The 57,671-nt window shown below is 47.8% G+C and carries 57 protein-coding genes and 1 other annotated feature (2 of these 58 cut by a window edge); of the genes, 15 read left to right on the top strand and 42 right to left on the bottom strand.

Features of this window, described 5'->3' with window-relative positions; genetic code table 11:
* The 3 genes from AB4124_RS04325 to AB4124_RS04335 form a co-directional block, all read right to left on the bottom strand.
* Window positions 1-276, bottom strand: partial view of a GNAT family N-acetyltransferase gene (locus AB4124_RS04325; RefSeq protein ID WP_076324678.1) — the start only. 285 nt of this gene lie to the left of the window's left edge; only the first 276 of its 561 coding nucleotides appear in the window; its start codon is at window positions 274-276; the stop codon falls past the left edge of the window.
* Window positions 277-318: 42 nt separating this feature from the next.
* Entirely contained in the window at window positions 319-1,647 is a 1,329-nt protein-coding gene (locus tag AB4124_RS04330; RefSeq protein ID WP_441971320.1) for an alpha/beta hydrolase, read from the bottom strand.
* A gap of 169 nt (window positions 1,648-1,816) precedes the next feature.
* Window positions 1,817-2,386 carry a GbsR/MarR family transcriptional regulator gene (locus AB4124_RS04335; RefSeq protein ID WP_215162109.1) on the bottom strand — a complete coding sequence of 190 codons (570 nt, stop codon included), beginning with the start codon at window positions 2,384-2,386 and terminating at the stop codon, window positions 1,817-1,819.
* A gap of 373 nt (window positions 2,387-2,759) precedes the next feature.
* On the opposite strand from AB4124_RS04335, the gene AB4124_RS04340 reads away from it, so the two are divergent.
* Genes AB4124_RS04340 through AB4124_RS04350 form a run of 3 tightly spaced genes read left to right on the top strand, consistent with a single transcriptional unit; the run spans window position 2,760 to window position 5,711 of the window.
* On the top strand, window positions 2,760-3,962 hold the full coding sequence (locus tag AB4124_RS04340; RefSeq protein ID WP_441971322.1) for a quaternary amine ABC transporter ATP-binding protein: 1,203 nt from the start codon (window positions 2,760-2,762) through the stop codon (window positions 3,960-3,962).
* Window positions 3,955-4,788, top strand: a complete 834-nt coding sequence (locus AB4124_RS04345; protein ID WP_076324682.1) for an ABC transporter permease — start codon at window positions 3,955-3,957, stop codon at window positions 4,786-4,788. Before AB4124_RS04340 ends, AB4124_RS04345 begins: the two co-directional genes overlap by 8 nt.
* 2 nt (window positions 4,789-4,790) lie before the next feature.
* The gene (locus AB4124_RS04350; protein ID WP_430136405.1) at window positions 4,791-5,711 is read left to right on the top strand and encodes a glycine betaine ABC transporter substrate-binding protein; all 921 of its coding nucleotides are present in this window, start codon (window positions 4,791-4,793) and stop codon (window positions 5,709-5,711) included.
* An 865-nt stretch (window positions 5,712-6,576) separates the two neighbouring features.
* Here the strand turns inward: AB4124_RS04350 and AB4124_RS04355 are convergent.
* The 3 genes from AB4124_RS04355 to AB4124_RS04365 all read right to left on the bottom strand — a co-directional run bounded on the left by AB4124_RS04355 (window position 6,577) and on the right by AB4124_RS04365 (window position 9,381).
* On the bottom strand, window positions 6,577-7,308 hold the full coding sequence (locus AB4124_RS04355; protein ID WP_441971325.1) for a DUF6081 family protein: 732 nt from the start codon (window positions 7,306-7,308) through the stop codon (window positions 6,577-6,579).
* 17 nt (window positions 7,309-7,325) lie between these two features.
* Window positions 7,326-8,252: a prenyltransferase gene (locus AB4124_RS04360; RefSeq protein WP_441971327.1), complete on the bottom strand. Its 927-nt coding sequence runs from the start codon at window positions 8,250-8,252 to the stop codon at window positions 7,326-7,328.
* Between the two features lie 151 nt (window positions 8,253-8,403).
* Entirely contained in the window at window positions 8,404-9,381 is a 978-nt protein-coding gene (locus tag AB4124_RS04365; protein WP_441971328.1) for a LacI family DNA-binding transcriptional regulator, read from the bottom strand.
* 370 nt (window positions 9,382-9,751) lie between these two features.
* On the opposite strand from AB4124_RS04365, the gene AB4124_RS04370 reads away from it, so the two are divergent.
* Window positions 9,752-9,928 (top strand): hypothetical protein, encoded by a 177-nt coding sequence (locus AB4124_RS04370; protein WP_179090683.1) that lies wholly within the window; start codon window positions 9,752-9,754, stop codon window positions 9,926-9,928.
* A gap of 181 nt (window positions 9,929-10,109) precedes the next feature.
* On the opposite strand, the gene AB4124_RS04375 is transcribed toward AB4124_RS04370, so the two are convergent.
* From AB4124_RS04375 to AB4124_RS04395, 5 genes are all read right to left on the bottom strand, one after another.
* A complete protein-coding gene (locus AB4124_RS04375) occupies window positions 10,110-10,940 on the bottom strand; it encodes a phosphoenolpyruvate hydrolase family protein (RefSeq protein ID WP_441971329.1) in 831 nt (276 codons plus the stop codon).
* 52 nt (window positions 10,941-10,992) lie between these two features.
* Window positions 10,993-12,204: a Tm-1-like ATP-binding domain-containing protein gene (locus AB4124_RS04380; RefSeq protein ID WP_076324689.1), complete on the bottom strand. Its 1,212-nt coding sequence runs from the start codon at window positions 12,202-12,204 to the stop codon at window positions 10,993-10,995.
* A gap of 127 nt (window positions 12,205-12,331) precedes the next feature.
* Window positions 12,332-13,537, bottom strand: coding sequence for a phosphoenolpyruvate hydrolase family protein (locus AB4124_RS04385; protein ID WP_256720726.1), 1,206 nt, complete (start codon window positions 13,535-13,537; stop codon window positions 12,332-12,334).
* 79 nt (window positions 13,538-13,616) lie between these two features.
* Window positions 13,617-14,252 (bottom strand): pyridoxamine 5'-phosphate oxidase family protein, encoded by a 636-nt coding sequence (locus tag AB4124_RS04390; RefSeq protein WP_441971642.1) that lies wholly within the window; start codon window positions 14,250-14,252, stop codon window positions 13,617-13,619.
* A gap of 71 nt (window positions 14,253-14,323) precedes the next feature.
* Window positions 14,324-15,136 carry an undecaprenyl-diphosphate phosphatase gene (locus AB4124_RS04395; RefSeq protein WP_441971331.1) on the bottom strand — a complete coding sequence of 271 codons (813 nt, stop codon included), beginning with the start codon at window positions 15,134-15,136 and terminating at the stop codon, window positions 14,324-14,326.
* Between the two features lie 484 nt (window positions 15,137-15,620).
* Here AB4124_RS04395 and AB4124_RS04400 point away from each other — a divergent pair, with 484 nt between their 5' ends.
* Window positions 15,621-16,781 carry a PsbP-related protein gene (locus AB4124_RS04400; RefSeq protein ID WP_441971333.1) on the top strand — a complete coding sequence of 387 codons (1,161 nt, stop codon included), beginning with the start codon at window positions 15,621-15,623 and terminating at the stop codon, window positions 16,779-16,781.
* A 159-nt stretch (window positions 16,782-16,940) separates the two neighbouring features.
* On the opposite strand, the gene AB4124_RS04405 is transcribed toward AB4124_RS04400, so the two are convergent.
* The 3 genes from AB4124_RS04405 to AB4124_RS04415 form a co-directional block, all read right to left on the bottom strand.
* Window positions 16,941-17,306 carry a hypothetical protein gene (locus AB4124_RS04405; protein WP_441971335.1) on the bottom strand — a complete coding sequence of 122 codons (366 nt, stop codon included), beginning with the start codon at window positions 17,304-17,306 and terminating at the stop codon, window positions 16,941-16,943.
* A 52-nt stretch (window positions 17,307-17,358) separates the two neighbouring features.
* Window positions 17,359-17,523: a hypothetical protein gene (locus AB4124_RS04410; protein ID WP_179090688.1), complete on the bottom strand. Its 165-nt coding sequence runs from the start codon at window positions 17,521-17,523 to the stop codon at window positions 17,359-17,361.
* Window positions 17,524-18,106: 583 nt separating this feature from the next.
* Window positions 18,107-19,909, bottom strand: coding sequence for a hypothetical protein (locus AB4124_RS04415; protein ID WP_441971337.1), 1,803 nt, complete (start codon window positions 19,907-19,909; stop codon window positions 18,107-18,109).
* A gap of 371 nt (window positions 19,910-20,280) precedes the next feature.
* Between AB4124_RS04415 and AB4124_RS04420 the strand changes: the two genes are divergently transcribed.
* Window positions 20,281-21,006, top strand: a complete 726-nt coding sequence (locus AB4124_RS04420) for a stalk domain-containing protein (protein WP_379416516.1) — start codon at window positions 20,281-20,283, stop codon at window positions 21,004-21,006.
* Between the two features lie 209 nt (window positions 21,007-21,215).
* On the opposite strand, the gene AB4124_RS04425 is transcribed toward AB4124_RS04420, so the two are convergent.
* The 18 genes from AB4124_RS04425 to AB4124_RS04510 all read right to left on the bottom strand — a co-directional run bounded on the left by AB4124_RS04425 (window position 21,216) and on the right by AB4124_RS04510 (window position 37,359).
* Window positions 21,216-22,358 carry an ROK family transcriptional regulator gene (locus AB4124_RS04425; RefSeq protein ID WP_076324698.1) on the bottom strand — a complete coding sequence of 381 codons (1,143 nt, stop codon included), beginning with the start codon at window positions 22,356-22,358 and terminating at the stop codon, window positions 21,216-21,218.
* A 71-nt stretch (window positions 22,359-22,429) separates the two neighbouring features.
* Window positions 22,430-24,013 carry an extracellular solute-binding protein gene (locus AB4124_RS04430; protein ID WP_076324699.1) on the bottom strand — a complete coding sequence of 528 codons (1,584 nt, stop codon included), beginning with the start codon at window positions 24,011-24,013 and terminating at the stop codon, window positions 22,430-22,432.
* A gap of 56 nt (window positions 24,014-24,069) precedes the next feature.
* Window positions 24,070-24,957 (bottom strand): carbohydrate ABC transporter permease, encoded by an 888-nt coding sequence (locus tag AB4124_RS04435; RefSeq protein ID WP_076324700.1) that lies wholly within the window; start codon window positions 24,955-24,957, stop codon window positions 24,070-24,072.
* Between the two features lie 14 nt (window positions 24,958-24,971).
* The gene (locus tag AB4124_RS04440) at window positions 24,972-25,934 is read right to left on the bottom strand and encodes an ABC transporter permease (protein WP_098748753.1); all 963 of its coding nucleotides are present in this window, start codon (window positions 25,932-25,934) and stop codon (window positions 24,972-24,974) included.
* Between the two features lie 427 nt (window positions 25,935-26,361).
* Window positions 26,362-27,498 (bottom strand): sensor histidine kinase, encoded by a 1,137-nt coding sequence (locus AB4124_RS04445; protein ID WP_441971341.1) that lies wholly within the window; start codon window positions 27,496-27,498, stop codon window positions 26,362-26,364.
* Window positions 27,491-28,171, bottom strand: a complete 681-nt coding sequence (locus AB4124_RS04450; protein WP_076324703.1) for a response regulator transcription factor — start codon at window positions 28,169-28,171, stop codon at window positions 27,491-27,493. Before AB4124_RS04450 ends, AB4124_RS04445 begins: the two co-directional genes overlap by 8 nt.
* Window positions 28,172-28,276: 105 nt before the next feature.
* On the bottom strand, window positions 28,277-28,843 hold the full coding sequence (locus tag AB4124_RS04455) for a class I SAM-dependent methyltransferase (RefSeq protein ID WP_441971343.1): 567 nt from the start codon (window positions 28,841-28,843) through the stop codon (window positions 28,277-28,279).
* A 44-nt stretch (window positions 28,844-28,887) separates the two neighbouring features.
* Window positions 28,888-29,226, bottom strand: a complete 339-nt coding sequence (locus AB4124_RS04460) for a DedA family protein (RefSeq protein ID WP_441971345.1) — start codon at window positions 29,224-29,226, stop codon at window positions 28,888-28,890.
* A 525-nt stretch (window positions 29,227-29,751) separates the two neighbouring features.
* The gene (gene yjcZ / locus AB4124_RS04465; RefSeq protein WP_083659774.1) at window positions 29,752-29,862 is read right to left on the bottom strand and encodes a sporulation protein YjcZ; all 111 of its coding nucleotides are present in this window, start codon (window positions 29,860-29,862) and stop codon (window positions 29,752-29,754) included.
* Between the two features lie 490 nt (window positions 29,863-30,352).
* Window positions 30,353-30,793, bottom strand: coding sequence for a NucA/NucB deoxyribonuclease domain-containing protein (locus tag AB4124_RS04470; RefSeq protein ID WP_076324707.1), 441 nt, complete (start codon window positions 30,791-30,793; stop codon window positions 30,353-30,355).
* A 226-nt stretch (window positions 30,794-31,019) separates the two neighbouring features.
* Window positions 31,020-32,648: a chaperonin GroEL gene (gene groL, locus AB4124_RS04475; RefSeq protein ID WP_076324708.1), complete on the bottom strand. Its 1,629-nt coding sequence runs from the start codon at window positions 32,646-32,648 to the stop codon at window positions 31,020-31,022.
* 62 nt (window positions 32,649-32,710) lie between these two features.
* Window positions 32,711-32,992, bottom strand: coding sequence for a co-chaperone GroES (gene groES, locus AB4124_RS04480; protein WP_006212454.1), 282 nt, complete (start codon window positions 32,990-32,992; stop codon window positions 32,711-32,713).
* Between the two features lie 278 nt (window positions 32,993-33,270).
* Window positions 33,271-34,089: a nucleotidyltransferase domain-containing protein gene (locus AB4124_RS04485; RefSeq protein WP_441971348.1), complete on the bottom strand. Its 819-nt coding sequence runs from the start codon at window positions 34,087-34,089 to the stop codon at window positions 33,271-33,273.
* 299 nt (window positions 34,090-34,388) lie between these two features.
* Window positions 34,389-35,162: a twin-arginine translocase subunit TatC gene (tatC, locus tag AB4124_RS04490; protein ID WP_441971350.1), complete on the bottom strand. Its 774-nt coding sequence runs from the start codon at window positions 35,160-35,162 to the stop codon at window positions 34,389-34,391.
* A gap of 72 nt (window positions 35,163-35,234) precedes the next feature.
* Window positions 35,235-35,471, bottom strand: coding sequence for a twin-arginine translocase TatA/TatE family subunit (locus tag AB4124_RS04495; RefSeq protein ID WP_076324711.1), 237 nt, complete (start codon window positions 35,469-35,471; stop codon window positions 35,235-35,237).
* A gap of 216 nt (window positions 35,472-35,687) precedes the next feature.
* Window positions 35,688-36,179: a MogA/MoaB family molybdenum cofactor biosynthesis protein gene (locus AB4124_RS04500; protein WP_076324712.1), complete on the bottom strand. Its 492-nt coding sequence runs from the start codon at window positions 36,177-36,179 to the stop codon at window positions 35,688-35,690.
* 49 nt (window positions 36,180-36,228) lie between these two features.
* Window positions 36,229-36,705 (bottom strand): cyclic pyranopterin monophosphate synthase MoaC, encoded by a 477-nt coding sequence (gene moaC, locus AB4124_RS04505; RefSeq protein WP_076324713.1) that lies wholly within the window; start codon window positions 36,703-36,705, stop codon window positions 36,229-36,231.
* Window positions 36,706-36,708: 3 nt separating this feature from the next.
* On the bottom strand, window positions 36,709-37,359 hold the full coding sequence (locus AB4124_RS04510; RefSeq protein WP_256720729.1) for a 5-formyltetrahydrofolate cyclo-ligase: 651 nt from the start codon (window positions 37,357-37,359) through the stop codon (window positions 36,709-36,711).
* A 286-nt stretch (window positions 37,360-37,645) separates the two neighbouring features.
* Between AB4124_RS04510 and AB4124_RS04515 the strand changes: the two genes are divergently transcribed.
* A complete protein-coding gene (locus AB4124_RS04515; protein ID WP_441971354.1) occupies window positions 37,646-39,598 on the top strand; it encodes an ABC-F family ATP-binding cassette domain-containing protein in 1,953 nt (650 codons plus the stop codon).
* 480 nt (window positions 39,599-40,078) lie between these two features.
* Here AB4124_RS04515 and AB4124_RS04520 read toward each other — a convergent pair whose 3' ends face one another.
* The 5 genes from AB4124_RS04520 to tsaE form a co-directional block, all read right to left on the bottom strand.
* On the bottom strand, window positions 40,079-41,602 hold the full coding sequence (locus AB4124_RS04520; protein ID WP_441971356.1) for a 2-isopropylmalate synthase: 1,524 nt from the start codon (window positions 41,600-41,602) through the stop codon (window positions 40,079-40,081).
* Window positions 41,603-41,757: 155 nt separating this feature from the next.
* Window positions 41,758-42,095, bottom strand: a binding site (T-box leader).
* Between the two features lie 522 nt (window positions 42,096-42,617).
* Window positions 42,618-43,667 (bottom strand): tRNA (adenosine(37)-N6)-threonylcarbamoyltransferase complex transferase subunit TsaD, encoded by a 1,050-nt coding sequence (tsaD, locus tag AB4124_RS04525; RefSeq protein ID WP_441971357.1) that lies wholly within the window; start codon window positions 43,665-43,667, stop codon window positions 42,618-42,620.
* A complete protein-coding gene (gene rimI / locus AB4124_RS04530; protein ID WP_339267807.1) occupies window positions 43,664-44,188 on the bottom strand; it encodes a ribosomal protein S18-alanine N-acetyltransferase in 525 nt (174 codons plus the stop codon). The genes tsaD and rimI overlap by 4 nt, the downstream gene beginning before the upstream one ends.
* A gap of 19 nt (window positions 44,189-44,207) precedes the next feature.
* Window positions 44,208-44,999, bottom strand: coding sequence for a tRNA (adenosine(37)-N6)-threonylcarbamoyltransferase complex dimerization subunit type 1 TsaB (gene tsaB, locus AB4124_RS04535; protein ID WP_441971360.1), 792 nt, complete (start codon window positions 44,997-44,999; stop codon window positions 44,208-44,210).
* Entirely contained in the window at window positions 44,986-45,456 is a 471-nt protein-coding gene (gene tsaE / locus AB4124_RS04540; RefSeq protein WP_430183273.1) for a tRNA (adenosine(37)-N6)-threonylcarbamoyltransferase complex ATPase subunit type 1 TsaE, read from the bottom strand. The genes tsaB and tsaE overlap by 14 nt, the downstream gene beginning before the upstream one ends.
* Before the next feature lie 260 nt (window positions 45,457-45,716).
* Between tsaE and AB4124_RS04545 the strand changes: the two genes are divergently transcribed.
* Window positions 45,717-46,898, top strand: a complete 1,182-nt coding sequence (locus AB4124_RS04545) for an epoxide hydrolase family protein (protein ID WP_441971361.1) — start codon at window positions 45,717-45,719, stop codon at window positions 46,896-46,898.
* Window positions 46,899-47,014: 116 nt separating this feature from the next.
* On the opposite strand, the gene AB4124_RS04550 is transcribed toward AB4124_RS04545, so the two are convergent.
* Together AB4124_RS04550 and AB4124_RS04555 are read right to left on the bottom strand one after the other, a co-directional pair.
* On the bottom strand, window positions 47,015-47,197 hold the full coding sequence (locus AB4124_RS04550) for an H-type small acid-soluble spore protein (RefSeq protein WP_076324721.1): 183 nt from the start codon (window positions 47,195-47,197) through the stop codon (window positions 47,015-47,017).
* 4 nt (window positions 47,198-47,201) lie between these two features.
* Window positions 47,202-47,489, bottom strand: coding sequence for a hypothetical protein (locus tag AB4124_RS04555; protein WP_215157765.1), 288 nt, complete (start codon window positions 47,487-47,489; stop codon window positions 47,202-47,204).
* Between the two features lie 208 nt (window positions 47,490-47,697).
* Between AB4124_RS04555 and ku the strand changes: the two genes are divergently transcribed.
* The 3 genes from ku to ligD are packed head-to-tail and all read left to right on the top strand — an operon-like array spanning window position 47,698 to window position 50,461.
* Window positions 47,698-48,627, top strand: coding sequence for a non-homologous end joining protein Ku (ku, locus tag AB4124_RS04560; RefSeq protein ID WP_098748766.1), 930 nt, complete (start codon window positions 47,698-47,700; stop codon window positions 48,625-48,627).
* A 14-nt stretch (window positions 48,628-48,641) separates the two neighbouring features.
* Window positions 48,642-49,538 carry an ATP-dependent DNA ligase gene (locus AB4124_RS04565; RefSeq protein ID WP_441971364.1) on the top strand — a complete coding sequence of 299 codons (897 nt, stop codon included), beginning with the start codon at window positions 48,642-48,644 and terminating at the stop codon, window positions 49,536-49,538.
* Between the two features lie 5 nt (window positions 49,539-49,543).
* The gene (gene ligD, locus AB4124_RS04570; RefSeq protein ID WP_441971366.1) at window positions 49,544-50,461 is read left to right on the top strand and encodes a non-homologous end-joining DNA ligase; all 918 of its coding nucleotides are present in this window, start codon (window positions 49,544-49,546) and stop codon (window positions 50,459-50,461) included.
* On the opposite strand, the gene AB4124_RS04575 is transcribed toward ligD, so the two are convergent.
* Window positions 50,444-51,535, bottom strand: a complete 1,092-nt coding sequence (locus AB4124_RS04575; RefSeq protein ID WP_441971368.1) for an SPL family radical SAM protein — start codon at window positions 51,533-51,535, stop codon at window positions 50,444-50,446. The genes ligD and AB4124_RS04575 overlap by 18 nt on opposite strands.
* A 229-nt stretch (window positions 51,536-51,764) precedes the next feature.
* On the opposite strand from AB4124_RS04575, the gene AB4124_RS04580 reads away from it, so the two are divergent.
* Both AB4124_RS04580 and AB4124_RS04585 read left to right on the top strand, forming a co-directional pair.
* Window positions 51,765-52,340 carry a TetR/AcrR family transcriptional regulator gene (locus AB4124_RS04580; RefSeq protein ID WP_441971370.1) on the top strand — a complete coding sequence of 192 codons (576 nt, stop codon included), beginning with the start codon at window positions 51,765-51,767 and terminating at the stop codon, window positions 52,338-52,340.
* 49 nt (window positions 52,341-52,389) lie between these two features.
* Entirely contained in the window at window positions 52,390-53,460 is a 1,071-nt protein-coding gene (locus AB4124_RS04585) for a serine hydrolase domain-containing protein (RefSeq protein WP_441971372.1), read from the top strand.
* Between the two features lie 62 nt (window positions 53,461-53,522).
* Here AB4124_RS04585 and AB4124_RS04590 read toward each other — a convergent pair whose 3' ends face one another.
* Both AB4124_RS04590 and cls read right to left on the bottom strand, forming a co-directional pair.
* On the bottom strand, window positions 53,523-54,440 hold the full coding sequence (locus AB4124_RS04590; RefSeq protein WP_076324728.1) for a YitT family protein: 918 nt from the start codon (window positions 54,438-54,440) through the stop codon (window positions 53,523-53,525).
* 168 nt (window positions 54,441-54,608) lie between these two features.
* Window positions 54,609-56,039, bottom strand: coding sequence for a cardiolipin synthase (gene cls / locus AB4124_RS04595; RefSeq protein ID WP_441971374.1), 1,431 nt, complete (start codon window positions 56,037-56,039; stop codon window positions 54,609-54,611).
* Window positions 56,040-56,277: 238 nt separating this feature from the next.
* Here cls and AB4124_RS04600 point away from each other — a divergent pair, with 238 nt between their 5' ends.
* Window positions 56,278-57,249: a M23 family metallopeptidase gene (locus AB4124_RS04600; protein ID WP_379407238.1), complete on the top strand. Its 972-nt coding sequence runs from the start codon at window positions 56,278-56,280 to the stop codon at window positions 57,247-57,249.
* Between the two features lie 33 nt (window positions 57,250-57,282).
* Window positions 57,283-57,671, top strand: partial view of a bactofilin family protein gene (locus AB4124_RS04605; protein ID WP_441971376.1) — the 5' portion only. 31 nt of this gene lie beyond the right edge of the window; 389 of the gene's 420 nt are visible here — the first part of the coding sequence; it begins with the start codon at window positions 57,283-57,285; its stop codon lies off the right edge, out of view.

Genomic DNA, 57,671 nt, shown 5'->3' on the forward strand with positions numbered 1-57,671 from the left:
CTTACGCAAACGATCCAGAATCGGACGATCCAATTCGGCCGCTTGATCACCGCCGTAAGCAACGATAATGCCAGCCACCTCGCCGTCGATCTCTTTCACGGCAGCCTGTCGGTAACTGAGCCTGCCCTCGTCCGCCCGGAAATATTGCTCCAGCACTTCAAGCACTTTCTCTTCACTGTCTTCCCCTGTTAATTGATGCGCTACGTCGTGCAGTGCATCGTACAACAGTCTTATCGCTGCAGCTGCATCTTGTGGTTTTGCTGATCTAATGGTCATGCCTATTCATCCTCCAATTACAATTCAATGCAATTTAGTAATTCAAGTATCCCAGTCCTCAACCTCATACAACAGCTCCATCTCGGACGATGCTGTAAAAGAACGCCGTTTAACTTTAGGATCCCCGATCTTTTCGTGCAGTCCAAACCCTCTTGATACCTTGAACGTAAAAGACAAACCATGAGGTACCATCGCACTTCCCCTATATAGGCCATCTCCGCAGTATGGAATCTCAAATCCGGCATAGATTGTAGGGGAAACCGGTGTGGAAGGCGGTACCTTCACTTGAATCGCGATTTTCACAAGCTCAGGCAGCTCTTCCACGATCGTAATCTCTTTATCTGCACTCAAGCCTCCCATTTGCAGCGTAACCCGGGTGCTGCCAGGAATTCTAGGCTTCAGCGTTCCGTTCGGCAGCAGCGTTAGCCATTCCGGCTCCTCAACATGATAGGTTCCGTTCATCAACGTTTGTACAAATCCGCTGTCGTATGTAATGACCGGATTCAATTGTTTGACGGGCCCTTTCACCCCTACGACTCCATCACCATGCAGCTTAATCGAGGTTGGTTCTCCAATGTCGCCGAAAAAATACAGCAGCGGCGCTTGCGCTCTGCCTGCCCAGTCGCTTTGACTGTGAGCCGCTCCCGGATCAAGAAACAGCATGAGATCTTCTCCCGGCACAAAGCCGTCTTGGATCAAGCGAGCTGCTTCCTCCCGTGCGTATTTTTCCATGAAGACCCCTTCCGCGCCGCCCATATCAAGCCATACCTTAAGATTCGGATGCGTACCGTATCTTTCATAAAATGGATATTCCTTTAGCTCTCCTTGAGCATCAAAATAGGCTTTGACGAAATAAGGTGACATGACCGCTATGTTTCCGAACACATCCGGCCTTCTAAAGCCGATATTGTAGGTGACAATCCCGCCCGCAGACGAACCCATCATGGCCGTGTGCTCCGGACCCTTCAACGTGCGAAAGTTCTCATTGATATATGGTAAAACCTCTTCGATAATAAATAACTCATACCGTTCGCCGGCAAACGGGGGATCGAACACCTGATGCATCCTTGGATTGTCATGGAAATATTCATTCAGTCTTTGATGAGGAACCGTTGCGATGCCAACGATGATAATCTCCTGCATCCGTCCTTCGGACACCAGCCGATCTGCGGTGACATGCATATCCCACGAGCCGCCTCGCTCATCCGCTGAAAATACATGCTGCCCGTCATGCATATAGAGTACGGCATAATGCTTCTCCGTATTCTCATGATAACTGGGTGGAAGGTATACATACAAACTTCGGGTATTGCTTAAGTTAACCGATGGAAAATCTGCAATTTCTACCATTCTTGAGGACATATTGAACATTCTAACCCCTCCTGACTATTTTTGCACCCTATGCACTTGCATTCGATGATTCACCCTTAGGCGATGCCAGATAACAAAAAAAGGCACAACCCGATAAAATCAGGTTGTACCTCTTAGGTAAGCATTGCCTTACTCCACATTATACTGGGGAAATTCCCCATTTTCAATATCAGGATTTGTCCTCTGGCGGCTCTTTTGGCACATAATTAAAGATATCGCCATCCACAAAAGTATCAATCAAGCGTTCCAGCCATTTATAATAAGCAACGGCCTCACGCATCTTTGCCTGATCCTCTTGCAGCACCGCTGTCAGTTCTTCGTCATCTTCATGTGCTTTACGGAGCTTCTCCGTTTCGTCCAGCGCTTTGCGCAGGACCAGTATGTTGCTCTCCACCGATTTTCTCCATTTAATATCAAAGAAATCCACGAAGCTCTGGTACCAGTCATACTCCACTTCATACAAATCCTTGCGGGAACCCTTCTCCCACACCTTGTTTACCATTTTATAATCGAGCAGCGTCCGCACGCCTGTACTCATGCTGGTCTTGCTCATCTTCATTTCCTGTCCCATTTCATCGAGGTTCATCGGTTTATCCGCAAAATAAAGCAATCCGTATAAATGTCCCGTTGAGAGTGGAATGCCGTACAAATCCATATTCCGTCCAATATTTTCAATGACACGCTTACGAATCTTATGCACGGCTGCCTGCCGTTCATCATCTAAATGGTACAAGCCCATGCTTGCAGCCTCCTCTATCTGTAACCATCCAAGAAGTCATGTCAATATAACAAAACTAGGTGGACTCGAAGTGTAGTGTGAACGATCTCCATGAAATTTAAACAAGCCCTGATCCACACACATTCTCTGATCTATTGTAGGGAAAGCTATTTTAAAAGTAAAGAAGATCGCTCTAGAGGATATCGGAGCATATGGGAGCATTTCAAAGGATAACTTTGTACAGTTTTTACTGTACGTACTTTACGTACGGATATAACGTTTGATACTTTACGTATCGGTTGTTACAATGGGTGACATGGGTTTACGAGACGACAGGAATAAGAAGACTCGGTCAAATGGACGCGTCTCTATACAATAAAAAGGAGGAGTACTTTTGGCTATTCTGCAAGTTAACAAAGTCAGCAAATTGTTCGGCGCGAATCCGGAACAAGGGATTCAATTGCTGGAGCAAGGCTGGAGTAAAGCGCGAATTGCGAAAGAAAAAAATATAACGGTTGGCGTTAACCGTGTCAGCTTCGATATCCACGAGGGCGAGATTTTTGTCATCATGGGATTGTCAGGCAGCGGTAAATCTACATTGGTCCGTTTGCTAAATCGGTTGATTGAACCAACATCGGGCGAAATATTGATTCACGGCAAGGATCTCCGAAAAATGAACAAGGAACAGTTGCGTGATGTACGTCGCAAAAAAATCAGCATGGTGTTCCAGAAATTCGCCTTGTTCCCTCATCGCTCGGTTATAGAGAATGTGGAATATGGATTGGAAATTCAAAAGATAGACAAAAGCAAGCGGCACGAAGCGGCCATGAAGTCGCTCGAGCTTGTAGGTTTGAAAGGCTGGGAGGAAAAAATGCCCGATCAGCTTAGCGGCGGCATGCAGCAGCGTGTCGGGCTTGCCCGTGCACTCGCCAATGATCCGGAGATTCTGCTGATGGATGAGGCTTTCAGCGCATTGGATCCCCTCATCCGCAGAGACATGCAGGACGAATTGATCGAACTTCAGGACAAAATGAAAAAAACCATCGTGTTCATTACTCATGACCTGGACGAAGCTCTTCGGATCGGCGACCGCATTGCCTTGATGAAGGACGGTTCGATTGTACAGATCGGAACGCCGGAAGAAATCTTGACCCAGCCTGCCAATGATTATGTTGAGCGGTTCGTGGAAGATGTGGATCTGTCCAAGGTGCTTACCGCATCACGGGTTATGCGCCGTCCGGAGACCATTACGATGGATCGTGGACCTCGCGTGGCGCTTGAGCTGATGCGTGAACGGGGGATTTCGAACCTGTTCGTCATTGACCGTTCCAAGAAGCTGCTTGGCGTCATTACGGCCGAAGATGCATCCGATGCCATGAAGAATAACCGCAAGCTTGAGGATATTCTCATCACAGACGGTCCGAGTGTTGGACCCGATACATTGCTGAATGAATTGTTTGAAATTACGAGTATGGCTAAAGTGCCATTGGCTGTTGTGGATGAGACCGGCAGGTTGATGGGCGTTATCGTCCGCGGTGCTGTTCTTGGTGCCCTGGCCGGAGAAAGCAAGAGTGAGGAGGTGACGCAAGATGCCTAAGATCCCTCTCGCAAGCTGGGTTGATTCCTTGGTCGAATGGATGGGAGACGTCTTCTCCGGTTTCTTTGACGCCATCTCTTTCATTATCAAAAACGTTGTGCAGCTGTTTACGGATTTGTTCATGCTTCCTCATCCGTACCTGTTCATTGTCATCCTGGCTGTCATTGCCTACCTATTAGGCCGTCTGCCGTTGACTTTGTTTACAGCCATCGGTTTTCTGCTCATCGATAACCTGGGCTATTGGTCACAGACCATGAGCACGCTCAGTCTGGTTATCACGGCAGCCTTGATCTCCGTTATACTGGGTGTTCCTCTGGGTATATGGGCGGCCTACAGCAAGTCGGCATCCCGCGTGATCATACCGGTTCTCGACTTTATGCAAACCATGCCGGCGTTTGTATACTTGCTCCCTGCCGTCACATTCTTCAGCTTGGGCGTAGTTCCAGGGGTTATCGCTTCGGTTATCTTCGCCATTCCGCCAACGATTCGCCTGACCCGCCTTGGCATTATGCAAGTATCAGGTGAACTGACGGAGGCTGCAGATGCATTCGGTTCGACTTCCGGGCAGAAATTGTTCAAGGTTCAGCTTCCGCTGGCCATGCCGACCTTGATGGCCGGCATTAACCAGACCATCATGCTGTCCTTGTCAATGGTCGTTATTGCTTCGATGATCGGTGCCCAAGGTATCGGTGCCGAGGTCTACCGGGCCGTAACTCAGCTGCAAATTGGTAAAGGGTTTGAAGCTGGCTTGGCTGTCGTCATTTTGGCGATTGTCCTCGACCGCTTTACACAAAATATATTTAAAACGAAAAAAAGGGGTGCTTAATTTTGAAGAAACAAAAGTTTTGGTTGCTGCTAAGCTTGGCTGCTATTCTGGTTCTGTCTGCTTGCGGACAGGGCGGAAACGGCGGCACGGATGGAACGACGGACAAAGGGACTGACGGCGGTGCTACTGCTTCCCTCGGCGAACAAGTGAAACATGAAATCATCGGTATTGATCCAGGTGCAGGTATTATGAAAGCTGCGGCTGCAGCGATTGATGAATATGGATTGACCGACTGGAAACTGATTGAAGGCTCCGGTGCTGCCATGACCGCAACCCTCAACAAAGCCATCAAGAACGAAGATCCCATCATTATTACCGGTTGGACACCGCACTGGATGTTTGCCAAATATGACCTGAAGTATCTGGAAGATCCGAAGAAAGTATTCGGTGAAGCGGAAGAGATCCACACCGTTGTCCGTCTTGGACTGAAAGAAGATCATCCGGAAGCTTACAAGTTCCTGAGCAATTTCAAGTGGACGTCCGACGATATGGGTCAGATTATGACGGCAATCCAAGAAGGCCAAGACCCTGTGGCTGCCGCTAAAGAATGGGCAGACAGCAACGCAGAGAAAGTGGATGCCTGGCTTGAAGGCGTTCAGCCGGTTGACGGCAAAAGCTTCAAGTTCAGTTATGTAGCCTGGGATTCGGAGATTGCCAGCACCAACCTGCTGAAAGTGATCATGGAAGAGAAGCTCGGATACAAAGTTGACGCGCTTCAAGTAGAAGCAGGCCCAATGTGGACCGGCGTTGCCAATGGCGACGTGGATGCAACCGTAGCAGCATGGCTTCCATTGACGCATGCCGACTATTGGGATAAGTTCAAGGACCAAGTCGAAGACCTTGGCGCTAACATGGAAGGCGTAAAAACCGGCCTGGTGGTTCCATCTTACGTGGAGGCAAATTCGATCGAAGATTTGAAATAAAATGGTTAAAGCCATCCTATGGTATATGGGGTGGCTTTTCTTTTTTGGTGATCAAGATTGTCGGCCTCTGTTCTGAGGAGGATGTATCCGCTCCGGTCGCTGTTGAAACCAGGAAAACAGGATGATATTCTTGCGGTATTTTCCCGGTTTCAAAGGCGAACGCCAGGTCTCCTCCACCGATACATCCTCTATTCTGTGCTGGCCTCCAATCTTTCCACCCACCAAAAGATAGCCATCCCTTTCATCAGGGATGGCCTTTTGGGGGCTGGGCGGGGGAGGGGCTAAGCTGACCCGTTCAACACGGTCAGCTAGCTTATAACACCACACCCGGATTGCCGGTCCTGCTGTGAATCCCCTTGGGGACTCACAGGCTTGCCGGCGCAGCTTGTAGGGGTTGCTGGTGCCCAGTGCAATCCCTCTTAATCAAGCAAGCCTGTCGGCTTGCTTTCCTCACCGATACATCCTCTACTCTTGGCTGGCTCCAATCTTTCCACACCCGGATTGCCGGACATGCTGTGACTCCCCTTGGGACTCACAGGCTTGCCGGCGCAGCTTGTAGGGGCTACTGGTGCCCGGTGCAGTCCCTCTTAATCAAGCAAGCCTGTCGGCTTGCTTTCCTCACTGATACATCCTCTACTCTTGGCTGGCTCCGATCTTTCCACACCCGGATTGCCGGGCATGCTGTGAATTCTTGGAACTCACAGGCTTGTCGGCCTAGCTTCCTTGGCCTTTCGGGGGCTTGCAGCCTTCCCTGATACGGCCTCGTAACATTGCACGAGCACTACTGCAGCTCGTCCTTCTCTCACAAAAAAAAGATCATGCCCACATCAATGAGCATGACCGTCTTAATTCTACTATATAAGTGCTACTCTTTTATCGTAACCGTTACGGGAGAGTATTCGGCAATGACGGTTTGTCCGTGCACGGATACGCTGCCCTGCGGCGTAAGGTCTTTTTCGGTCATGATGCCAAGCGCGATAGTGAATTTGTTGAACTTGATCGGGATGTTCTTCTCCCGGCGGATCTCTTCGCCGTTCACATAGAAGATCGCTTCGTCCTTGGCACGGTTATACGTGATTTTATATGTGTTGAATTCCCGCGGCGTGAAGTGTGTATCTTCCTCTTTAAAAATGCAGAAGTAACGGGTCTTGTCCGATTCCGGCACCTGCACACCCGGGAACGGCAGAACGGCATACACGCTGGCATACTTGTCATTCGAAGCAAAAAAGTCCAGTGCTGCGCCCGTGCTGAAATCAAGCAGATTCAAAGATACGTAGCCGTCATACAAGTCGCCGGGAACCGTACCTTGGGTGCGCGCCCGAATTTGCAGCTCGAACGTGACCTCGCCGGATTCCGGCACTTCCACCTCTTCGTTGGAATAATACATATGCTTGGCATTATCGAGAATTTGGATCTGATCATTCTGGCGGCTCAGCGGCGCGCGCACGTACAGGATGCCGTTGCGGACGATCACGACCGCATTCGGCTCGCGATATTCCCAGAATGAACCGTCCGGCAGCGGGAAACCGCCGATCTTCCAAGTCCCGGTCTCGGACAGGATAGAGTGAAAATCACCAAAAATGCGTTGTTGTTCCATCTAATTCCCCTTCTTCCTTACAAAGTCTGAATGATTCCCTGGATGAGCAATGACAGGATCAGCACGCCGCCGCAGCGCATGGTCGTCATCGTTGAGGCGCCCATCAGCGGTAAATACGCTTCGGAACGGTTGCTGTCCTTCAGTCTTCCATAGACAAGATACAACGGAATCATCGTAAGCAGTGCAATTAATGCGTAAGGCGGAAGCGCCCCGGCCAATACGCAGGCGATCAAAGACAAGCAGGCCAGCAGCAGCAGAACTCTCGAGAAGCTCAGCGCTCTTTTTTCACCCCATACCACAACCAGGCTCTTCTTTCCGGCCTGACGGTCCGCCTGCCAATGCAAAAAGTGATGATTAAACAAAATCAGCGTTGTCAGCAGCCCGATGGGCAGTGACAGCAGCAGCGCCCGGACATCCATATGTGAGGTTTGAACGTAGTATGCGCCCATCACCGGCAAAATACCAAAGGATAGCAGAATCGCAATCTCGCTGAAACCCTTGCCGCGATATCCGAATTGAATTGGCGGTGCGACATAGAAATAAGCGATCAGCCCGCCAAGTCCGCCGAAGATGAAGGCCCACCAGCCGCTGATCAAACTGAGGATAATGCCGCTCAGCGCCGCAATCCCGAATAACGTCCAGGTAACGATTTCGAATTTACGGAGCGACCAGACGCCCTTCGTAAGAAATCCGGAGTTCGTGGAGATCGCATCCACATGCTCCTGCGCTTCCGTATCCGTTCCGTTCTTATAGTCCCACAAATCGTTCACCATATTGGAGAACAGATGGGCAGCGCCGCTCCCGATCAAGGTCAATAAAAAGAGGCCTAAATGAACTTCACCTGTCCATACATAAGCCCCGAGTGCTCCCAAAGCAACCGGAATCAGCATAACAGGAATTACTTTGATTCGGGAAGCTTTTTTAAACTGTTCAAGGGCATCCACTTGGTTATGCTCCTTTCCTTCTATAATACAGAATAGAACGCCTGCAGACAGCTGCAGACGTTAACGTTGTGAAACATGGAACTTGCATAAATAAGAATATCATAATTGTCGAACTTTGTAATCCGTTTGTTAGAACTTGGCTATGCAGCCATTATACCGATGAACGTTCGATCAGCTCGAAGGCAAGCTCCTTGCGAATCGGCTCTTCCTGCTCCCCTTGAATATGCGCATACAGCATCCTGAAGGCCTCGGAGCCCATATCAAACAGTCGGTTATCAATCGTGGTGAGACCCAGCATTTTACCGATCGGCTGGTTGTCGAATCCGATGACAGCGAGCTCTTGCGGAATGGACAGTCCTCTCTTCTCGGCTTCATAGATCAATCCGGCGGCCACATGGTCACCCGTTACCAGCAAACTACTTGGACGTTCCTCCATAGCGGACATCCGATCCATAATCGCCGCACCGTCTTCCAGATCGATACAGCCATCCAATATCCATTCCTGTCGGTAAGGCTCTCCGATCTCCTTAAGCACTTCTTCATACGCCACTTGGCGCGCTCTCGTGCTCGGACTGTCCAGTCTTCCCACCGTGAAGCCGATGCGTCGATGTCCCCGCTTTATCAAATATTGCATGGCACTGCGAAATGCCTCCGCATGGTTTATATATATAGAAGAAAATAATCGTTCGCCCGCATCCTGACAGCATACGATCGGTCCGTAAGCGCAGTAGGCTTCGATCTGTTTTGGAGTCACGGCCGACGATAAAATAATGATGCCGTCAATCTCGCGGTTACGCAGCATCTCCAGCACTTCCACTTCCTTATCCGGCGCATACCCGGTTTGGCACAGGATCAGGCGATAGCTAGCGGCAAGCGCTTCTTGTCCAGCTCCCTCCATCAGCAAGGAGAAGTAGGCATGATTAATAAACGGCAGCATGATAGCAATATTCATCGTTTTCCCTGTAATCAGATGGACCGCATTCATATTCCTGGCGTATTTCAGCTGTTTCATGGTCTCCAACACGCGTGTCCGCTTATCTTCTCTGACATAGGGATGATTGTTCAGCACCCGGGATACCGTTGACACCGAAACGCCTGCCAGCTTGGCAATCTCTTTAATATTAGCCACTCCTTCAAGCCCCCTTCATCCACTGGTTCCTTCCTGATACTATCATGATTGCTTTCCCTATTCAAAGGGAGGCAACCCGGTAGCAAAAGGCAGTTGTATTAACGATCAGAAACCGTCCCTTGGAAATTCCAGAGCTAATCTCAGCGCGCTGAAGGATTACAAGATGAATGCAAAAAATGAACAACGATAAAAAGAAGACTTGATCTGGTATGCTTTTCATACTTTACACTGAGGTTGGGTGGAAACCTTCATTCATTGTCAGCGTGACCGCAAGGGCGTGATGGCAAGGGCAAGGCTTCTGCCTTTTTATCATGATTCGTGAAACTTAGATCTTGTCCATAACGTCATCTTTGTCAAAAGGAGCTGATGGATGATGGAGACGTTCGGCAGAGGCTGCCTGTACTTGATCATTGGCATGGTGGTATTATTGCTGCTTGCCCTGTTATTGGGGACGACAATTACGATCCCTTGGTTTATCTTCATTCCTATAATTATTATTGCCTTTGCTATAGCTGCATCCAAGAGCAAGCACAAGGATGATGATTAAGCGAAACCGCAGGTCACGTCGCCGGATGCTAAATGGGTTGTTTACGCCTCGTTTTCGGAACCACATGCAAGTTTAGCCCGATCAGTCCAATTACCTTCCCACCGTACACCAAAAAAGACTCCCTTCCCGGGAGTCCTTTTCATTCCATATGATTCCGATCATTCTGTATCAGGCTACCTATTTATTTCGAGATATTCTTGAATGCCTCTGTCTGCTGCTTAATGCCGACCTCGGTGGCAAAACGCTCGATGCTGGAAGCTCCGAAGAATCCCTCGACTCCCTTGGTTCTGGACAATACATACGCCGCATCCTCAGGTTCTGCAATCGGACCACCATGGCACAGAATCATAATGTCCGGGTTAATGGCTTTACCGGCATCACAGATCGCTTGAATCTTTTCAACGCAATCGTCGAGTGTCAATGCTGTTTTCGCACCTATGGTTCCTTTGGTGGTAAGGCCCATATGGGCAACCAGGACATCGGCTCCGGCTTCAGCCATCTTCTTCGCTTGATCGACATCAAACACATACGGAGTAGTCAGCATATCCAGCTCATGCGCCTTCCGGATCATCTCAACCTCCAGATCATATCCCATGCCCGTCTCTTCCAGATTCGCCCGGAATACGCCGTCAATCAAGCCAACCGTGGGAAAGTTCTGCACACCGGCAAATCCTTGCTCCTTAAGCTGCTTGAGGAAAATATCCATGATCCGGAACGGATCTGTGCCACAAACACCCGCCAATACTGGCGTATGCTTCACGACCGGCAGCACCTCGTTTCCCATGTCCACCACAATCTGGTTCGCATCTCCGTAAGCCATCAGTCCGGCGAGCGAGCCGCGCCCAGCCATCCGGTAACGCCCCGAATTGTATATAATAATCAAGTCCACACCACCGGCTTCGGCACTCTTGGCCGAGATGCCTGTCCCTGCTCCCGCTCCCAATAATACTTTACCCGCTGCTACTTCCGCTTTTAATTTTGCTAACACTTCTGCTCTTGTTGTCATTGCCATGATCATGTCCTCCTTCAGTGTGAATAGTGTGGGTGTGTAACCTGCGCCAAACTTATTGCCGTTTCATCAATTCCATCAGCTTATCGGCCGCAGCCACCGCAAAAGCTTGATCATTGATGTCGGTATTCATCTCGATCAATTCAACGGTTTTACGGTCTATGCGTTGCCTTAACGTGTCAAACAGCATCTTATCCTCTTCCGGTCCATGGAATGATTCGCCTTCCACGTCGAGCATCGATACGCCCTGCAAAGGAAGCATCAGTACGGTAGGTCCTTGCGACATATTCAATTTGTCTGCAATCAACTCCCCAAGCTGCCGGTTCTCCTCAACCGTGGTCCGCATCAGCGTAACCGAGGGGTTATGCTTGTACAGATTCCGTTCCCGGAATGCCTCCGGCACGGTATCATGTGGACCGAAATTGACCATATCCAGCGCTCCGGTTGATACGACCTGCGGTACTTTGCAGCGACCGGCGGCTTCCAGGCGATGCGGACCAGCCGCCAAAACGCCTCCCACCAGCTCATCGCACCATTCCGTTGTCGTCAAATCCAGCACACCGTCTATATATCCGGCCTCAATTAGGCTTTCCATCGTTTGTCCGCCCGTACCTGTTGCGTGAAATACTAGCACTTCATAACCATGCAACTCCAGATGCGCCCTGGCATAATCGATGCACGGGGTCGTAACCCCAAACATCGTCGCTGCAATCAGCGGCTTTTTATCCATCGGGGGCGCCGATTCGAACTGAACCATACCGGCAATCGCATGTGCCGCGTTCGTGAATATTTTGGTGGAAAACGAATTCAGTCCGGATACATCCACGATGGACGGGAACATGATAATGTCACTTGTCCCCACATAAGGTGCCGTATTGCCGGATGCGACCGTGGACACCATCAGTTTCGGAACGCCGATCGGCAATGCCCTCATGCCCGCCGTGACGATCGAAGTACCTCCAGTGCCGCCAAATGACAGCATGGCGTCAAATTTGCCCTCTGCATACAGCTTCGGTACGATTTTTTCCATTCCTTGAGCCAATGCTTCAGTCCCTGCGGAACGGTCCTTTCGAGCCGCAATCTCACGTATATCCACACCAGCTGCCGCTGCAACTTCGATGTTGGATACTTCCGGCGTGAACATCGGCTCGAACACACCGCTGTGGATCATAAACGTCTTTAGCCCCAAGCTCTCGATAACGGATTTAACGTATGAAAACTCGGCACCCTTCGAATCGAATGTCCCCGCAATAGCTACCGTCTTCACCGTGCAGACCTCCTCCATATCTCATCTCAGGATCGCTTGCACCCGTCCTGACAGGTCCGGTATAGGATCCCTACAAGACCATAATACAGCGCTTTCAAATAAAAAGGATCGTATCGATGTACGATCTTTATGTATATTTGTCTTTCAGATGCTGACGGTAGGATTGGGGAGAAGTTCCCGCGTATTTTTTGAAGGTTTTGCTGAAATGAACATAGTCAGGGTAGCCCACGAGCTCGGCTATTCTGCCCAGGGACAGTTTGCTGTGCTTCATGATCTCCTGTGATTTGTGAATCCTGTATTTAGCTATATATTCCGGAAAGCTGCATCCCACTTCCCTGTTAAAAAGCGCGCTCAGATGCGTTCGAGAAACATGAATACGCTCTGCCAGCTCGTTCATTGAAATGGGGTCCGCGTAATTCTCGGCAACATATTCCTTCACATAGGAAACATAATCCATCGGCTCTTCGAGCCCCGAGAGCTTCTCCATCAGCTGCCGATCCTGCTTCAGATGGCCCGTGGCCTTAAAACGATGCGTGGCATCCACGATGGCCTCTTCCGTCGGTGTTCGTTCAAAGCTCGAACCGCCCACGTAACCCATGGCTGACGTATTGTCATACATATACTGAACATCGATCGGCGTATGGACGGGGCCGCCATACACCAGCTTGATCGGCCGCCTGCCCGAAGCGTCACTTACTTCAAATATGTTTCTGGCGATTTCCGCCCCCTTCTCCAGCGACCATGCTTTCGTGGTGCCCATCAACCCGCCTGCCGTGACGCCTAAATGGGCGCAGATAATATCGGCCCCAGCCTCCAGCATCCACTTCGTCTGCTCCGGAGTAAAAACAAAGGCCATCGTAAACATATCCTGCTCATGGGCAGCCCGAATGGCCTCCACCTCCTGCAAATAGGTGATGCCTTCTTCCTCCAGGGCTTCACCGAACTGTCCATCAATCATTCCCACAGTCGGATAGTTGATTATGCCGGCAAAACCGCTGCCGCGGATGGATGCCAAGTAATCGGGAAGCTGAATGGTTGGATCTGTCCCGCATAGACCGAAGATCACCGGTATGTCACCGACCACCGAAAGAATCTCCCGCGAACCGAATTCCATCACCATTTCATTGCCGTTCGCGTAGGGCATGAAACCCGCCAGGGAGCCAAGCCCCATCTGCCGAAAACGGCCCGAATTCAGGGCCAGTATCAAATCTGCCCCGCCCTTAACCGCATATTTTGCCGAGATCCCTGCCCCTGCCGCAACGCCAATCAGTCGCTCCTGCGTCTGTATTCCTTTATGTAATCGGTCTACAATTTGTTCTCTGGTCGTTATCAAAGCTATTGGTCCCCTTATCTTCAATCTGACCGTCATTTATATCGTTTCCCTATGTCGCTACACCTATTATAAATGAATATCAATAGAGACGCTTGTCGTAGCTGTCCCGTAATCCTTGAGTAACTGATTCCTCCGTCACACGATCTTGATTCACATGATCCGCAATGATCCGGGACGGATTCGGCAGCTGCTCGCCTGATATCCAGGAATCAGGATTCCATGTTTGGGACCGTATGAAGGCTTTTGCGCAGTGCATATAACATTCCTCAACCCGTACTCCGATGCCAAGCCATGGCCGTTTGCCTTGTACGCTGAGCTGCTCCAAAATGTTTTCGTCCCTGATCAGAACGGCACTGCCGTTGACACGCAGGGTCTCCTTCAATCCCGGTATGACAAACACGATGCCGACCCTAGGGTTGGACAAAATATTTCGCAGTGAATCAAAGCGGCGATTGCCCGGCCGTTCCGGAATAACCAACCAGGATTCATCCATCACATGCACAAACCCCGGCGCATCTCCCCTCGGCGAAGCATCGCAGTAACCGGATGCGTCCGAAGTAGACATAAATAGCAATGGACTCTTGGCAATAAAATCTTTACAGTGATGATCCAATCGATCAATCGCTTTATGTTTGACCACATGATTGGACTCGCCGAACAGGTCCCGAAGCTCCTCCTCCGATGTAATGATGGACCGAAAAGGACATTTTGTCATCATAATCACTCTCCTACGTATGAAAAGAAGCCCCCCAAGTTCAAAGAACTTATGGGAGCCCTTCTCCATTCTTATAAGAAGACAAGCAGCAAAATACCGACAACAAAGCAATAATAAGCGAAATATTTCAGATTCCCGCGCGCCATGATATTCATGAACCATTTCATCGCAAAATAGGTACAGATCAATGTAGCAATGAACGCAATCAGATAAGGGATTAGCAACGAAGAAAAGTTGGGATCCGATGTGATATCCGACACGCCCAGCACCATGCCGCCGAGACTTATCGGGATATACAGCATAAAGGAAAACCGAAGCGCTGTCTCCTGCTTCATCCCCACAGCGATCGACGTAATGACGGTCGAACCGGATCGGCTAATACCCGGGATCAGCGCAACCGCCTGGGCCAAACCTACGATAAGCGCATCCTTGAATGACAGGTCATTGTCCAGCTTGCGGCCACGAAGATTCCGAATCAGCCAAAGAGCGATCCCCGTGAACAGCAGCGCAACGCCTACCGTACGTACAGAGGCAAATATTTCTTCAATCTGATCCTTGAACAACAGACCGATAATGACTGCTGGAATCGTACCTACAATAATATACAGAATAAACATGAAGTCGGATTTATACTCCGGTTTTCGTGTGCGCAAATAACTCAGGCCATTCACGATCAACCTCTGCAAATCTTTGCGAAAGATAAATACAATCGCAATTAATGATGCCGTATTGGTCAGAATTTCAAACGACAGCCCGTTCTGCTCCATGCCCATGAGTCTCTGGGCGACAATCAAATGACCGCTGGAGGATACCGGAATCGGCTCCGTAACCCCCTGCACAATACCCAACAGCAAGTACTTCAACCACAAGATGAAATCTTCCATAACTCTCCTACTCTCTTTACAACATTTGTATGGCTATAAAAAATACTAGTCTATCATAGCCCAAAAAAATAGCAATAATCAAACCACGAATGGGCAAAAAAGGTATGTAAACAAGAGAAGCCCCTCTAACCACGGAATTAGAGGGGCTCCTAATCTATTGTTAAGAGGTGATTCCATCTTAAGATATGCAGCTTAATGAAACCTTAAAGCTTCATTAGGGGAACATAAAAAGTTGTGAGTACTCCTTTGATCACTATGGTGAGACATGGGAAAGGCTAATATTCACAAGGAATAGTTCGATTCTCCCATTAACTTCTATAATTCTACAATATCCTTACTCTTTCGCTTTAAACATAGAAATATATACCTAGTTCTGATAGACTATTCTATAATATTCCTGTTTTAACGGGTTAACAACAAGCGACGGAAAATCCGTGCAAGCAAATCCCCTAGCCGATAGGGACTCAAGAAATGAGAAGAAGAAATGAAACGCTTGGCAAAATCAGCTCTGTTCATCCTGTTGTTATTGGTCATGTTGACTGCATGCAGTTCAGGGAAAGACGCAGCCGAAACTTCGTCCCCCCCTTCAACCCCGGAAAATGAAGCGGCAAAAAACACCGCCTCTGACAATAAGGAAAAGAATGAAGAACCTAACAAGACTCAATCATTTAAAGGGGAGAATTTCTCCTTTTCCTACCCTTCGACATGGAAGGATGCAGACCTTAACATCCCTCAAGTCATTGCGGCATTCGTAAATCCTAACCCCCAAGGAGCTTTTGTTGATAATTTAAATGTCGTTATCGAGGAATCGTCAGCTACTCCAGAGGAAGCAGCTAACGCTGCCGTTCAAGGTTTAACCAATGGAGATGGGGGACCATTAATCCAAGATTTCAAAAAACTGAACTACATCGACGTTCCCAAGAAGGCAGCGGGGATTCTGGAATCTGAATACACTCATGGAGAGTCCAACGCCCAGGTCATTTTGACTCAATATTTTGCCTCAAACGGCAATGAACTTTACACGCTCTCCATTTCCTATTCCAAGACAGCCTACGATAATGGAGGAAAAGCGAGTGTCCAAAACATAATGGACTCGTTCGAAATCGTTAAAGTTAGTAATCAGGTGGAAGATGCGAATGCTAACGCTGGGAGTAATGTCGAAGGATTAACGGAAGAAAACCTTTTCGCTGAAATCATGGCTTATGTTATCCCAATTGAAATTGAAGACGGAGCTCTAGACGAGGTCACCTATAACTATTTTGTTCAGCATTATGAGTTGTTTCCAGCGCTTACACCTAAAGCTCAAAAGAAAGCGAAGGCAGAAGTCGATCCAAATATTACGTCCCGCCACCTCAACAAAAATCTGAGTCCCTATTTAAATCAGATGATCGAGGTAAGTGGATACGTTGTTGATATCATTGAAGATGAAGTCGAAGAGGGTATTACCCTTGCCGAAATACACATAATAGATGATAACGATAACTCCATTATCGGTTTTTATGCCCACTCTACCGGTGATATTCTGCAAGACGATTATGTCACGATGCGAGGAGTGCCGGCAACATTTTATTCATTTGAGAATGTAAGTGGCGGAACCACGAATTCTGTTCTTATCGGTGTGTCCACGCTTGAGAAGACGGAATAGTTCGTTTCTAATAGATGCTCTATTATCTTATCCTAAGCCCATTTTTGGGCTTTTCTTTTTGCATGAGGCCCCTCGAAGACATAGTTCTTATCAATCTTTGCCATGCATTCGGGTTGGTTACTTTTTTCTAACCTATTTGAACGAGTTGCATAAAGCTCTCTACTGCAAATATTGAGATGTTTTCAATTCCGAAAAAATATTTTGTTTGTTTTCGCTTTCATCATACACATCATCTGGATCAGCCCCATCCAAATTGAATTTACCAGCTTGCAAATTAATTACGCTATATTGTCCATAAGTATTTTTTTTCATAAATATTATATAACTGCTGCCGCTCTTCATTTCAGTATAATCCCCAATTGCTAATTTTTCTTTACCTGATAGCGTTTGCTTCAGAGCAATGGGTTCTATTACTTTCAGGTTACTCGCGTCTTCCTCAGAGCCTTTCAAAACCTTTTCAACCTCAATCTCGGTTAACGTATAAAAATCCACAGGTATATCATTCTCAAGTGTTCTAATCGTCATTTCACGATCTTCAAAGTCCTTAATGGGCCTTCCGATAACAATCAACTGGGCATCAGAAAATAGTGCTTCTCCCGTTTGAGTACCCCTTATAATCTGGGTGAGTTCTTACATCGCGAACAGAATTATAAATGGCAAAATAATAATAACAAGCTGCTGCAAGGATAATAACCAAAGCCAGTGAAAGAATTATGCTTTTCTTTTTTAGCAACATCTTCATTTCATAATCCTCCTATTTTTTAATTTCCCCATTTGTACTTTAATTCACCTTTATCATAGGTTGAAGGAGAAGATTCCAATCGATACTTTTGAAGAGATTCCAGACCATTGTGAGCGTGCCCAATCGAACTGCGAAGTATAACCATATTGAGCAACAGAATAGTCATAATAGGCATTAAAAATACCAGTTGTTCTCTTGTAACTAAACACGGTTGCATTAGCATTAGGCCCTAATAAGGTAACTGTTTCATTCTTTTGATTCAAAATGTAAAAAAGTGCGCCGATTGAGTATCGGCACACGCTCTCTCGTAAGAAAATTCTTACGTTAATGTATGTAACTAAGTTATAAGTAAAATATTCCTATTTACTTTTTTACTGTTTTTTTGCTTGTTACATATCCTATAAAAGAACCAGTCAAACTGACAGCATACATTACACAAATGTATCCAAATGCTTCGTATGAAACCGAGGGTAAGAAGTATCTTAGCAAGCAGGTCCTAAGATGATTATTCCTACCGGTATTGAAAGAAGTATGGAATCAGTGAGATACATTACAAAAACACTGCAAAATCGTCAAGCGGAATTCACTTTAAGGTGTCTGACTGCACACTCTCATTCGGAACGGATGAACGGACCACCAGCACGTTGGCCGAAGTGATGCTTCCCTTATACTGGGCATAGATCTGGGTTTTTCCCGGCTTATGTCCGATCAGGTTTCCTTCCTTATCCACCTCGGCTATATCCGGATGATCACTGATGAATGTTGTTTGCCTTGTGATGTCGATTTCGTTTTGGTTAATATAGTTACGCAATATGACCTTCAAGTCGAGCATCGTGCCTTCCGCAAGCGAATACTCGTCAGAATCCAGCTTGATATAGCCAGAGACAGGTTCGAATTCGTCCGAGTCTTCCGGGAACACGGTAATGCTCAATCTGGCTGTGAAACCTTCGTAAGCTGCTTCGACATAGCTGTTCCCCGGCTCGTGCCCTGTAATCCGGCCCAATGCGTCGATTTCCACGATGGCGCTGTCCGCCGATACATAATCCGCCGCGCTGGACAAATCGCTCTTTGTGCCGTCGGAATAAACCGCTTGAAGCACGGTAAAGACGCTTGTACCTGCTTTCAATTTCTTTTCCTTTTCCGTAAACGAGATACCCGTCAGCGTACGTTCGACTGGCCTGTCCGCTGAAGGCGACAGCTTCATAAGCTGGAACTTCTTCACGTCCCCCCGTACAACGGTTCCCGGAAAAATAAATCCGCCGTCAGGTGTTACCGCTGCACTTCCACCGAGGTAGATGGGAGGGCCCTTAAACAATTCCCTGCTGATAAACTGGCCGTTCCCATCGACGCTCAGCACATCGTATTGCCTTTTGTAATCCAGACTGTTGTGAGAAATATGTTCTCCCAGCATGGCGTAGCCGTCTTTTGTGTGGACAAGACGTTTAAAAAATTCGGAATTCATCCCGTCGCGATACGTTTTTTCCCATTGTACCTGTCCGTTCAGGTCCAACTTGGTAAGTGCATTCACACGATTGCGGTCGATACGTTTTTCACTGCCAATGACATAACCCCCATCTTCCGAAGCAGTGATGGAAAATGCAGTCCAGCGGCTATCCGGGTCCTTGAATTGTTTCGACCAGACTTCTTTGCCTTGATCATCAATTTTGACCATCAGCATCGCATCCAGGTCTCCCGTTTCATATTCCGCCCGGCCTACGCCGCCAACGGCAATGTACCCTCCATCATTTGCCGGAATAAGGTCGTTAAACTCTACGCTGTCTGTATAATTGTATTTGTTATACCACAACGTCTCACCGTTTATATCGATCTTTAAAATATAGGCTTTTTCATAGGCAACCCAGCCTACGGACCCACTCCCGGCTATAAAAAAATCGCCGTCCTCCGTTTCGACAATTGCAGTCGGGGTACTATGAATTGTATCATCCTGTACCTTCTCCCATAATACATTGCCCGATGAATCCAGTCTGATTATATACAGCTGACCAACAATCGGTACGTCTTCTGAATTCGTGTTACCGGCTACGAGATATCCGCCGTCCTTCGTCTCAATGACCCGGTATGCCATACTATTCGTAGTAGGATACATAGGCTTCTGTTCCCATTCAACCTGGCCCTCTGCATCAAGCTTTAAAATGTAAGCCTTTTGATACTTTCCAGCCTCGAAGATACCTCCAACGGCTATATAGCCGCCATCAGAAGTCGGGATCACATCATTCCCTGCGGAGTTACTCCCGTAATCCCTGGACCATTCGACAGTTGACTGCGCCGAATCGGTAGCCGCGTGGCTTAATCCGGGCATTAATCCGAACATCAGCAGCAATCCGGCAAAACACGCCATCAATAATCGTGAATATTTTCTAAACACAATCCTACCCCCATTAGCAAATGATATTTGTGAGATTGTCAATTTCTTCAATTCCTTTACATTATTCATTGGATTCCCTGGAATTGATATCCAACAAATCTCATAATTTTCTGATGCAATGGAACTGGTTTCCAATTTGCTTTGACATTTAAGCCAAGTCAATATGAGCAATGCGCACCTTGACGATCACCATACTAAAAGAACCCCGTTAGCCTTAGCCAACAGAGTTCTTTGCCGATGCGATCATATTACTTATATTGCGATAACTTGATCACAATCGTGGGCAAATTGTTAGTTTAACTGCTATAAAATTTTTACCCAGATTTTGCCGTAATAAGTGTTATACTTGACAAAAAAAGGAGTTGTATCACTTGAAGAAATCGTTTGTTAAAACTATGACCACTCTAGCACTTGGCATGATGATTGGATCGGCAACAATTGCAGCTGCAGCACCCGGTACAATTCAAGCTGTTTTATCAAAATTCACGATTATCGTGGATGGGCAAAAGCAAAATCTCAAATCTGATCCAATTATATACAAAGGTACAACCTACCTTCCGGTTCGTGAGGTTGCTGAAATGTTAAACGCTGAGTTATCTTCTTTCGATAACAAGGCTAAGAGAATAGAATTGAAGACTGGATCACAAACACCAACAAATCCCCAAGTAAATTCCAATCAAACCAATGCACCACAGACACCACTAACACTCAAACTTAATGAAACCGCTACTCGAGGTGATATGACACTAAAAGTTAACAGTGTAAGCTATACAAACTTCATCCCATCTGGACCTGGATCGACATCTGGTATGATTGCTGATAAAGGAAACAAGTTCGCTGTTATTGAATTTGAAGCAACGCTAAACGAAGAGCCGACAAACCAATTTGCATGGAGTGCATTAGATTTTTTTGATAGCGCTACTATTGGTGGCAAGAAGATCAGTTCAGCTACTTCTTATGACCATACCAATCTACTAAAAGGTGAGACAAAAACTATTCAAGTTACGCTCAACCTTCCAGAAAATATGGATATTAGTTCTATCACCTTTAGAGATCCAAGTAAAAATTCGATTTTCGGAACGATCAATCTTAAATAAACGATGCCAACGGCGGCTCCCCGGATACCGATATTCGGGCCGCCCATGCCAGAAACGCGACCTTCTGTGCTTCTATATATAGAAAAGAGACCCCTCAGGGTCTCTTTTTCATTTATTAAATTTGCGAATAAACTGAACCGCCTTGGAAATACCATGTTCCGGATTTGATAACCGGTACTTTCAGGACAGTTTACTTGTAAAGTCAATGGTCAAGTTAACGAAATCTTACCTTTGAACAGTTGATGCAAAACCATCGTGGTTACACCGATTACATAATTTCTTTTGCCTAAACTCGCCGGGGTAACCCAATTCGAGTCATATAAACCATCCACCGCAAATTTAGCTAGATGATCGTGAATCTTCTGAATGCATTTCGGTGATGTCATGAACCACCCATCCAAAATGGTCTTTTGTGGGCCAAACAGATTCATCATGACCGCAACCGCCCTGCTCAAAAACAGCAGGCTTCGATTCATCATCGTCTCGATCCAAATTTCCCCGCGTTCATACGCTTGTACAACTTCTTCAATGGTTTGAGGTACAGGGCAGCCATGCTTGGCTGCCCTTTTCCGCGCCTGCTCCAGCACATAGGTACTGTTAAACCAATTATCATGCAGCAGGGCGACCTCGCCTGCTCTTCCTTTGTACCCAGAATAGACCTGGCCATTCACGATAAACCGGGCTCCGACACCTTCATATATCCATACATATAACACGTTCTTAACGCTAGGACTCGTCTCCAGATAATATTCCGCAAATGCAGCGGCATTGGTGTCGTTCATGACGTAAATAGGCAAATTATAATAACGGGTCTGAAGCAGCCTGATGATCTCAAAATCCTTCAGGTTCAGATAACGTGCGTACGATATTGTCCCGCTACCCTCATCAACAATACCCGGAGAGGCAATGCCGATTCCTTTGATTTGGGAGAAGTCACTGATTCCCGCAATTCGGACAATCTCGCTGATACAGTGAAATATCGCCTGCAGAACCTGGTCATTTCCTTTTACGGCCGGAACTGTAAGTTCAGCGACGATTTCACTGTGGAAATTGGATAGCGTGCAGTAAAAGGTGTTGTTTCCCAAACCGACCGAAATGACAAACCCTTTATCTTTGCTAATCTCCAGCGATATGGCCTTGCGCCCCGCACCAACCGATGACTTTTCGCCCGATTCGACAATGAATCCTTCGGCAATCAGCTCATCCACCAGAGAGGACACGGTCGTAGCGCTCAGTTGCGTAACCTTTGCCATATCCGCACGCGACATCGCTTTTTCCCTATGAAGCAAGCTTAAGATGGTCGCTCGGTTGATTTCTTTCATTAGATATACGTTACCTCTAATATGTTTCATGTATGTACCTTTCTCCAGGGTAATGTGTTCTCTAGAAAAAGAAACCCCCTAGTTTCCATTGTTCTTATCCATTACTTCATTAATTCTTTATTCGCCTCATACGCTTTGTTCTGGATCGCTTCCAATTCATCAAAACGCATGGATCTCACTTTCTCAACGAATGCATCAAATTGGGATAACGGCTCCTGCCCGATAATAAACTTGCTGATCATCTCATTCACATAGGTATCGATCTGCGTTTTGATCTCCGTGCTCGTCTCAAAATCATCTTCAGTATACTTCAAGGCAGGCACCGGATCCCGGAAATAGTTTTGTTCGACGTAATAGAACAGTTGCTTGGCCGCATCCTCGCTCACCGCAGCCGCTTTCTCATAACGTGCATCTTGACGGAAACCGATCCATGGCTGCGCTCCGATTCTACTTAATGCCTTCGCGGCCCCGTCCGGATTTTTCATAATCTTGTCGGTATATTTGAGCGTTCCATCGGCTTCCTTCGTATATGTGTCGCCCTCAACCCCGAAGTTGAATAGCAGTTGACCTTCGTCACTGTAAGCATACTCGAAAATTTCCATCGTTTTATCGACGTGCTCGTTCTGGCCGCTGATGGCCCAAGCAACAGGCACCACGATTTGCTGCTGCCTGCTCGTAAGCGGTTTGTCGCCTTTGTTCATGACTGGAGGTGGCGTAACCTGAAAATTAAATCCTTTAATATTCTCAACCTCAGGTCTTGCATTGAAACTTGCCACATATCCAACCCAATGATTGGTTGCACCGACTTTATCATTGAAAACCATCGAAGTATAGTCTTTATCTTGTCTGGACAGTATCTCTTGATCAAACAATCCTTCACTGTACCATTGGTTCATCGTAGTTAGAAATTCCTTGGCACGCGGATCAATTGGCGTATAGATCATCTTGCCGTTTTCCTCCATCCAGCGGCCATCCTCGTTCAGGTCAATGCCCCAAGCATCGGCAAAGTTCAAATAAAAAGTGCCGGCAGTAGAAAACGGTACTTCATCCTTCGGATCACCGTTTCCGTTGGCATCCTTCTCTTTGAACGCTTTCAAAGTATTATACCAATCATCCATCGTTTCCGGTACTGGCAGGTTCAAGCGATCCAACCAGTCTTGACGAATCAAGGGGCCTTCGGATGTACGAACCGCAGACAACATCGGAACTCCGTAAATATTGCCGTCTGCATTAACAATCTGGGATTTGGCAATTTTGTCGTCTACTAAATATTTTTGCAGATTGGGCTTATCTTTAATCAGATCGTTCAGCGGGATGAACACGCCCTGCGGACCGTACTTGTTAAAGTTGCTAGGTGCATCCGCGACGATATCCGGATACTCATTGGAAGAAATCATAAGCGGAAATTTGTCACGCATCGTTTTGGCATCACCTGTAATAAAGTCAAATTCCACGTTAAATTTTTTGCCGATTTCCTTCCATACCAATGTTTCGTTGGTGTACATTTCATCCGTTGCCCGGCTCGCAATAAAGATCGATAATTTCACCGGTTCATCACCGCTCGTATTATCTGACGGCGACGATTCTCCCTTTGACGCTCCGCCTCCGCATGCCGATGTCAGAAGAGCCATAATGATTACAATGACCAATAAGGATATCCCATTCTTTCTCCATTGTCTGTTCATTCTTACGACCTCCACTTTGGATTATTGATTTTAACCACATCTCTATTTCAAATTTACTAACTCTTAACGGCGCCGATCATCACCCCTTTCACGAAATACTTTTGCAGAAACGGATAGGCCATAATAATCGGCAGAGCCGTAATCACGATAGCCGCATATTGAATGGTGATCGGCAGAACTCCGGAACTTTGCACTAGCGCCTTCTCCATTTCCTTATCGAATGAGCTGTCGCGGATTATTCGGACCAATAACACCTGAACCGGCATAAATTGCTCCTTGCTGAGTAATATCAATTCCCAGAAAAAGGAGTTCCATTTGCCGACCGCATAATACAAGCCGATGGCTGCAAGAACCGGTTTGGACAGAGGTAGCGCCATTTGTAGGAATATTCTGATATCGCTGGCACCGTCAATTTTGGCCGATTCCTCGATCTCTTTGGGAAGACTCTCAAAATAGGTACGTACAATGATGATATAGAACGTAGAAATAGCTGCGTAAAGCAAGATACCCATTCGGGAATTAAGCAAATGAAGATCTCTCATGACCATATAAAATGGAATCATTCCGCCACCGAACCATAATGGAATCGCCAAAAAGATGGCGGCAAAATTGCGCAGCTTCCAATTTTTCCGTGACAGTGGATAGGCCGCCAGCGTCGTCAGCAGTAAACTGAGAAATGTTCCCACCACCGTGTAGTAAATCGTATTTCCATAGGCGACGATCATTCCCTTGTAATTCAAAACTGTCTCATAAGCCGACAAATTGATTCCTTTTGGCCAGAGAAGCACTTCATTTCGCATCACACTGTCCGTATCGCTGATAGAAACGGATAAAATATAAATGAATGGGTAGAGCATCACGATACAAGTGACGATAATAAACAGATAGATGAATACAAAATAAATGGCGTCACTGGCGTCCACTCTTTTTTTGGTCTTAAGCATGTTCTCTCCCCCTTTTACCAAAGCGAAGTCTGGTTTGCCTTTTTGCTCAAGTAATTGGCCCCGTATACCAGAATGAAACCAATTACAGCCTGGAATAGGCCAACCGCTGTGGCATAGCTGTAGTTATTGTCGATGAGTCCTTTTCTGTACACGTAAGTATTCAGGACATCCGCGGTGTCATAAATCGTTGGATTGTACAACAGCAGGATTTTGCCGAAATCCGCCGTTAAAATCGTGCCCAGGTTTAACAGCAGCATAATAATAATGGTCGGGACCAGACTTGGGAATGTAATGTAACGGAGCTGGCTCCACCGGCCCGCCCCATCGATCTTGGCTGCTTCGTACAGATCTGGACTAATGCCCGAAAGAGCGGCGATATAAATAATGGCGGAAAACCCAGCTCCCTGCCAAATTCCCAGCAGCACATAAATCGTTCTGAAGTAATCCGGATCTTGAAAGAAGAAAATACTCTCAATCCCAAATTTATTTAAAAGGATATTGACGATACCCGTACTCGGCGAAAGGAAGGTAAGAGCCATCCCGCATACAACAACCGTAGAAATAAAATACGGTAAATAACTAATCGTCTGTGCAATTTTTTTGAACAGGAGATTCCGTATTTCATTGAAGCAAAGAGCTAAAATAATCGGCACAGGGAATCCGAAAATCAAGCTGTAAATATTAAGGAGCAGCGTGTTTTTGATCAGTCTAAAAAAATGGGGGTCATCCAAAAATTGTTGGAAATATTTGAACCCGACCCAGCTACTTCCGGATATCCCTTTGACCACGTTGTACTTCTGAAATGCCATTAACAAGCCATGCATCGGCCAATAGGCAAATATGAAATACCATATAAAAACAGGTAGAAACATAATGTAAAGCCATTTGTTGTATACAAGCTCCTTAGCCATTAACTGAAGTTTGGAGCCCTTCTTCTTTTTCATATCGATCTGAATTATCGGTTCTAAACCAGCCATGTTTAAACTCCTTTCAACGCACTCATTCTTTGCTGCCAAACGCCCCTTTGTTGGATCCATCCATGTACTCCAAATTCCATGAATCGCCTATTAAACAACCCCTTCCACGAGTTTTATATCACTTCCTGATTTGAAATCGCATTCATTAAGCGCTTTCAAATCCATCGATAAAATGATATTTCAACCCTATTTATCAGCCATTTTTGATCAAGCTTTTATCACATTATAACTGATTCAATTAATTTGTACAGTGTCTTTATTAATTATTTATTAAAAAATAATTCGACTAAAAGCTACTCAATTTTTGCGAGAATGTGAATGTTATATAAAAAAAGCTCCCTCTCGGGAGCCTTTCCATACTCGCAATGACATGCTAATTTTCATTAATTCAGAAACCATGTGTTGTTCCTATGCAACTTTTACTAATTTAAATATCATGGTTGTTCACTACTCCAGACTCCTTACGGTTAGCCAAACTGCCTTCGGAAGGTAAAGTAAGCGTAAATTTAAATATGTTATTTATATGATTGAGAGTTAAGGTTCCTCCGTGCAATTCAATAATGTTTCTTGCAATAGAAAGACCAAGACCGGATCCTGTTTGAATGCCTTCGCTACTTCGTGAATGATCGACTTTATAAAAACGTTCGAAGAGTTTATTCTCTTGTTCTTGTGTAAGGGGGTTCCCTTTATTTTCAACCTCAATTTTAATTTGCTGATGATCCGATCTCATTAAAACACGGACGGTTCCTGGCTTTACAGAGTACTTAAGAGCGTTCATCAATAGATTGTCCATCGCTCTGGCAATTTTCTCACTGTCAATGAGGGTTACAATCGGAGCATTCCCTATCTCTTTTACGAAAGTGATCCCCTTCTCTTGGGCAATCGGTTCAAATTCAAATAGTAATTGATCCAGCAGTTGAAATAAATCAATTTCCTTTATATCCAAGTGGATGTCAAACGAGGTGAGTCTGGTATATTCAAACAAATCATCAAGCAATTTCTTCAAGTGAATCGCTTTGTTATAGGTGTTTTGAACAAATCGTGTATATTCTTCTTTATCTTGAAATGAGTCTGTTCTTAAAAGCTCAATATAGCCGATAATACTTGTAAGAGGTGTGCGCAAGTCATGTGAAATGCCTGTGATCATATCCATCTTGGATTTCTCCGTTTCACGCTCCTTAACAATCTGCCGTTGCAACCGTTCAGTCATTCGATTAATGTTAAATGCGACCCGCCCCAGTTCATCTTGTCGATCAACAGATACCCGATAATTTAAATCACCCTCAGAAATAATTTGAAGTCCACGTTCCAAATGAATAAGATCTTTAACAATTCTTCGTGTTAAAACTAAAAAAGTAATAATAAAGATAGCCATATACATAGGTGTAACAAGATAGGGAAGGAAATTGAGAAGCCACTTCCATTCCATTTCATTTCCGACCTTTGAGAAAAATAAAATGAGCAAATCATTTATAGCAATTGCGATTATTAAACTTAGCACCATTCTGATTAAGATGTTGACCTGGATTTTTTTTCTTTTTGGCTTTTGTCCATGTTCAGTCAATTTTATAGCCCACTCCCCAAACCGTTTTAATATATTGGGGCTCTCTTGGAGATGCTTCTATTTTTTCTCGTAAATTCCGAATATGAACCATTACCGTATTATCTGAATTTCCGTACGGCTCTCTCCATACGCTTTCATAAATCTTGTTAGAGCTAAATACTTGCCCTGGGCGGCTTGCAAGCAATTCTAAAATTGAAAACTCCAGCGGGGTTAGCGAAATGTTATTTCCTTTCAATGTAACGGTATGTTTAGCCTTATCAATAACAAGATCTTTGATGAGGATTAGTGAATTAAGCTCTTCTTTTCCTATTAATGATTGTCGCCGCAATTGAGCTTTTACTCGGGCGACCAATTCCAAGGGATTAAAGGGCTTTGTCATATAATCGTCCGCTCCGGTAGTGAGACCTGTAATTTTATCAATATCTTCTTCTTTAGCTGATAACATGATAATAGGAGCGTCCGATATTCCCCTAATTTTAATGCAGGCACTAATACCATCCATTCGAGGCATCATAACATCCAGGATGACCAACTGGACCGAGGTTGTTTTTATTATATCCAGCGCTTCCAGACCATCTGCAGCTTCAATTACACGGTATCCTTCATTTCGCAAATATACGTGAATGACATCTCTAATTTCGGAATCGTCATCTACGACAAGTACTGTATTCATTAAATGTTCCTCCTTTTTCAGAGATTTGAAGCTACTATGATCGCTAAATAAATGCAGCCCGGATGTAGATTCAGTAAACATATCAAGTGAATTGTAGTTTCATGTTCAAAGCGTCTCCCTTTTACGACAGGTATATACGAAGGCTGGAGGGAAATTGAATGGCACGAACTCGATTTTTTCAATTATCAATTCTTCAGCAAATTTTTTTTTCATTTGAAGGGAGTATTGAAAAGCGACAAACCTCCCTCCTGGTTTTAGTCCCTCAATAATCTGATTTAATAAAGTTTCCCGCATTTCGCTCGTGAAATTAAAAAATGGTAGTCCGCTTATAATACAGTCAAGCTGACCTATTCCATCTTGATTCATTTTTTTAACTAATTGGCAGGCATTGGAATGACATACGAAATCCGGGTATTCTGTCTTTAAATTAATTCTCATTTTCCTATCCCTTTCAAATAATAACACCTTTGTTGATTCGTTTAACTGCGCCTTCATCAAACGTGTGATAGCACCTGTACCTGACCCGAGCTCCGCGACTGCCTTTACCTCATTCCATGGTACAGACTGAATCATTTTAGCTGCTAAAAATCGAGAACTAGGTATTATGCTTCCTACTCGTTGTGGATTCTTAAAAAATCCTTGCAAAAAAAGTAAAGATTCATTGATATTCATCTGTTCTCCCCCATTATATAATTCCCCGAGTCAGCTTAGTGAATCTAAAATACAATCCTGCCCAAATATCTCCCAGCAGTAAAAAACGTCACCGTCCAAAACAAAACACTAAAATATGATATCAAGGCAAATTTTTTGAATGTAACCCCGCTTAATCCAACAATGAAAGGTAGAATATACCGAATTAGAGGAATGAATACTCCAAAACACATTGCCAGATCTCCTCGTTGCTTGAAAAGCTTATCTGCTTTCTGAAAGTAGCGATTATTTTGAAGTCTTATGCTTATATTTCCGCCTAAAATTCTGCCTGCAAAATAAGCTATTGTGTATGCTGTTAACAGGCCAACGGAGATGTAGAAATATGTTATCCAGGGATCTAACACACCCGTGTTGCTTAGTTACTTCATTTGGAACTGGAATTCCAAATGGACCTAGGGAGAAGGCTAAGAAAAACGCCAGATAGCCGTATTGCTCAACTAGTTGTATGATGATATTACTAAACATGAATTAGCTCCTCATTTTGTTTTCGACATGAAAATAATAACGAAAAAATCTAAGGATTTTACGAGGAAATATCTAAAGAAAATCTGAAGATTTCGTGAATGTAAATTTGCTTCGACTTTTCCATCTCACGAGCAGAATTTCGTTGCCACACTACTCCCCTCCGGTTATTCGAATTCAAAACAAAAAGCACCCTAACCGGTGCTTTTCGATATGACATAATATTTTCTTTATGTAAAGATTGGCTAGGATTTCGCTCGCATTATTTACCTTCAGAATACGAATATAAATCACATAATGAGAATTATTGGTCTTCCTGTAAAATAACGATCTTAATGTATTCTAAAATTAGTAAGAAATAGACCCTGCCAGCATTAGCCAGTAGGGTCTTTGTCATTCAGGGAATATTATACAAAGGCACTAGTAATGATTACCAACAATATAAAGAGAACAAGAATCGCCGCGACTGAGTTTTTACCGCCGTATCCTCCAACACTTTCGTAACCAACTTCACCCATGAGGTCTCCTCCTTTTCTACGATCTCAATACAAAGTATTCAAAATCTCATACAATGCCAGGGCCAATATGCTTTAACAAAAAAGAACCTCACCAGCCTAAGCCAGTGAGGTCTCTTACCGATGATATCGGAGCATTACCTAGAATGCGAAGTATTTTTACAGTTAACCTCTACTTGTTTTCAAATGAATTGTAGTAAATTTTACCCACCTTTGATATACTGACATTATTACTTTAGTCATGGGTGCGTGATCAATCAAATGTGGGATAAAGAACTGAAAATAGCCATACAGAAGAAGCAAAACGTAACGATATACCTTATTGATGGCGCAGTATTACAAGGTATACCTGATGCTTGTACAGATCGCTTAGAGATGCGGAGTGTTTATGGGCCAGTCTGGGTACCATTAGAGGAAATAAAGCATGTGAGTCGATTGATACGACTAGACGTAAAAAAGAACCTACTGGCATATAGCTAGTAGGTTCTTTTTGCTATCTAAAAATGAAATGTACTTGGGTACCGTCCGGGTATCCCTCCAAATAGTTACCTACCCAGCTTCCCGCTCCTCGATTGTCAGATGGATCTATGTATTCGACACTTGCACCGTCCCCGCCTTCGGCACACATGGCCATCGGCCACTCATCCCGATCATATCCTTTTTTTGTAGGGATTCCTTTTAGCGAAGAACTCCGGTTATCATCTGCACCAGTTCGATCAATGGTACAAACTTCGGAATGGCCGGATTCAATGGCCTTTTGTATGTGATCCGCTGTCTCAGGATATCTATCCGCTGGAAACTCCAATTCGACAACGGTACCCGGTATTGGTTGGTTTACATCAATGTCATCTAACTCCGGAAAATAATTAAGGACCAACCAAACCAATAACAAGGATAAGACCGCTGTTCCAAATTTCAAGAATAACTTTTTCATACCACTTGCTCCCCCCCTTTCAAACAAAAAAATCCCTGCCAGCATAGGCCAGCAGGGATTTTCTTACCGATGCCTTCAGTTTACTTTTTTAAGTATAATCAAGTTGGCATATATTTGTAAATCACTTCTCTGTAATTGTCGCTGTCATACATTGGTGACCTTATACAAGAAAAGAGACCCCGAGAGGTCTCTTTTTCATTGATATGACAGGTTTTTAAGGCCTTACTTACATCATGCCGCCCATTCCACCCATGCCACCCATGTCAGGCATAGCTGGTTTTTCTGGTTCTGGCTTGTCAGCGATAACCGCTTCAGTTGTCAGGAACATAGCCGCAACGGAAGCTGCGTTTTGAAGAGCGGAACGCGTTACTTTCGCAGGGTCAACGATACCTGCTTCGAACATGTTCACCCAAGTATCTGTAGCGGCGTTGTAGCCGATACCGATCTCTTCTTTTTTCAGACGCTCAACGATAACAGAACCTTCTTTACCAGCGTTTGCTGCAATCGTGCGGATTGGCTCTTCCAGAGCGCGCAGAACGATGTTCACGCCTGTTTTCTCGTCGCCTTCTACTTGAACAGCAGCAACAGCGTTGTATACGTTAACGAGCGCTGTACCACCACCGGATACCATACCTTCTTCAACCGCAGCGCGGGTTGCGTTGAGGGCATCTTCGATGCGCAGTTTGCGTTCTTTCAGTTCTGTTTCAGTAGCCGCACCGACTTTGACCACAGCTACGCCACCAGCCAATTTAGCCAGACGCTCTTGCAATTTTTCTTTGTCGAAATCGGAAGTGGTTTCTTCCAATTGGTTGCGGATTTGCTTCACGCGAGCATCGATGTCTTCTTTGTTGCCGGCGCCATCCACGATGATGGTGTTCTCTTTGGTTACGCGCACTTGACGAGCGGTACCCAATTGATCGATGGAAGCTGTTTTCAGGTCGAGACCGAGCTCTTCCGTAATCACTTGGCCGCCAGTCAATGCAGCGATGTCTTGCAGCATGGCTTTACGACGGTCACCGAAGCCAGGAGCTTTAACAGCAACAGCGTTAAACGTACCACGCAGTTTGTTCACGATCAGCATCGCTTGCGCTTCGCCTTCGATGTCTTCCGCGATCAGAACGAGCGGTTTGCCTTGCTGCACGATTTTTTCAAGGATCGGCAGGATCTCTTGCGTGTTGGTTACTTTTTTATCGGTGATCAGGATGTATGGATTCTCAAGAACAGCTTCCATTTTATCCGTATCAGTAATCATGTATGGAGAGATGTAGCCGCGGTCGAATTGCATACCTTCTACAACTTCCAGCTCCGTCAAGAAGCCGCGGGATTCTTCAACGGTGATGACGCCGTCTTTGCCCACTTTATCCATAGCTTCTGCAATCAGTTGACCTACTTCTTCGTCAGCTGCAGATACGGAAGCGACTTGAGCGATTTCCTGGTGGTTTTTAACTTCTTTCGCGATGTTTTGAAGTTCAGCCACAGCTGCTCTAACCGCTTTGTCGATACCCTTACGGATGATCATTGGGTTTGCGCCAGCTGTTACGTTCTTCAGACCTTCACGGATCATAGCTTGAGCCAGAACCGTTGCCGTTGTTGTACCGTCACCGGCAACATCGTTGGTTTTGGTAGCTACTTCTTTAACAAGCTGAGCACCCATGTTCTCGAATGCATCTTCCAGCTCGATTTCTTTAGCGATGGTTACACCGTCATTCGTGATGAGCGGACTTCCGAATTTCTTCTCAAGAACCACGTTACGGCCTTTCGGTCCGAGTGTTACTTTAACTGCATTTGCCAAAGCGTCTACACCGCGAAGCATTGCGCGACGGGCGTCTTCACTGAACTTAATGTCTTTTGCCATGGTATTACATACCTCCCTAGTGGATTATGAAATCGTGAAACAAAGATATATTCAGGCGTTCATTAGCCTAAGATCGCGTGGATGTCGCTTTCTTTCATAATCAAATATTCTTTACCTTCGTATTTGATTTCTGTTCCAGCGTATTTGGAGAAAATGACGCGGTCGCCTTCTTTAACTTCCAAAGGTACACGTGCGCCGTCTTTCAGGGAGCCACTGCCTACAGCAATAACTTTACCTTCTTGCGGCTTTTCTTTAGCAGAGTCAGGAAGTACAATCCCGAATGCCGTAGTTTCTTCTTGTTCGATCGGTTCTACCAATACGCGTTCACCTAAAGGTCTGATCATGAAAAAATAGCCTCCTTTAAATATGTTGTGATGCTTTTTTCAAAGCTTTATGTATTAGCACTCGACAACCCTCAGTGCTAACAACCAATTTTATGATACTCAAGTTGTCTTAAAATTTCAAGTCCTTTGCATGATTTTTTGATCATTTTTTTTGCAAATCGGACTCTGCTCAGGGTTGTCCCTAAACCCCCTACTCCATTGTATCCATGACCAGCCAAAATATGCCTGAGTCTTAAGGAACACTGTACGGCTGAATACCAAATGACGCTCCCCTTTCGTCAAACTGTGAATGACTGCGGTCCGCCGGTTCCCCATCCTTCAACCAGCGCGTTCCGAAAAAAAGCATCCAGCCTTTGATCCAGATTCGTGTCTTGGTGCTTCTTATCCTTGACTAGCTGATCATATTCGTTCAATTTCTCTTCGATGAATGCGTTAATGATGGGAAGTTTCGGTTTATCATCCATCTCTTCGCCCGAACGTTTGCGAAGAAGCAACTGATTGATCTCCTGTTTCAGTGCACTTCCCTGATCTAATAGGCGATCCGTAAGCAGCTCGAATTCCATGGGAGGCATCTCGTTGTAGGTCTGAATCCAGTCGCATGCCAGGATCGGACGCAGTACATAGAAATACTTTTTGATCTTTACGTCTCCCCCTTGCAAATACATCCGGTAATTGCCTTTGGCCATGTTCAGGTAGTGGTGCATGCAAGATTTAGGCGAGAAGGCAAGCGGAGATATGCTGCGGATTTGCTGGGCGATGCCAAGCGTCTCCTTATACTTGATGGGGGACTCCAACCACTCGAGCAGGGGTGGATTCGACTTGCGAAAAAGCCCCAGTGCTTTTTTCAAATCCCAACCGCTCATATCCAGCCTGTCGCTGATCGGCCGCTCAATCACATCTCGCTTGTCGAAGATGGACAAATACCACTCCACGGGTCTGATATAGATAAACCTTACGTCATAATCGCTGTCTGTCGACGGGAAGCCCCAGGCCCTGCTGCCTGATTCGCATGCATACAGGATAAGAATCCCTTCCTCCCGCTCAATCCGCTCAAGTTCTTGCTGTATCATCAATTTCATTTCTTCCGTTATATTCATATCCGGAATCTCTCCTTCTGTATTGGCCGTGTGATGTCCAATATCCTTATTGTCTTCCAAGCGTTCATATTTCAACAGGGCGAAAGTAAGGCGCTAGCGAGATATGCTCAAGATGAAAGTTAGGACGTTATGAAATGATTCCCATGCGACCGGGAGCTAATGCACTTATGAAATTGATTTTTAACCATTCGATTCTTGAACAAAAAAACAACCCGCAAACCATGCTCCCGTGGAGTGAGGTTATGCGGGTTGTTCTTTTTCTCATGCGGTCCTATGTTGCAAAACAATTGTCATCACTATCAATCCTCTTCATCTACCTGTAAGTACCGCTTGTCCTGTTCCATGTCCGCCTCTAATTGCTTGCGGTAGACCACGGAAGACAGAAATAAGCTGAATTCGTACAGCAGCAGCAGCGGAATCGTAACCAGGATATCCGATATGAAGTCGGGCGGCGTAATGAAAGCCGCAATGAACGCAAGCGCGAAATAAGACACTTTGCGCATTTTCTTAAGCCGCAGCGGATTCAGAATGCGGATTTTCGTTAAGAACATCACCACAAGCGGCAGCTCAAACAGCAAGGCCAGTGGCAATACGAGATTAAACATGAAATTTAAGTAATTGGTAATTCCGTAGGTTTCCTGGAGCCCCATGCTCTGTGTAATCGTTGTAGTGAACGACAGCGTCATCGGAAACACGATGTAATATCCAAATGTTATCCCCACGATGAACAGAAGAAACGCATACGGTACGTAACGAATGGCAGCTTTCTGCTCTTCTTTGCGAAGTCCCGGCTTGACAAACGCCCACAGCTGATAGAAGATCAGCGGAACGGAAATGACAAGCGAGAAAATGGCAGCGATTTTCATGTAAATCCCGATACCATCCCAGAAGGAGAACGCATGCAGTTCAAAGTTCTTGGCTTCTTCCGCTGCCGTCAAATAATGATAGATCGGCTCCGCAACAAAAAGCCCACCGATCAGCCCCGCTACGAATACCACGAGCACGACTATAATTCGTTTGCGAAGCTCGCCCAAATGCTCTACAAGCGCCATATCTTTCACTTGCTCCGACATGTTAACCACCACCCTATATGTGACCCTGACAAAACAAAATCCCTCCCGAAGGAAGGGACTTCAAACCTTGCATTATTCCGGAAGACGCTTATCCTCAACCTTGGTTGGCTCAGCGGCAACGGCTTGCTGGGGAGCCTCTTCTTTCTTCTTCGCCGGTGCATCGTCAGCAATAATCTCGCGCGCACCATCCTTAAACTCACGGAATGTTCTTCCGACCGCACGTCCCAGTTCAGGAAGCTTGTTCGGTCCAAACAAGAGTAGGGCCAAAATGACGAGCAAAATAATACCCGGCACTCCAATTGTACTCATATCTATTCTCCTCCTTGTCCTGCTTAATGCCTTTAAAGGACCTCAGGATGATCTAAATCCGTCACGCCTTGCACTACAACAGGTGTTAACTAAAGACCATAATCCGACTACAGCAGTTGAAACAAGCTCATATACCGCCATCATACCATAATGTAAATCACATATACAGTCTAGAATCGTGACAGATTATTTACATAATTATCTAATAGGGTACCTTTAGAGCTGCTCCCGATACTGCCCTGTTACCATCAGCAGTGCCTCCGGAAGCTGATCCATGACCGCCGCCAGATTCTCGTGCACGCCTTTGGGCGAGCCCGGCAGATTGACAATCAAGGTACGGCCGCGGACGCCGCATACACCCCGAAACAGCATCGCGCTCCGATTCTTCTGCATGACGGTAGCACGCATCGCTTCTACGATGCCGGGCACTTCCCGTTCGATGACCCGCTTGGTTGCCTCCGGGGTAACATCGCGGACCGCCAGCTCCGTTCCGCCTGTCGTGAGCACGAGATCCACTTGATAATAATCCGTCAGTTCGATCAATGCCGCGATAATTTCATCCGGCTCGTCCGGTACGATCCGGTATTCAATAATTTCTCCGCTCAGCTCTTCCTCCACCAATTCCCGGATCACTTGAGCGCTCGTATCCTCGCGTTCCCCCCGCGAACCTTTATCGCTCGCCGTTAGGATCGCCGTTTTCCACACCATCTGCCCTCTCTCCCTTCCACTCGTTCGAATCTCCTGTCTCTATGCAATGCTATGTTGTTTCTTGTATGTAATCCCCGCTCTTCCCACCGGTTTTGCTTACCAGGTAGGTCGGGCCGATGACCATGTCTTTTTGCAAGGCTTTGCACATGTCATAGACCGTCAGCGCAGCCGCTGAAGCTGCTGTCAAAGCTTCCATTTCAACGCCGGTTTTGCCTGTGGTCTTCACGGTCGTTTCTATATATAACTCATCTCTAGCATTATCGCTGAACTCCACATTCACGCCGGTCAACGGCAGCGGATGACACATCGGAATCCAGTTTGACGTGTTCTTGGCCGCCATAATAGCCGCAACCTGTGCTACAGCAAGCACATCTCCCTTGCCGATCTTCCCCTCATGGATGCGAATCAGCGTATCTGGGTGCATACGAACCGTAGTCTTTGCTACCGCTGTCCGGGCCGTTACATCCTTATCGCTGACATCCACCATTCGTGCTCTGCCTTGGCCATTAAAATGACTCAATTCCATCTCTTATCCCTCCGCTGCAGGTCTGGCCTTCACAGTATGTCCCCGTTCCGTAACCAAACCGTCCAATACCTTATCATGCTCTTCCATGGGAACATGCTCCAAGACCTGAACCTCGTAGCCGATTCCCACCCACAAAGGCTCACCGATCTGACGAGAGGTGTCTTGTGCTCCTTGACTAAGCCTGTCCGACAGCCGGTCATAATAACCGCCTCCGTATCCAAGTCTTCCGCCCTTCCTGTCAAACGCAAGCCCAGGCACCCAGATGATATCAGGCCTATGATCCATCCATTTCTGTGATCGCTGCGGATCAGGCTCCAGAATACCATAAGCTCCGGGAATCAGCTCATTCCATCCCTGAAGCTTATACAATTCCAGCGAACGGTCTTGGGGCAAACTCCGGGGAACGATAACCTGAATCCCCTGCTTCCATGCCCATTCAACCAGCGGCCGGGAATCCAGTTCGGAGCGAAAGGGGACATAGATCATCATGCTCTGAAGTCGGAGCCGCTTCATGACCTCCGAAGCAAACTCGCAGGCTTGCTGTGATCGCTTCGCCCGCTCCTCCTCAGATAATTCATCCCTGCGTGATAGCATCAATTTGCGCAGGGCATCTTTTGCGGATACCCGCTTCAATTCTTCCTCAGGGTTCAACACGTGATCTTTCCTCTCACGCTTATAATTAAGTTTAGTTTACCACTGTTCCTTCCTTTAGCCAAGAATGCAGGAAGTCGCCAATCATGGTCGATTGTTCGGTCATTTTCATGTACACTTACTTTAAGATATCAAATCGTATAGACTTCAAAGCATGACCATCCTGATATCGCAAGAAAAATAGCTTCTAAAAACGGTCTGTCTTCTGTGAGTGTACGTCGGTAGACGTTTTTCTTATAATGAAGAATTAATCGAATAAACATATAGAATGATGGAGGTTTCACATAACATGCTGCTGCAAGCCAATGGCATTACGAAATTATACGGAGTTATGCCCGTGCTGGACGGGATCAGTCTACAGGTGCTTGAACGCGAAAGAATCGGCCTTGTCGGAGTCAATGGAGCCGGGAAATCGACCCTGCTCAAAATTTTGGCAGGCGAGATGTCTTATGATGGGGGGCAAATCTACAAGGCTAAGGAAACCACCGTCGGTTATCTTGCCCAGAACAGCGGGCTTCAGTCGGATTCGTCGATATGGAACGAAATGCTGGATGTCTTCACTCCCCTTCTGGAGATGGAGCGCGAGCTGCGTCAGATGGAGGAACAAATTGCCGACCCGAAGTCAAACGAGGATCCGAAGAAATACCAGGAGCTTCTGGATCGTTATGCGATCCGTTCGGACTGGTTCAAGGATCAAGGCGGTTATGAGATCGAAACACGTATCCGCAGCGTCCTCCACGGCATGGGATTTGGCAGCTTTGCGCCGGATACCTCCATTGCCACATTAAGCGGCGGGCAGAAGACAAGACTGGCCCTTGCAAAAATATTGCTGCAGGCACCCGACCTGCTCATGCTGGATGAACCGACGAACCATCTGGATATCGCGACCCTCACCTGGCTGGAGGATTATCTACGAGGCTATTCCGGTTCATTGCTTGTCGTTTCCCACGACCGCTATTTCCTGGATCGTCTCGTGACGACCATCGTTGAAATCGAACGCCGTCACTCCAAAAAATATACGGGCAACTACAGCCGGTATATTGAGCTGAAGGCAGCGGAATACGAATCCCAACTGAAGCAATATGAGAAGCAGCAGGATGAGATCTCCCGCATGGAGACCTTCATTCAGCGAAATCTGGTCCGGGCCTCTACGACCAAGCGCGCGCAGAGCCGTCGCAAAGCGCTGGATAAAATGGAACGGATGGACAAACCGCTGGGGGATCTGAAGAAAGCACACTTTTCTTTTGAAGCCGAGTATATGTCAGGCAAGGATGTGCTTCATGTGCGGGATCTGGCGCTTGCGTTCGAGCAGGACAAGCCACTGTTCCGGCAGGTTTCCTTTGATCTCAGCCGCGGAGAAACCGTAGCTTTGATCGGTCCCAACGGGGTTGGCAAATCGACGCTCCTTAAATGCCTGATCGGTACATTGAAGCCAACGGCGGGATCGCTGCAATGGGGAACAAAAGTGAAAATCGGCTACTACGATCAAGAGCAATCCGAGCTGAATCCGAGCAATACCGTTCTGGAAGAGCTATGGGGCACCTATCCGCATATGGAGGAAGCCCGCATCCGCACCGTTCTGGGCAACTTCCTCTTCAGCGGCGAAGATGTGCTCAAGAAGATCAGTTCCTTAAGCGGTGGGGAAAAAGCACGCGTCTCGCTTGCCAAGCTGATGCTCCTGGAAGCCAACATGCTCATCTTGGACGAGCCGACGAACCATCTCGACTTATTTGCAAAAGAGGTTCTGGAATCCGCACTAATGGATTACGAAGGCACTTTATTGTTCATATCCCATGACCGTTACTTCCTTAACAAAATGGCCGAGCGCATCATCGAGCTTCATCCGGACGGCATTCAACATTTCCTGGGTAATTATGACGACTATACGGAGAAAAAGCAGGAAATTCTCGATATGAATGATGAACCTTCCGAGCCGTTTGCTCGTCACACCCTGAAGCAGGAAGGGAAAGCCGAAGCTACCGTCGAGAAACAGGGAGCCGTTTCCTTTGAAGCCGAGAAGCAAGCAAAGCGGGAGGAACGAAACCGTCAGCGCAAGCTCACAAGTCTGGAAGAGCAAATTCATGCTTTGGAATCGGACATCTCCGAGCTAGAGACCGAGATGACGCTGCCGGAGATCTATCAGGATTATATGGCACTCCAAGAACGCCAGCAGTCGTTAGAGGAGAAAAAGAGTAAGCTTGAGCAAATTTTTGCCGAATGGGAGTCATTGCTGGAAACTTAAAAAAAATTCACAAAAGTGTTTCAAATTGAGTTTTGCATTTATACACAAACTTATCCCCAATAATGGTGCATAAGTTTACCATGGAAATGGCCGAAATGGCCATTTTTTTGTTGTTATTCGCGCATCTTCGGTCCTATATCCAACTTTATCCACTAAGTTATTCACATTATCCACAGTTTCCACCGAAGAAATTGAAAATCCTGTCCCCTCTTTTCAGCGTCTTGCAAAAGACCGATTTATCGACATTTTTCTCGCTTATGCACATTTTTCGGCGAATATGTGGATAACGTTGTTCACAACTTGACAGAATTACATGTCTTATATAATAGCCTTCTATATAGACTTACCACTTGTTATTAGCCAGTTATATTAAGCTAGATTTTGAAAAAAGCGACCTTCCTCAGTGCAGTTCGGAAGGTCGCTTGTGCCAACAATTATCGAAGTGGAGACGCTAAGGTTCCCTGTTCAGCTTCCTCGCCTCTAGACCGACATCAACGCCGAGTTGCATGCAGCAACGTATGCCAGACCTGCGGACATAACGATATCCTGATGCACGGCCGTGCCGCGGAAGATCTTGCCGGCCTTCTCAACCGTGACCGCCGCTTCGGCATGCGCATCTTCGCCGCTGCTTAACGAATGAAGTTCCAAATCGCCAAAGCGGATGTCGCTGCTAATTCCTTGGCTGATCGCCGAAATAACGGCTTGCACCGGACCGTCCGCCACGCTGGAGTAGGTGGCTTCCGTTTGCTCGCTCAGATGTCGCAGCGTGACAGCCGCAACCCGGCTGCTGCCCGTTCCCGAAATGACCTGCGCCTCGGTCAGCTCATATACTTGGGCCGGTTTTCCCAAAGTGCTGCTCACCATCTGCAGCAGCTGATCATCGCTGACCACCTTCTGGCGGTCAGCCGTCTCCTTGAAGGTATCGTACAAGGACTCCATCTCGGCTCCATCGAGCTGGACACCGTATCGGGCAAGACGATCTTTCAGCGCATGACGACCGGAATGCTTGCCCAGCACGATCATGCTCCGCGGGATGCCCAGCTTTTCCGGGTCCATAATCTCGTAGGTGCTTCGATCCTTCAGCAGACCATCCTGGTGGATGCCGGACTCATGCTGGAAGGCGTTCCGGCCGACCACAGGCTTATTGAAGGCAATCGGAAAATGCATCGCGCCGCTAACGAGACGAGATACTTCATACAGCTTCTCGGCCGTAATGCCCGTCTCTGCCCGCAGCATGTCACCCCGAGTAGATAGAGCCATGACCAGCTCCTCCAGTGCGCAATTGCCTGTACGCTCGCCCACCCCATTCACGGTAACCTCGATTTGGCTTGCGCCATTCTCAATCGCGGCCAGGCTGTTGGCCACAGCCAAGCCGAGATCATTGTGGCAGTGGGCGCTGTAAGCGACCGTCTTTCCGCCACGGGCGCCTTCCCGCACACGTCGGAACATCTCGCCGTATTCATTCGGAAGCGCATATCCAACCGTATCGGGCAGATTGATCATCGTTGCACCCTCTTCAATGACAGCCTCCACCATCTCAATCAAGTCGTCAATACTGGTACGCGAGGCATCCATCGCCGTAAATTCCACCACGTCGCTGAACTGCTTCGCATATGCTGTCATCTCACGTGCCCTAGCCACCACATCCGGACGGCTCATGCGCAGCTGGTGGCGAAGATGGATGTCGGAAGACGAAATAAACAGATGGATTCGCCTTCTGGCCGCGTCCTGGGTGGCCTTGACGGCAGCATCTATATCCCCTTTCACGGCACGCGCGAATCCGCATATCTCCACCTGCTGCAGCTGTCTCGAGATAGCCTGCACAGCGGCAAACTCCCCGGGACTGGACACCGGAAACCCGGGCTCCATCACATCAACGCCCAACTCAGCCAGCTTTCCGGCCAGCACAATTTTCTGTTCAGGCTGCAGGCTTGCTCCTGGTGCCTGTTCCCCGTCCCGTAACGTGGTATCGAATATTTGGATGGTTCTCATGGATTCACTCATTTTTGTATACTCCTCCTTGGTTATGGTATGACCCGATTTCCTACGGGCTTGTTGTCCCATCTGCTCGATATGTTCGCTTTACGTCCGCACGTCGACTTGCGTCCGCATCCCACCCTGCTGCTGCCGGCAGCAAAAAAGCCCGCCATCTCTTCATAATAAGAGACGACGGGCTAACACCCTCCGTGGTACCACTCTAATTGACGCGCCTCGTTCGCAGCCGTTCTGCCGCGACATATACACGCCCACTCACTGTCCATAAACTCCTCATGCCGGCCGGACATGAAGAGAATGGACATCCTGATGACGGAGGAAACTCCGTAAGAGAGTACGGCCGCATTCATCGTCATTGGTCTGTCTTGCTCCATCAGCCGATGTGTGCTGTTCCCCTCTTCCGCTCCCGGGCGAGATTCAAAGCTTGCTGCCGCTGCGTTACACCAAAACCGCAGCTCTCTGTAGACAGCCCTCTTTTACTGCTCCCGTTCATCGCGTTTATACGATATGCTGTTATGCAGAATCTCATGATATCCGGCACTTCACCGAGTATCTTGCCTCTTTGTACTGTTTCGTTGTCATATGCCTACTTCTGCTTGATCAAAGCATTAGCTGCCTAATAAGTATGCAAAAAAGCCTGCCATCTCTTATTCAAGAGACGACAGGCTATCCTATCGCGGTACCACTCTTGTTGACTCTAAGCTCCCGGGTTCATACTGCTGTCTCCCGGACCTTAAAGCCCCCTCCATCGCCAAATCACAAATGATTTGTGTGCAGCCGTTCTCACGGAGGCCATCCCGTAGCAAGGTCAAACTCCGCAATCCAATCCATGCCTGTTCGGCATTTCATTGCGCAAGGTTCCCCCGCTCCGCTCCCAGGTGAGTTCAGGTTCCTCTCGTCTGCGTTGCACCGTCCCGCAGCTCTCTTTATCCAAGGTTCACCTTACTGGTCCTGTTCTTTGCGTTTCAACATTCTGGAATTTGATCAAGATTATACGTCCTATATAGAGACGTGTCAAGACGCTTTAGCTTAGTGACTGCGCCCAAAGTTCCAGCGACATTTGGGGGTCGGCCTTCATATCGAGCGGTGTAAAGTTCCCCTGCTTCCATTTCAGATGCGCCGCGGCAGCAATCATCGCTCCGTTATCGGTACAATACTGGAATGGCGGGATCGTAAGCATAATCCCTTCCTGCTCGCAACGTTCAGCCAATGTTTTACGGAGCCCGCGATTAGCGGCAACACCACCGCACAGCAGCAACTGCTTGGCATCATATGCTCTGACCGCGCGAACCGCCTTTTCCACGAGCACTTCGACCACCGATTCCTGGAAACCCCGGGCTATCGCTTCCGTCCGGACTTCTTCTCCACGCATTTTGCTCTGATTGACGACATTTAATACAGCCGATTTCAGACCGCTGAAGCTGAAGTCGTAGGAATCCGGCTCCAGCCATACACGGGGAAGCTCCACAACCTCTTCGGCCTCCAATGCCATACGGTCAACATGCGGACCCCCGGGATACGGGAAGCCAAGCGCTCTGGCCACTTTGTCGTACGCTTCGCCAACTGCATCATCGCGCGTCCTGCCGATCAACTCAAAGCTGCCTTCGTCTTTCATGTAGACCAGCTCGGTGTGACCGCCGGAAACAACCAGTGCCATACAAGGGTAAGCGATATCGCCCACAAAGCGGTTGGCATAAATATGACCCGCAATATGATGCGTACCGATTAGCGGCTTGTCAAGCGCAAACGCCAGGCTTTTAGCAGCCATAACGCCAACGAGTAGCGCTCCGACCAGACCAGGCCCCTGCGTTACGGCGATCGCCGACAAATCCTTCATTTCAATGCCGGCCTCAGCTACGGCTTGTTCAATAATTAGCGTGATGCTCTCCACATGCTTGCGGGATGCCACCTCGGGGACCACCCCGCCAAAAGCTTTATGCGTTTCAATCTGGCTGGCAATGACGCTGGACAAAACCTCGTAGCCATCCTTTACTACGGCAACCGAGGTTTCATCGCAGCTCGTTTCTATCGCCAATATGCAGCTGTGCTGTTGGTCTACTCTTTCTTCATTCATGATAGCCTTTGACTTCCTTCCTCGCCATCGTCCTCCCGATAAGGGGGCAGATCTGCCCACATGATGAGTGCGTCTTCCTGGTTATCGGAATAATACCCCTTCCGGACACCGGCTGGTTTAAACCCTTTTTTGGTATATAAGTGCTGGGCAACGTGATTGGATACCCGAACTTCCAGCGTCATTTTCTCCATTCCCATATAGGCAGCGGTCTTCATCAGTTCCGTAAGCAGTCGATCGCCCCACTTGCGTCCGCGGTACTGCTCCAGCAGCGCAATATTCGTAACGTGTGCTTCGTCAACGATCGTCCACATGCCCGCATATCCAACCGTCTTGCCTTCGTACTCCATAATCATATAACGTGCAAAATGATTCAGTTTCAGCTCATTGTGAAAAGCTTCCTCGGTCCAAGGCACGGTGAACGCTTCACGCTCCACCACGAGGACCTCCGGAATATCCTCCAGGGTCATCAACCGAAAGGACAAACCGTCTTCACCATTTACCGGCTTCTTCTGCTGATCCATGACGAATCCTACGCTCCCTTCACCGCTTACGCAGCAGGTTCGCTTCCGCTTCGGAAAGCTGTGTATAATTGGGCACCAGTGTATGCACATCATCCGCTTCCCCAGCGAGCAACCTCGCTGCTCCCAAGTACCCCATCCAGCGGCCTTCAAGCGAATACGGATGAATATGCAGCCCGTCTCCAAACCCAGGCTCAAGCCCGCGAGCGGTTTCGGCATGAAGCTCCACTTCCCCAGTAAACCAAAGGCAAACCGGGCGCTCCTCTTCAGGCAGCTTGCTGATCCGTTCCTGTATGGCCTCCACCCAGGATTGCATCAGGCGAATACCGTCTGCCTCCATACGTATCGGCGCATCCTCTTGGCTCTCTGAATCGACAGCGAATAATGCCGTGTACACTTGTCCCCGTCTTGCATCCAGCAGCGGAATTACCCAGTGGACTCCCTCCTTCGGCTCGGCTTGATGCCATCCGGAGTTCAAGCCCCCCCATGCCAAGGCATGCAGGCTGGATACCCCGACAACCGGGATGTGATTAGCCCATGCCAATGTTTTGGCAGCCGTTACCGCAATCCGGATCCCCGTATAAGAACCCGGACCTACTCCTACAGCAATGCCGTCCATCTGGTCCATGCCGAGGCCTGCTTCCGCAAGCGCCTGTGCCATCACCGGGTGCAGATGCACCGAGTGGTTGCGGTCCGCATTCGTGTTCACTTCCGACAGCAGCTTGTCCTGCTCCATCACGGATACCGTCAGCGATGCCGTAGACGTATCCAGCGCCAAAAACCGCTGCTGCGGCTTCGTGTCATTGTTGTTCATTCCAGCTACCCCATTTTTCATTCAAATCCCGGCACCACTCGCCATAGGGCTCGCCCTGGCTTGAAAGTGTGATGATCCGGTGAGTTTCGCCTGTCGTTTCAAGCTGGACATGCAGATAACGCTCCGGCAAAAGTTCGGTGATCAGGCTGCTCCACTCCACGAGACAAACCCCTTCTCCAAAAAAGTACTCATCCAGCCCGAGCTCATCCGCTTCATCGATCGACAAACGGTACACATCCATATGGTAGAGCGGCAGACGCCCCTCATATTCTTTAATAATCGTAAATGTCGGGCTATTCACAACCCCGTTCACACCAAGGTGCCGTGCAAATTGTTGGGAAAATGCCGTTTTTCCTGCTCCAAGATCTCCGTCCAGGCCGATGACAGTCCCTGGCTCGGCCCTAGCGGCCAGCCAAGCAGCAAGCTGCTCCGTCTCTTCCAGACTGCTTGAACTCATTCGAAACCGGCCCTCCGTACGGCCATTGTTCACTGATAACCCACCCTTTACTTAGTTTGCCCATATCTTAAAATACTTGATCTTCATTATATCGGTCCTCCCAATCCGCTGCAAGAACATGGGTTTCGCTTTTAAGTTTGGGATGAGAAAAGAAACGTCAACCCAGGTATCAAACACTGACACGATGTAGTCAAAGATCAAGCCTTATAGTTAAACCAGAACAAAGATAAACCATGATAAAAACCTTGAGGAGGATGAAAATGAATATAACAAACATACCGAACACAGCCCCTTTTTCCGAAACAACTATAACTCCCTTTCACATTGAAATTCCGGATTCGGACCTGATTGATCTTAAGGAACGTTTGGCCCGTACTCGCTGGCCTGATGATCTGGAGGATAACCACTGGGATTATGGCACGCCGCTGTCTTACCTAAAGAAGCTATCAACCTATTGGAAGAATTCATATGACTGGCGTAAATATGAAGCCATGCTGAATGAATTTCCTCAATTCACGACCACCATCAATGGACAAAATATCCACTTCCTGCATGTTCGCTCCCCTGAGCCTGATGCACTGCCTCTAATCGTTACCCATGGCTGGCCAGGATCGATTGTAGAGTTTATACATATGATTGAACCGCTCACCAACCCAGGCAAGTACGGTGGAAATCCATCCGATGCATTTCATCTCGTGATCCCCTCCCTTCCAGGTTTCGGCTTCTCCGGGCATACAACGGAACGGGGATGGAACATCGAGCGTGTAGCTAGAGCGTGGGATGAATTAATGCGTCGCTTGGGCTATGAACGCTATGGAGCTCAAGGTGGAGATACCGGGTGTTTGGTTTCGGCTGAACTTGGCCGGATCGCTGCAGAGCGTATCATTGGCGTTCACTGTAATGGTTTGTCGGTGTTCCCAACCGGAGATCCTGCTGAAACCGAGAACCTTACGGCTGCAGAGCAGCTGCGCTATGGTGAATTAGCCGGTGGCGGATTTGACGGGTCCGGATATGCCGTCCTTCAAGCAACCAGACCGCAGACACTATCCTATGGCTTAACAGATTCCCCAGTTGGTCAGCTTGCATGGATTGTGGAGAAGTTTAAGGCATGGACAGATCCAACGGCAGATCTCCCTGAGGATGCGGTTGATCTCGATCTGCTTCTTACAAATGTCTCAATCTATTGGCTCACAGCTACAGCAGGCTCATCTGCAAGAATCTATAAAGAAAGCTCCAGTAATTGGGGAGAGCCAGCACCCTATTCCTCGGTGCCCACGGGCGTGGCGGTCTTCCCCAAGGACCTTTCCATTCGGAGCATGGCTCAGCGCCAGTACAACATACTGCATTGGTCAGAATTCGACCGAGGCGGCCATTTCGCCGCATTGGAAGCTCCTGATTTGCTGGCTGATGATATCCGATTATTTTTCAGAGGGATTCGTTAACGACGTAGTCAACACAAACACACCTTATCCGGCTTCCAACGATATGGGACCCGTACAAGGTGTGTTTTTCGTGTTTATTAACCGATTAGACGGAGCTAAAGAGCCCCTACAATAAGCTATTCGCCTTCTTTCAGCCGGTCTACGTTCACAGTCAGTGTATTGGTCGGGCGGGAGCCAACCTGGACGGTGGCCATCCCGTTCTGCTGATCCACATGCTCGATCCACACGGACTCCCCTCCCAGGTTGACCTTGTAAGTATCCTTGGAGTTAAAAATCTCCACGGCTCTCTGTATCTCCATACGTTTAGTCCTCCTTCTCCATATTTCTTGGCGATTCGTCCACGACGTCCATCGTATCGGTTGTGGAAGGGCCGATCAGCCCGTTATCCAGGGTGACATTGCCTCCGCCAAGGCCTTCGTTGATCATCCGGTCAATATCGAACATCGTAGATTCCCGAGAGATCTCGCTCTCCTCCGAAGTTAGGCTGTTCCAATCCACCATCTCCCCGTTCACCGGTTCTGCAGCGGAATGATCCGAGGCTCTGTCCTTCTGTATCTCTTCAGACGTTTCGGTTTCTCTAGGCTCCATCATAACGAAAATTACCTCCTTATACAGGCAGAGTTCATCGTCAATATGCCACAATCGGGTTCTAATTATGCAATCCTGAGCTATAACTCATACTAGAGTCTTTTTTTGGGCACACTAATAGAGGTAGTACAAAAATTTATAGCAGTCGTTTATTGCGTTTACTACACGGTCATACCCAAACATATTAAAATTTGATAGGAGGTTTCATAGAATGCATACGGTATGGAAGGGCGCGATCAGCTTTGGTCTGGTGCACGTGCCCGTCAAGATGTTCTCGGCTACGGAAGATAAGGATATTTCGATGCGCTACATTCACAAGGAGTGCGGCAGCCCGCTCTCTTACATCCGCAAATGTCCGGTATGTGAAGAGGAAGTGGCCTGGGAGGAAATTACGAAGGGGTACGAATATGAGAAGGGGAAATTTGTACTGTTCGAGAAAGAAGAGTTGGAGCAGCTCGCGGAACAGAACAGCAAAAACATTACCATTCTGGACTTTGTGGATCTGACCGAAATTGACCCGATTTATTTTCAAAAGACGTACTATCTCTCGCCGGATCAAGCAGGTGCAAACGCATACCGGCTCCTGCTGGAAGCGATGAAGCAGTCAGGCAAAATCGGCATCGCCAAAATCGCTATTCGCTCGAAGAGCAGTCTGGCCGCGATCCGGGTGCTCGATGAATGCTTGTCGATCGAGACGATTTTCTACCCGGATGAGATCCGGCCGATCTCTCAGGTCCCGAATTTGCCTGAAAGAACCGAGGTCAACTCCAAGGAACTTGATATGGCCAAACTGCTGATTGACCAGCTGTCAACTCCCTTTGACCCTGAGAAATATACGGATGATTATCGCGAACGTCTGCTGGATCTGATCAACAGCAAAGTGTCCGGTGAAGAGATCAAGATTGCCCCTGCTCGTCAGGAGACCAACGTTGTCGATCTGATGGCTGCCCTCCAGGCAAGCATCGAAGCCGTAAAGCCAATCGGAACGGATCCGGGCACCAAACCGAAGCCGCGTAAACCAACCCGGAAGACAGCTGCCAAAGAACCGGCTGCCAAGGTCAGCGGCGGGGAAGGCGAGCTTGACGCACCGAAGCCGAAGCGCCGAACAACCAAATCCAAGAAATCCGACTCCACATCCTGATCCGTATGGGACAAATGCAGAATCTGCTGCCCAAAGAGCCGATGGCACCGATCTCGACGGATCAAATCACGACAGCCGAGGATTGGGGTTATCAGCTGAAATGGGACGGCGTGCGCATTCTGGCCGGACTTGACCAGAACCGCGTATCGTTATATTCCCGCAAGCTGCTCGATAAAACGTCTCTGTATCCCGAAGTCGTTCAGGCATTATCCGGCCTGCAGGATCGGCGTCTTCTTTTGGATGGCGAGGTTGTCTATTTTCATCCGGAGCTGGGTCGTCCCGTGTTTCAGAAGGTTCTTCAGCGGGAGCGTTCGCGTGCGATCAGCACGAACGCTCCTCTGTTTACTTATGTTCTCTTCGACATTCTGGTGGACGGCGACCAAGACTTGCGTAAGCTGCCCTATCTTGAACGTCACCACCGCCTGAAGGAGATCGTTTCCGACACACCGGGCCTGCTGACCGCGGATCTGTTTCTTGAAGGCGAGCATTTATGGAGTTGGGCCGAAGAACGGGGATGGGAGGGCATTGTGATGAAGCGCCTCTCCTCTCCTTATCGTGAAGGCAAGAAACATCGGGATTGGTACAAGAAAAAGATCGCCGTGAACATGACAGCCTCCGCCGTCGCCATGATTATCAGGGAAGGCCGTGTCGCCAGCCTCGTCATTGCCGATGACGACGGTAACTACATTGGCCGGGCTTCCCTGGGGCTTAATGAGCAGACGAAGAAGCGGCTGCTGCAATATGCCGAAAGCCATCGTGCTGATGCGATATGGAGTACGCTCCATACCGACCTGAAGAAAGAACAGCTGGCCTGGCTTAGCCAGCCGCTTTCCGTTCAGGTCACATTTCTTGAATGGAGTCAGGATGGCATGATGCGCCATCCCAAACTCGTATCGATTGAGGGGGTGTAAACCATATGGCTCGTACCGTCAAAGGGACCCTAATGATCGAGGGACAGGAGATTCAAATTACGAATCCCGACAAACCGCTATGGCCGGAAGTCGGCATTACTAAAGCGATGTATCTGCAAAAGCTTGCGGCCATCTCCCCGTTCCTGCTCCGGTACTGCCGGGGCAGACTGCTCACGACCATCCGGTATCCGCACGGGACCGAGGGCGAATCCTTCTATCAGAAAAATGCGCCGGAGCCGCTGCCGCCTTTTGTGCAGACCTATGTGCACGAAAATATTAACTACGTGCTGCTCAACGGACTGCCGGAGCTGCTCTGGCTGGGGAACCTAGCAGCGCTTGAGTTTCATCCTTCACTACACCTTGCAGGCAGCAATCTACCCTGCGAATGGATGATTGATCTGGATCCAACGCTGCCGGAGGAGCCGCGGATCATGGAGGCGACTGCGATTATAGGGGACGTGCTGAGCTCCTTGGGCCTGTCCTCCGTCCCGAAAACCTCAGGAGCAACCGGGGTGCAGATCATCGTGCCGATTCCGGAAGGCATTACGTTCGATGAACTTCGCACGGTCGGACAATTCGTGGGGCAGTATGTAACCGAGAAGTTCCCCAAGCTGTTCACCATCGAACGACTTAAGAAGAATCGCGGCGATAAAATCTACTTCGATTATCTTCAACACTACAGCGGAAGGACGCTCGCCGCTCCGTATACCCCACGGGCCCGACGGCTGGGGACCGTCTCCACGCCGCTCACTTGGGATGAGGTCCGTCAGGATGTTTCTCCCACGGATTTTCATCTGCTGAACATTGAAGAACGGCTAAGAGAGAAGGGCGACCTGCTTCAGACCTTGCCTCCGCAACCGATCGAGAACGTCATCCGACATCTGAAGCCCCAAGGTAAGGGAGCCTCAAAAAGGAAAGGATAGCTGTTCAATATCCGGCATTAGCTCCTCCCCGGAGACCGGCACTGCCGGTTGTGGCAGCTTCCTTGGCTGTGCAGGAGCAACCAAGTCCCCCACTGAAAGTAGATGCTCGCGAGCGCCTTGAACCTGCGTCCTGTTCTCTTGAGAAGTCCCGCTTACGATCGTCCCGGATTCGCTCACTACAGCAGCAGATGCCCCCGTGGTCAGTCCATTCAGCTCATATTCATTCAGCAGCCTGGCTGCCATCGATTTGAAGGAACGTACGTAGTGCTCTTCGGCATATGCGCCCTGTCCATATAACTCGCGGTAAGGCTGAACCACTTTGGGAAACTGGTGTTTAAGTGTTTCGATGTACCATTTCTTCACGTCGCGCGAGAGTCTCAGTAACGAGATCATGGCAAAGGAAACGCCCCTTACCTTCGCCTGCGACAGGAGATCCTTCAGTTCCGACTCCTTATCCGTCAAAAAGGGCAGCACAGGCGCCACAAACAAGCCCGTTCTTATGCCTGCAGCCGATAATCGGTGAATCGTATCGAGCCTGCCCTCCGGATGAGGCGATGCCGGCTCCAGCTTCCGGATGATGTCCCCATTCAGCGTGTTGAGACTTATGTTAACGGACACATTCTCCATTCGGGTCAATATGTCCATATCTCTGAGCACGAGCGGAGAGCGCGTTGTAATGCTTGTGGAGATGCGGTATTTAGCAAGCAGCTTCAAACACTCCCGCGTAATGCCCTCCTTGCTCTCGATCGGCTGGTACGGATCGGTTGCCGTACCGATCGTAACCTGTCCAATATATCTGCGCATCGCTTCAATATCATGATCAAACTTCCTCGCTGCACTCGATAACTGCTTCTCCAGCGCTTCGGCTGCATTCGACTTCATAAAGATATGATGCTGAAACTCATCTTCCGCCCCCATGCCGATAAAGGATTGGAACGCACGGGCATAACAAAAGCTGCAGCCATGCCCGCATCCGCGGTACGGATTGATGGACCAATCGAAGGGCATCCTCTCTTCCTTTACTCTGTTTAAAGTCTGTTTGGTAGTTATCCGTTCATATAACGTGCGAGCCACTCCGCTTCCTCCCCTCTGATCCTTTACTGCTGTATGTTGAACTATTTCATATCTTAACAAACATATGTTCTTATTATAAGTGGATTTTACTGGATTTACAAATAAACCTCCAGCAACCCCTTATACGAAAAGGTTGAACCCGGTCCAATTGCTATTTATAATTAATATATATCATGTGATATGTATCGACTGTTTCACATATAAATAATCTAAGGAGTTGCAGACAGCAATGGCACCAAAAACGAAGTTCACCAAACAAGATATCGTGCTAGCCGCATTTGACATTGCTCAGACGGATGGAATCGAGTCCATTACGATTCGAAAAGTAGCCGAACGTCTGGGCAGCTCCATCGCGCCAATCTATGTCAATTTCAACGATGCTGAGGAACTGGTTCAACAGGTCGTCGAAAAGGCCTTTCAGGTGGCCAGAGGATTGATTGAAGATCAGCAATCCGGTCAGCCGTTCCGGGATATCGGCATGGCAAGTCTGCGATTCGCGAAGGAATACCCTGTGCTCTACCGGGATTTGATCATGAAGAACAATCCCCATATGAAGAATACCCCGGAACAAATTCGTGAGGTTATCGGGTTAATGAAGTTGGACCCGGAGCTTGCGGGATTTTCTGATCAGGAACTGCAATCGATTTTTTTGAAAATGCAAACCTTTCAGACAGGTCTCTGTGTCATGCTAGCCAATGATTTGTTCACCGAGAGCGTGGATGACGACAGGATGATCCATATGATGGACGAAGCCGCTGAGGATTTCATTCGTGCCGCTCGTTTGCGGAAACAGCAAGAGACATGAATCTGCATAAGGTATCGATAAATTAGGATCCATGGGAGGTATATGGAGAATGGGAAGAGCCCTGGAGCAGTCGCTTCTGGATAAATGGTTGGCTCAGATCGCCAATAAAAGAAATGTGTTTAGCACGGTTTTGTGCGTCGAGGACCAGAAGCAATCACTCTCCCTTGTCAGCAGCGGCGGGGAGATGCAGACTGGGGACCGCTATTTCATTGCCAGCGTGACTAAATTGTATGTGACAGCCGTAATCTTGAAGTTACGAGCAGAGCAGCGGCTTCAACTCGATGATCCCATCAGCGAGTACCTTTCAAAAGAGATCATCGCGGGACTCCATATGATGGAGAACAGGGAGTACACCGAAGAAATTACCGTCAAACAGTTAATGTCCAATACGTCAGGCATCCCGGACTATTTTTCCGGAGACGTCTTCTCGGAGCTCATCGCCGGGCATGATCAGGCTTGGAGTCTGGACAAAACATTGAATGCAGCGAGACGGCGAAAGCCTAAATTCATACCGGGACAGCAGAAAAAAGCCCAATATTCCGACACCAACTATCGGCTGCTTGGGCTGATCATCGAGAATATCAAGGGTGACTCCATTCAGAGCGTATTCAAGGAATACATCTTCGACAAGCTGAATCTGACACAGACGTATTTCTATCATAACCCGGAGGATACGACTCCCGTTCCATTCTATTATAAGAAGAAGCGTTTGGACCTTCCGCAGTACATGGCGTCAATCGGAGCGGAAGGCGGCATCGTCTCAACGGCAAGGGAAACGATGATTTTCCTGCGGGCCTTTTTTAACGGGGAGTTGTTTCCGATAGGTGATTTGGAGGAACTCCAAAGGGAATGGAACTTTCTCTGGGCACCTGGTCCCTTTTTCTATGGCACCGGCATTTCAAGACAGCCGCTTTCTCCATTTGGCTTGAGACGAGGACTCATCGGTCACTGGGGTCAATCCGGCGCCTTTGCCTTCCATCACCCTGAATCAGGACTTTATTTCACCGGAACCGTTAACCAGGCTATCGGTCAATCTGCGGCTGTGCAGGCGATGGCAAGAATCATTCGTCAATATGGACGGAAAAAAAAGGAACTTCGCTTGCACGCAGATGTCCCTTAAACAAAAAAATGTTCCACCCGTGTTAACTCTCAACATGGGTGGAACATCGGAATATTGGTGCATTAATGAATGGCCTTCTTCTTAAAGCGGCCGCCCTTCACGTCATGGATATTCCCAATGGCAACAAAAGCCTGGGAATCCCAATCTTCTACGATGGATTTGAGCTTCGCTTCTTCCAGACGAGTAATGACAACAAAGATAACTTTCTTGCTGTCGCCGGAATAAGCGCCCTCTCCCTCCAGATAGGTTACACCGCGCCCAAGACGTTGGGTCAGCGCATCACCGATCTCCTTATGCTTATCACTGATAATCCAAACCGATTTGGATTGATCAATGCCTTCAATTGTAATATCAATCAGTTTAAACGCCAGGTAATAAGCAATCAGCGAGTACATGGCATGATCCCAACCGAAAATAAATCCTGCGCTGCCAAGAATAAATACGTTAATGAACATCACGATTTCACCGACAGAAAACGGCGTCTTTTTGTTGATCAGAATAGCCACGATTTCCGTTCCGTCCAAGGAGCCGCCGGACCGGATAACAAGACCAACCCCGATTCCGAGTAGAACGCCGCCGAACACGGCCGCAAGCAGCGGATCAATGGTGATCGGATCCACGGGATGTAGAAAATAAGTTCCAATGGACATGATCACGACGGCGAACAGCGTGGATAATGCAAAGGTTTTCCCGATTTGTTTATATCCCATAAATAAAAATGGAAGGTTGAACAAGGTCAGGAATACACCTAGCGGAACATTGGTGATATGGGAAACCATAATGGATACACCGGTAATGCCTCCGTCAATAATTCTGTTGGGTACCAGAAAGATCTCCAGCCCTACTGCCATCAATACCGCACCGAAAGTTAAGAACACCAGACGACGGAGAAGCTTCAAGGTGGTTGAGCCTGCCTTGGGATTCTCCGGCTTCTGCTGCTCCGCTTTCACTTGCGCAAGAATCTTCACATCACTTGACATAAATCTCCCCCGTTCAACTTATGAAAAATAAGCTAATTTATATTTATAAGTGAAACCCTTATAAATATTCTATCATATAATAAATGCTGGACATAGAACTTTCAGGTTTCTTCCTGAATTTCACTTGCCCTTTCAACACTCTTACATCTGATGTAAGATGTTACACACTTATAGTAAGGGTGACAGCATCCTGCATAATATTTCGGCTGATTTCTGCCATCTTCCGCGCTGACGAAACCTCTCCGCATCAATCTGCCTGCTCTGTTTGAGATCCTCCTTAAAATCCGCAACCAACTGTTCTATCGGCAGTTGATCAAACAGTACGGCTGTCAGCTCAAAATTACAGAAGAAACTCCGCATATCCATATTCGCCGTACCGACCGAACCGAGAAGTTCGTCCACAATGAGCACCTTGGCATGGATGAATCCTTTTTCATACTCGTAGAAGGTAACTCCAGCTGCCAGTAACTCTTCTACGTAGGACAAGCTTGCCATCTTCACAAAACGGGAATCGGCACGATCCGGAATAATGATCCGTACATCCACACCGCTCACCGCTGCCGTCTTCAGCGCCTCATATATCCCGTCATCGGGAATGAAATACGGCGTTGTGATCCATATCCGTTCCTTGGCTACGGAAATCGCCCCGAAGCACATCTCCTGAATGGCATTCCAGCTCAGATCCGGTCCGCTGCTCAAAATTTGTATTTGCTCATCCCCGGTGCATTGATGCTCCGGGAACAGCCCGAAATCCGCAATACGCTCCCCGGAAGCAAGCTTCCAGTCATGCAGAAACACATTTTGCAGGAAATAGACTGCATCCCCTTTTACTTCCAGATGCGTATCGCGCCAGTAGCCCATTTTCGGATATTCGCCCAGATAGTCGTCCCCGACGTTAATCCCGCCAAGAAAACCGATCGTGCCATCCACTACAACGATTTTACGGTGATTCCGGTAATTGATTCTGCGGCTGAACATCGAAACCATGGCGGGCAGGAAGAAATAGAACTCCACTCCCGATTCCTTAAACCGCTGAATGAACGTTTTCTTGAGTTTGTAACTGCCAAGCCCGTCACAAACCAGACGTACCTTGACGCCTTCCTGCGCCTTTCGAATCATGACATCCTGAAACTTCGTGCCGATCCGGTCATGACGAAAGATATAGAACTCCACATGAATATGATCTTTGGCCTGCTCCATCGCGCTCAGCATGGCAGCGTAAGTCTCTTTCCCATCCGTCAACACTCGGCTCTGATTACACCCTGTAATCGGACTCTCCGACAAGTGATTAAGCAGATTGAACAAACGATCATTGTGATGAAATCCGGCATTGTTCATATCTTCCTTGTGCCGAACAACGGCGGCCCGATCCCATAGGTGCCCCCTGAGTTCCTGAAACAGTCTGGAGCCCCGCTTGCGAATCTTCAACCGCTTCTGATAGTCCCTCGCCACAAAGAAATAGAGTACAAACCCGATCAATGGGAGGCAAAATAAAATAAACAGCCAGGCCACGGCCTTGGACGGATTCCGAAACTCCAGCAACAGCACTGCAACCATCTGCAAAATAAAAGTAATAAGTGCAACCAGAAGCCATACCATATCGACAGCCTCCTCAGCATGAATAATAGTCGTATTTAGAACCGAATAACTACACTACATCATTGACCAATTCCATACGTATTTATTCAATTACCCAATGACGCACCATACTGAATAAGTTCTCTTATCTAATAATTGTTGACATGTTCTTCGAGAGAATAGAATACATACTAGATAAGGAGCTGGCCAAGTCTAGCGGGTACCATAATTCATAAATGATGTATGGAAGGGAGATGCCATGAAAACCACACACCGTAAACAACGCTTAACCCTGCTGGTGCTTCGGGATGCCCAGCATTCAGTCAAACAGATCCATCTGTCCAAGCCTCTAATGATAGCGGTGCCCGCGGCCGCTATTTTGTCCATCGCCGGACTGATCGTTTCCCTGCAGATCCAGTCGGCCCAAACGATCTCAGGGCTGGAACAGCAGCTGATGCTCAGAAGCCTTGAGGCCTTAAAGATGGAAGTGACGGTCACCGACAAGGAGGAAGCCATAGAACGCTTAAACAAAGCCATCATTCAGCTGTCGGGTGAAGCAGAGCAAACGAAGGTCCAGATGGAGCGCGTTCAGCAGCTGGAGCAGGAGCTTCAGCAGTTTATTCAGAAGCACGGCAGCTTGTCAGGACAGACCTCCTCCATCACAGCTGAGGATAAGCAGCATGTCGGAGGGGAATTCATTGCCGTTCATGAGAATGAAATGTTAAGTCTGGCAAGGGAGACCCATGATGATTTTGAGGAGATTCAGCAGTTGATTTCTAGCATGGAGCAACATATTCCGCGTACGCTGGATCAAGCCCAGGAAACCCAAGAGAAACGTGAAGGCACACCCTCTCTATGGCCGACCACATCTAAACGGCTGACATCAAATTTCGGTTATCGGGGCGACCCTTTTACCGGGCGTTCGGCCTATCATGCCGGCATCGATATTGCCGGTAAAACCGGTGATCCGATCTATGCCGCCGGTGCCGGTGAGGTAACGGCAGCGGAACGCGGCGGAGCCCGGGGGCTTTATATCGTGGTCAAACATCCGAATGGTCTGGAGACCTGGTACATGCATCTGGACAGTCTTGCCGTATCGGTAGGCGATCACGTCGATCAAGGTGAAACCATTGGCAAGCTGGGATCCTCCGGGCGAAGCACAGGCCCCCATCTTCATTTTCAGGTCGTCAAAAACAACCAGACGATTAACCCTTTGCCTTATCTGCAGTAAGCACCATCCATTCATGATGAGGAGGAATGTAATATGAAAAAGAAAAACAAGAACAAGCGGGCTGCCCAGCGAACAGATACGCTGATTGGACCAGGCAGTGAAGTTGAGGGCGCGCTGCAATGCGAGGATAACCTGCGGATTGACGGCCGCTTCAACGGTTCCATCGAAAGCCAAGGCTGTGTAACTATCGGCGAAGAAGCGATTGCCCGCTCCAATATCTCCGCTCGGGAAGTTATCGTGGCCGGCAAGGTGTATGGCGATGTGACGGCGGAAAACAAACTGACCATCACACCTACGGGACAGATGTACGGGGATGTTTATGCCGCTTCCCTGATCGTTATGGAAGGCGGACTCCTCAATGGAGCAAGCCGAATGGAGCATCAAACCTCGACTCAAGAAGCTGCGGAGTCAACGGACACCAC

The organism is Paenibacillus sp. 2KB_20 (assembly GCF_052115765.1).
Classification (GTDB): Bacteria; Bacillota; Bacilli; order Paenibacillales; family Paenibacillaceae; genus Paenibacillus_AQ.

Excerpts from the sequence above, each read along its gene's own strand:
- AB4124_RS04375 (WP_441971329.1), bottom strand. The coding sequence starts at position 10,940 with ATGGCAATGACAACAAGAGCAGAAGTGTTAGCAAAATTAAAAGCGGAA.
- AB4124_RS04550 (WP_076324721.1), bottom strand. The coding sequence starts at position 47,197 with ATGGAGATACAGAGAGCCGTGGAGATTTTTAACTCCAAGGATACTTAC.
- AB4124_RS04580 (WP_441971370.1), top strand. The coding sequence starts at position 51,765 with ATGGCACCAAAAACGAAGTTCACCAAACAAGATATCGTGCTAGCCGCA.
- AB4124_RS04470 (WP_076324707.1), bottom strand. The coding sequence starts at position 30,793 with ATGAAAAAGTTATTCTTGAAATTTGGAACAGCGGTCTTATCCTTGTTA.
- ligD (WP_441971366.1), top strand. The coding sequence starts at position 49,544 with ATGGCTCGTACCGTCAAAGGGACCCTAATGATCGAGGGACAGGAGATT.
- yjcZ (WP_083659774.1), bottom strand. The coding sequence starts at position 29,862 with ATGGGTGAAGTTGGTTACGAAAGTGTTGGAGGATACGGCGGTAAAAAC.
- AB4124_RS04545 (WP_441971361.1), top strand. The coding sequence starts at position 45,717 with ATGAATATAACAAACATACCGAACACAGCCCCTTTTTCCGAAACAACT.
- AB4124_RS04520 (WP_441971356.1), bottom strand. The coding sequence starts at position 41,602 with ATGAGTGAATCCATGAGAACCATCCAAATATTCGATACCACGTTACGG.
- AB4124_RS04345 (WP_076324682.1), top strand. The coding sequence starts at position 3,955 with ATGCCTAAGATCCCTCTCGCAAGCTGGGTTGATTCCTTGGTCGAATGG.
- AB4124_RS04600 (WP_379407238.1), top strand. The coding sequence starts at position 56,278 with ATGAAAACCACACACCGTAAACAACGCTTAACCCTGCTGGTGCTTCGG.
- AB4124_RS04435 (WP_076324700.1), bottom strand. The coding sequence starts at position 24,957 with ATGCTTAAGACCAAAAAAAGAGTGGACGCCAGTGACGCCATTTATTTT.
- AB4124_RS04355 (WP_441971325.1), bottom strand. The coding sequence starts at position 7,308 with ATGGAACAACAACGCATTTTTGGTGATTTTCACTCTATCCTGTCCGAG.
- AB4124_RS04590 (WP_076324728.1), bottom strand. The coding sequence starts at position 54,440 with ATGTCAAGTGATGTGAAGATTCTTGCGCAAGTGAAAGCGGAGCAGCAG.
- moaC (WP_076324713.1), bottom strand. The coding sequence starts at position 36,705 with ATGGAATTGAGTCATTTTAATGGCCAAGGCAGAGCACGAATGGTGGAT.
- AB4124_RS04495 (WP_076324711.1), bottom strand. The coding sequence starts at position 35,471 with ATGAGTACAATTGGAGTGCCGGGTATTATTTTGCTCGTCATTTTGGCC.
- groL (WP_076324708.1), bottom strand. The coding sequence starts at position 32,648 with ATGGCAAAAGACATTAAGTTCAGTGAAGACGCCCGTCGCGCAATGCTT.
- AB4124_RS04335 (WP_215162109.1), bottom strand. The coding sequence starts at position 2,386 with ATGGGCTTGTACCATTTAGATGATGAACGGCAGGCAGCCGTGCATAAG.
- tsaE (WP_430183273.1), bottom strand. The coding sequence starts at position 45,456 with ATGAGTTCAAGCAGTCTGGAAGAGACGGAGCAGCTTGCTGCTTGGCTG.
- AB4124_RS04565 (WP_441971364.1), top strand. The coding sequence starts at position 48,642 with ATGCAGAATCTGCTGCCCAAAGAGCCGATGGCACCGATCTCGACGGAT.
- AB4124_RS04405 (WP_441971335.1), bottom strand. The coding sequence starts at position 17,306 with ATGACGATTAGAACACTTGAGAATGATATACCTGTGGATTTTTATACG.
- cls (WP_441971374.1), bottom strand. The coding sequence starts at position 56,039 with ATGGTATGGCTTCTGGTTGCACTTATTACTTTTATTTTGCAGATGGTT.
- AB4124_RS04425 (WP_076324698.1), bottom strand. The coding sequence starts at position 22,358 with ATGAAACATATTAGAGGTAACGTATATCTAATGAAAGAAATCAACCGA.
- AB4124_RS04330 (WP_441971320.1), bottom strand. The coding sequence starts at position 1,647 with ATGTTCAATATGTCCTCAAGAATGGTAGAAATTGCAGATTTTCCATCG.
- AB4124_RS04450 (WP_076324703.1), bottom strand. The coding sequence starts at position 28,171 with ATGAATACAGTACTTGTCGTAGATGACGATTCCGAAATTAGAGATGTC.
- AB4124_RS04400 (WP_441971333.1), top strand. The coding sequence starts at position 15,621 with ATGAAACGCTTGGCAAAATCAGCTCTGTTCATCCTGTTGTTATTGGTC.
- AB4124_RS04370 (WP_179090683.1), top strand. The coding sequence starts at position 9,752 with ATGATGGAGACGTTCGGCAGAGGCTGCCTGTACTTGATCATTGGCATG.
- AB4124_RS04455 (WP_441971343.1), bottom strand. The coding sequence starts at position 28,843 with ATGAATATCAATGAATCTTTACTTTTTTTGCAAGGATTTTTTAAGAAT.
- AB4124_RS04440 (WP_098748753.1), bottom strand. The coding sequence starts at position 25,934 with ATGGCTGGTTTAGAACCGATAATTCAGATCGATATGAAAAAGAAGAAG.
- tatC (WP_441971350.1), bottom strand. The coding sequence starts at position 35,162 with ATGTCGGAGCAAGTGAAAGATATGGCGCTTGTAGAGCATTTGGGCGAG.
- tsaD (WP_441971357.1), bottom strand. The coding sequence starts at position 43,667 with ATGAATGAAGAAAGAGTAGACCAACAGCACAGCTGCATATTGGCGATA.
- AB4124_RS04555 (WP_215157765.1), bottom strand. The coding sequence starts at position 47,489 with ATGATGGAGCCTAGAGAAACCGAAACGTCTGAAGAGATACAGAAGGAC.
- tsaB (WP_441971360.1), bottom strand. The coding sequence starts at position 44,999 with ATGAACAACAATGACACGAAGCCGCAGCAGCGGTTTTTGGCGCTGGAT.
- AB4124_RS04390 (WP_441971642.1), bottom strand. The coding sequence starts at position 14,252 with ATGACAAAATGTCCTTTTCGGTCCATCATTACATCGGAGGAGGAGCTT.
- rimI (WP_339267807.1), bottom strand. The coding sequence starts at position 44,188 with ATGGATCAGCAGAAGAAGCCGGTAAATGGTGAAGACGGTTTGTCCTTT.
- AB4124_RS04500 (WP_076324712.1), bottom strand. The coding sequence starts at position 36,179 with ATGGTGTGGAAAACGGCGATCCTAACGGCGAGCGATAAAGGTTCGCGG.
- ku (WP_098748766.1), top strand. The coding sequence starts at position 47,698 with ATGCATACGGTATGGAAGGGCGCGATCAGCTTTGGTCTGGTGCACGTG.
- AB4124_RS04410 (WP_179090688.1), bottom strand. The coding sequence starts at position 17,523 with ATGAAGATGTTGCTAAAAAAGAAAAGCATAATTCTTTCACTGGCTTTG.
- AB4124_RS04515 (WP_441971354.1), top strand. The coding sequence starts at position 37,646 with ATGCTGCTGCAAGCCAATGGCATTACGAAATTATACGGAGTTATGCCC.
- AB4124_RS04430 (WP_076324699.1), bottom strand. The coding sequence starts at position 24,013 with ATGAACAGACAATGGAGAAAGAATGGGATATCCTTATTGGTCATTGTA.
- AB4124_RS04395 (WP_441971331.1), bottom strand. The coding sequence starts at position 15,136 with ATGGAAGATTTCATCTTGTGGTTGAAGTACTTGCTGTTGGGTATTGTG.
- AB4124_RS04485 (WP_441971348.1), bottom strand. The coding sequence starts at position 34,089 with ATGAATATAACGGAAGAAATGAAATTGATGATACAGCAAGAACTTGAG.
- groES (WP_006212454.1), bottom strand. The coding sequence starts at position 32,992 with ATGATCAGACCTTTAGGTGAACGCGTATTGGTAGAACCGATCGAACAA.
- AB4124_RS04585 (WP_441971372.1), top strand. The coding sequence starts at position 52,390 with ATGGGAAGAGCCCTGGAGCAGTCGCTTCTGGATAAATGGTTGGCTCAG.